The sequence below is a fragment of the Mycobacterium sp. NGS63 genome, assembly GCF_059812295.1.
In genome coordinates this window covers 166,145-221,009 of the sequence record NZ_JCALCJ010000004.1, presented here as the reverse complement: position 1 = coordinate 221,009, position 54,865 = coordinate 166,145, and the positions used below count along the sequence as shown (strand labels likewise).

At 68.1% G+C, this 54,865-nt stretch carries 62 protein-coding genes and 1 other RNA gene (2 of these 63 cut by a window edge); 40 read left to right on the top strand and 23 right to left on the bottom strand.

Translation table 11 applies throughout. The features are described 5' to 3' along the window. Together AC5Y4Z_RS11550 and AC5Y4Z_RS11545 are read right to left on the bottom strand one after the other, a co-directional pair. Positions 1–262: the 5' end (the start) of a WXG100 family type VII secretion target gene (locus AC5Y4Z_RS11550; protein ID WP_499963758.1), read on the bottom strand. 1,592 nt of this gene lie to the left of the window's left edge; only the first 262 of its 1,854 coding nucleotides appear in the window; the start codon lies at positions 260–262; its stop codon lies beyond the left edge, outside the window. A gap of 9 nt (positions 263–271) precedes the next feature. After that, positions 272–574 carry an RNA 2'-phosphotransferase gene (locus tag AC5Y4Z_RS11545; protein WP_499963756.1) on the bottom strand — a complete coding sequence of 101 codons (303 nt, stop codon included), beginning with the start codon at positions 572–574 and terminating at the stop codon, positions 272–274. A gap of 159 nt (positions 575–733) precedes the next feature. Here AC5Y4Z_RS11545 and AC5Y4Z_RS11540 point away from each other — a divergent pair, with 159 nt between their 5' ends. Continuing rightward, the gene (locus AC5Y4Z_RS11540; protein WP_499963754.1) at positions 734–2,197 is read left to right on the top strand and encodes a PecA family PE domain-processing aspartic protease; all 1,464 of its coding nucleotides are present in this window, start codon (positions 734–736) and stop codon (positions 2,195–2,197) included. Positions 2,198–2,236: 39 nt separating this feature from the next. Further along, the gene (locus AC5Y4Z_RS11535) at positions 2,237–2,689 is read left to right on the top strand and encodes a GAF domain-containing protein (protein WP_499963752.1); all 453 of its coding nucleotides are present in this window, start codon (positions 2,237–2,239) and stop codon (positions 2,687–2,689) included. Positions 2,690–2,712: 23 nt separating this feature from the next. Here AC5Y4Z_RS11535 and AC5Y4Z_RS11530 read toward each other — a convergent pair whose 3' ends face one another. Next, positions 2,713–4,050 (bottom strand): adenylate/guanylate cyclase domain-containing protein, encoded by a 1,338-nt coding sequence (locus AC5Y4Z_RS11530; protein WP_499963750.1) that lies wholly within the window; start codon positions 4,048–4,050, stop codon positions 2,713–2,715. Between the two features lie 120 nt (positions 4,051–4,170). Here AC5Y4Z_RS11530 and AC5Y4Z_RS11525 point away from each other — a divergent pair, with 120 nt between their 5' ends. The 3 genes from AC5Y4Z_RS11525 to AC5Y4Z_RS11515 are packed head-to-tail and all read left to right on the top strand — an operon-like array spanning position 4,171 to position 8,139. Then, positions 4,171–5,049 carry an FAD binding domain-containing protein gene (locus AC5Y4Z_RS11525; protein WP_499964768.1) on the top strand — a complete coding sequence of 293 codons (879 nt, stop codon included), beginning with the start codon at positions 4,171–4,173 and terminating at the stop codon, positions 5,047–5,049. After that, complete coding sequence (locus AC5Y4Z_RS11520) at positions 5,049–5,540, top strand: (2Fe-2S)-binding protein (RefSeq protein WP_499963748.1); 492 nt, start codon at positions 5,049–5,051, stop codon at positions 5,538–5,540. Before AC5Y4Z_RS11525 ends, AC5Y4Z_RS11520 begins: the two co-directional genes overlap by 1 nt. Beyond that, positions 5,533–8,139, top strand: coding sequence for a xanthine dehydrogenase family protein molybdopterin-binding subunit (locus AC5Y4Z_RS11515; RefSeq protein WP_499963746.1), 2,607 nt, complete (start codon positions 5,533–5,535; stop codon positions 8,137–8,139). Before AC5Y4Z_RS11520 ends, AC5Y4Z_RS11515 begins: the two co-directional genes overlap by 8 nt. Positions 8,140–8,143: 4 nt before the next feature. Here the strand turns inward: AC5Y4Z_RS11515 and AC5Y4Z_RS11510 are convergent, their stop codons facing one another. Continuing rightward, positions 8,144–9,265 carry a vWA domain-containing protein gene (locus tag AC5Y4Z_RS11510; RefSeq protein ID WP_499963744.1) on the bottom strand — a complete coding sequence of 374 codons (1,122 nt, stop codon included), beginning with the start codon at positions 9,263–9,265 and terminating at the stop codon, positions 8,144–8,146. Beyond that, positions 9,258–10,154, bottom strand: a complete 897-nt coding sequence (locus AC5Y4Z_RS11505; RefSeq protein WP_499963742.1) for an AAA family ATPase — start codon at positions 10,152–10,154, stop codon at positions 9,258–9,260. Before AC5Y4Z_RS11505 ends, AC5Y4Z_RS11510 begins: the two co-directional genes overlap by 8 nt. A gap of 138 nt (positions 10,155–10,292) precedes the next feature. On the opposite strand from AC5Y4Z_RS11505, the gene AC5Y4Z_RS11500 reads away from it, so the two are divergent. Genes AC5Y4Z_RS11500 through AC5Y4Z_RS11485 form a run of 4 tightly spaced genes read left to right on the top strand, consistent with a single transcriptional unit; the run spans position 10,293 to position 14,000 of the window. Further along, positions 10,293–11,429, top strand: coding sequence for an acyl-CoA dehydrogenase family protein (locus tag AC5Y4Z_RS11500; RefSeq protein ID WP_499963740.1), 1,137 nt, complete (start codon positions 10,293–10,295; stop codon positions 11,427–11,429). After that, positions 11,426–12,490, top strand: coding sequence for an acyl-CoA dehydrogenase family protein (locus AC5Y4Z_RS11495; RefSeq protein WP_499963738.1), 1,065 nt, complete (start codon positions 11,426–11,428; stop codon positions 12,488–12,490). The genes AC5Y4Z_RS11500 and AC5Y4Z_RS11495 overlap by 4 nt, the downstream gene beginning before the upstream one ends. Then, positions 12,457–13,242: an alpha/beta fold hydrolase gene (locus AC5Y4Z_RS11490; RefSeq protein WP_499963736.1), complete on the top strand. Its 786-nt coding sequence runs from the start codon at positions 12,457–12,459 to the stop codon at positions 13,240–13,242. The genes AC5Y4Z_RS11495 and AC5Y4Z_RS11490 overlap by 34 nt, the downstream gene beginning before the upstream one ends. Next, complete coding sequence (locus AC5Y4Z_RS11485; protein WP_499963734.1) at positions 13,239–14,000, top strand: enoyl-CoA hydratase/isomerase family protein; 762 nt, start codon at positions 13,239–13,241, stop codon at positions 13,998–14,000. The genes AC5Y4Z_RS11490 and AC5Y4Z_RS11485 overlap by 4 nt, the downstream gene beginning before the upstream one ends. On the opposite strand, the gene asnB is transcribed toward AC5Y4Z_RS11485, so the two are convergent. Together asnB and lipY are read right to left on the bottom strand one after the other, a co-directional pair. After that, complete coding sequence (gene asnB / locus AC5Y4Z_RS11480) at positions 14,001–15,938, bottom strand: asparagine synthase (glutamine-hydrolyzing) (RefSeq protein WP_499963732.1); 1,938 nt, start codon at positions 15,936–15,938, stop codon at positions 14,001–14,003. Positions 15,939–16,024: 86 nt separating this feature from the next. Continuing rightward, the gene (gene lipY, locus AC5Y4Z_RS11475; protein WP_499963730.1) at positions 16,025–17,275 is read right to left on the bottom strand and encodes a triacylglycerol lipase LipY; all 1,251 of its coding nucleotides are present in this window, start codon (positions 17,273–17,275) and stop codon (positions 16,025–16,027) included. 77 nt (positions 17,276–17,352) lie between these two features. Here lipY and AC5Y4Z_RS11470 point away from each other — a divergent pair, with 77 nt between their 5' ends. Next, complete coding sequence (locus AC5Y4Z_RS11470; protein ID WP_499963728.1) at positions 17,353–17,607, top strand: type II toxin-antitoxin system Phd/YefM family antitoxin; 255 nt, start codon at positions 17,353–17,355, stop codon at positions 17,605–17,607. A gap of 72 nt (positions 17,608–17,679) precedes the next feature. Here AC5Y4Z_RS11470 and AC5Y4Z_RS11465 read toward each other — a convergent pair whose 3' ends face one another. The 12 genes from AC5Y4Z_RS11465 to prfB form a co-directional block, all read right to left on the bottom strand. Next, positions 17,680–18,096 carry a PIN domain-containing protein gene (locus AC5Y4Z_RS11465; protein ID WP_499963725.1) on the bottom strand — a complete coding sequence of 139 codons (417 nt, stop codon included), beginning with the start codon at positions 18,094–18,096 and terminating at the stop codon, positions 17,680–17,682. Positions 18,097–18,098: 2 nt separating this feature from the next. Then, entirely contained in the window at positions 18,099–18,338 is a 240-nt protein-coding gene (locus AC5Y4Z_RS11460; RefSeq protein ID WP_499963723.1) for a DUF6364 family protein, read from the bottom strand. Positions 18,339–18,492: 154 nt separating this feature from the next. Beyond that, positions 18,493–18,860: a transfer-messenger RNA gene (gene ssrA / locus AC5Y4Z_RS11455) on the bottom strand. A gap of 153 nt (positions 18,861–19,013) precedes the next feature. Continuing rightward, positions 19,014–19,976, bottom strand: a complete 963-nt coding sequence (locus AC5Y4Z_RS11450) for a ferritin-like domain-containing protein (RefSeq protein ID WP_499963721.1) — start codon at positions 19,974–19,976, stop codon at positions 19,014–19,016. A gap of 135 nt (positions 19,977–20,111) precedes the next feature. Continuing rightward, positions 20,112–20,957, bottom strand: coding sequence for a maleylpyruvate isomerase family mycothiol-dependent enzyme (locus AC5Y4Z_RS11445; RefSeq protein WP_499963719.1), 846 nt, complete (start codon positions 20,955–20,957; stop codon positions 20,112–20,114). A gap of 32 nt (positions 20,958–20,989) precedes the next feature. Continuing rightward, the gene (locus tag AC5Y4Z_RS11440) at positions 20,990–21,835 is read right to left on the bottom strand and encodes an EamA family transporter (RefSeq protein ID WP_499964767.1); all 846 of its coding nucleotides are present in this window, start codon (positions 21,833–21,835) and stop codon (positions 20,990–20,992) included. Next, entirely contained in the window at positions 21,832–22,341 is a 510-nt protein-coding gene (gene smpB, locus AC5Y4Z_RS11435; protein WP_499963718.1) for an SsrA-binding protein SmpB, read from the bottom strand. The genes AC5Y4Z_RS11440 and smpB overlap by 4 nt, the downstream gene beginning before the upstream one ends. 2 nt (positions 22,342–22,343) lie before the next feature. Next, positions 22,344–23,237, bottom strand: a complete 894-nt coding sequence (ftsX, locus tag AC5Y4Z_RS11430; protein ID WP_499963716.1) for a permease-like cell division protein FtsX — start codon at positions 23,235–23,237, stop codon at positions 22,344–22,346. After that, positions 23,238–23,927: a cell division ATP-binding protein FtsE gene (ftsE, locus tag AC5Y4Z_RS11425; RefSeq protein ID WP_499964765.1), complete on the bottom strand. Its 690-nt coding sequence runs from the start codon at positions 23,925–23,927 to the stop codon at positions 23,238–23,240. A gap of 43 nt (positions 23,928–23,970) precedes the next feature. Further along, complete coding sequence (locus tag AC5Y4Z_RS11420; RefSeq protein ID WP_499963714.1) at positions 23,971–24,456, bottom strand: Rv3103c family proline-rich protein; 486 nt, start codon at positions 24,454–24,456, stop codon at positions 23,971–23,973. Then, positions 24,453–25,445, bottom strand: a complete 993-nt coding sequence (locus tag AC5Y4Z_RS11415) for a mechanosensitive ion channel family protein (RefSeq protein WP_499963712.1) — start codon at positions 25,443–25,445, stop codon at positions 24,453–24,455. Before AC5Y4Z_RS11415 ends, AC5Y4Z_RS11420 begins: the two co-directional genes overlap by 4 nt. Next, positions 25,435–26,541, bottom strand: a complete 1,107-nt coding sequence (gene prfB, locus AC5Y4Z_RS11410; RefSeq protein ID WP_499963710.1) for a peptide chain release factor 2 — start codon at positions 26,539–26,541, stop codon at positions 25,435–25,437. The genes AC5Y4Z_RS11415 and prfB overlap by 11 nt, the downstream gene beginning before the upstream one ends. Positions 26,542–26,664: 123 nt before the next feature. Between prfB and AC5Y4Z_RS11405 the strand changes: the two genes are divergently transcribed. From AC5Y4Z_RS11405 to AC5Y4Z_RS11380, 6 genes are all read left to right on the top strand, one after another. Then, positions 26,665–28,026: an FAD-dependent oxidoreductase gene (locus AC5Y4Z_RS11405; protein WP_499963708.1), complete on the top strand. Its 1,362-nt coding sequence runs from the start codon at positions 26,665–26,667 to the stop codon at positions 28,024–28,026. 127 nt (positions 28,027–28,153) lie between these two features. Further along, the gene (locus AC5Y4Z_RS11400; protein WP_499963706.1) at positions 28,154–30,487 is read left to right on the top strand and encodes a nitric-oxide reductase large subunit; all 2,334 of its coding nucleotides are present in this window, start codon (positions 28,154–28,156) and stop codon (positions 30,485–30,487) included. Positions 30,488–30,490: 3 nt separating this feature from the next. Then, complete coding sequence (locus AC5Y4Z_RS11395; RefSeq protein WP_499963704.1) at positions 30,491–31,117, top strand: hypothetical protein; 627 nt, start codon at positions 30,491–30,493, stop codon at positions 31,115–31,117. After that, positions 31,114–31,911 (top strand): slipin family protein, encoded by a 798-nt coding sequence (locus AC5Y4Z_RS11390; protein WP_499963702.1) that lies wholly within the window; start codon positions 31,114–31,116, stop codon positions 31,909–31,911. The genes AC5Y4Z_RS11395 and AC5Y4Z_RS11390 overlap by 4 nt, the downstream gene beginning before the upstream one ends. Further along, positions 31,908–32,978 carry a tellurite resistance/C4-dicarboxylate transporter family protein gene (locus AC5Y4Z_RS11385; protein WP_499963700.1) on the top strand — a complete coding sequence of 357 codons (1,071 nt, stop codon included), beginning with the start codon at positions 31,908–31,910 and terminating at the stop codon, positions 32,976–32,978. Before AC5Y4Z_RS11390 ends, AC5Y4Z_RS11385 begins: the two co-directional genes overlap by 4 nt. 154 nt (positions 32,979–33,132) lie before the next feature. Further along, the gene (locus AC5Y4Z_RS11380; protein WP_499963697.1) at positions 33,133–34,296 is read left to right on the top strand and encodes a PPE family protein; all 1,164 of its coding nucleotides are present in this window, start codon (positions 33,133–33,135) and stop codon (positions 34,294–34,296) included. On the opposite strand, the gene AC5Y4Z_RS11375 is transcribed toward AC5Y4Z_RS11380, so the two are convergent. Beyond that, positions 34,293–34,622: a hypothetical protein gene (locus tag AC5Y4Z_RS11375; RefSeq protein WP_499963695.1), complete on the bottom strand. Its 330-nt coding sequence runs from the start codon at positions 34,620–34,622 to the stop codon at positions 34,293–34,295. The two genes, AC5Y4Z_RS11380 and AC5Y4Z_RS11375, sit on opposite strands and share 4 nt — an antisense overlap. Before the next feature lie 22 nt (positions 34,623–34,644). Here AC5Y4Z_RS11375 and hisN point away from each other — a divergent pair, with 22 nt between their 5' ends. The 6 genes from hisN to AC5Y4Z_RS11345 all read left to right on the top strand — a co-directional run bounded on the left by hisN (position 34,645) and on the right by AC5Y4Z_RS11345 (position 39,296). After that, positions 34,645–35,424: a histidinol-phosphatase gene (hisN, locus tag AC5Y4Z_RS11370; protein ID WP_499963693.1), complete on the top strand. Its 780-nt coding sequence runs from the start codon at positions 34,645–34,647 to the stop codon at positions 35,422–35,424. Between the two features lie 82 nt (positions 35,425–35,506). Further along, positions 35,507–36,910, top strand: a complete 1,404-nt coding sequence (locus AC5Y4Z_RS11365; protein WP_499963691.1) for an acyl-CoA dehydrogenase family protein — start codon at positions 35,507–35,509, stop codon at positions 36,908–36,910. A 20-nt stretch (positions 36,911–36,930) separates the two neighbouring features. Further along, complete coding sequence (locus tag AC5Y4Z_RS11360; RefSeq protein WP_499963689.1) at positions 36,931–38,136, top strand: acyl-CoA dehydrogenase family protein; 1,206 nt, start codon at positions 36,931–36,933, stop codon at positions 38,134–38,136. Positions 38,137–38,189: 53 nt separating this feature from the next. Beyond that, the gene (locus AC5Y4Z_RS11355; RefSeq protein WP_499963687.1) at positions 38,190–38,615 is read left to right on the top strand and encodes an EVE domain-containing protein; all 426 of its coding nucleotides are present in this window, start codon (positions 38,190–38,192) and stop codon (positions 38,613–38,615) included. Positions 38,616–38,654: 39 nt separating this feature from the next. After that, on the top strand, positions 38,655–38,888 hold the full coding sequence (locus AC5Y4Z_RS11350) for a hypothetical protein (RefSeq protein WP_499963685.1): 234 nt from the start codon (positions 38,655–38,657) through the stop codon (positions 38,886–38,888). A 102-nt stretch (positions 38,889–38,990) separates the two neighbouring features. Further along, positions 38,991–39,296, top strand: coding sequence for a PIN domain-containing protein (locus tag AC5Y4Z_RS11345; protein ID WP_499963683.1), 306 nt, complete (start codon positions 38,991–38,993; stop codon positions 39,294–39,296). Between the two features lie 85 nt (positions 39,297–39,381). On the opposite strand, the gene AC5Y4Z_RS11340 is transcribed toward AC5Y4Z_RS11345, so the two are convergent. Both AC5Y4Z_RS11340 and AC5Y4Z_RS11335 read right to left on the bottom strand, forming a co-directional pair. Next, positions 39,382–39,912: an arsinothricin resistance N-acetyltransferase ArsN1 family B gene (locus AC5Y4Z_RS11340; RefSeq protein ID WP_499964761.1), complete on the bottom strand. Its 531-nt coding sequence runs from the start codon at positions 39,910–39,912 to the stop codon at positions 39,382–39,384. Between the two features lie 83 nt (positions 39,913–39,995). Next, complete coding sequence (locus AC5Y4Z_RS11335; protein ID WP_499963681.1) at positions 39,996–40,853, bottom strand: oxidoreductase; 858 nt, start codon at positions 40,851–40,853, stop codon at positions 39,996–39,998. 45 nt (positions 40,854–40,898) lie between these two features. On the opposite strand from AC5Y4Z_RS11335, the gene AC5Y4Z_RS11330 reads away from it, so the two are divergent. Next, positions 40,899–41,870: an NADPH:quinone oxidoreductase family protein gene (locus AC5Y4Z_RS11330; protein WP_499963679.1), complete on the top strand. Its 972-nt coding sequence runs from the start codon at positions 40,899–40,901 to the stop codon at positions 41,868–41,870. Continuing rightward, positions 41,867–42,064 (top strand): hypothetical protein, encoded by a 198-nt coding sequence (locus AC5Y4Z_RS11325; protein WP_499963677.1) that lies wholly within the window; start codon positions 41,867–41,869, stop codon positions 42,062–42,064. The genes AC5Y4Z_RS11330 and AC5Y4Z_RS11325 overlap by 4 nt, the downstream gene beginning before the upstream one ends. Before the next feature lie 47 nt (positions 42,065–42,111). Here AC5Y4Z_RS11325 and AC5Y4Z_RS11320 read toward each other — a convergent pair whose 3' ends face one another. Continuing rightward, on the bottom strand, positions 42,112–42,396 hold the full coding sequence (locus AC5Y4Z_RS11320) for a type II toxin-antitoxin system Phd/YefM family antitoxin (protein ID WP_499963675.1): 285 nt from the start codon (positions 42,394–42,396) through the stop codon (positions 42,112–42,114). A 119-nt stretch (positions 42,397–42,515) separates the two neighbouring features. On the opposite strand from AC5Y4Z_RS11320, the gene AC5Y4Z_RS11315 reads away from it, so the two are divergent. The 16 genes from AC5Y4Z_RS11315 to nuoE form a co-directional block, all read left to right on the top strand. Continuing rightward, entirely contained in the window at positions 42,516–43,607 is a 1,092-nt protein-coding gene (locus AC5Y4Z_RS11315; protein ID WP_499963673.1) for a homogentisate 1,2-dioxygenase, read from the top strand. Between the two features lie 13 nt (positions 43,608–43,620). Then, a complete protein-coding gene (locus AC5Y4Z_RS11310; protein WP_499963671.1) occupies positions 43,621–44,796 on the top strand; it encodes an alpha/beta hydrolase family protein in 1,176 nt (391 codons plus the stop codon). Beyond that, positions 44,793–45,992, top strand: a complete 1,200-nt coding sequence (locus tag AC5Y4Z_RS11305; RefSeq protein ID WP_499963669.1) for a CaiB/BaiF CoA transferase family protein — start codon at positions 44,793–44,795, stop codon at positions 45,990–45,992. Before AC5Y4Z_RS11310 ends, AC5Y4Z_RS11305 begins: the two co-directional genes overlap by 4 nt. After that, on the top strand, positions 45,989–46,882 hold the full coding sequence (locus AC5Y4Z_RS11300; protein ID WP_499963667.1) for a hydroxymethylglutaryl-CoA lyase: 894 nt from the start codon (positions 45,989–45,991) through the stop codon (positions 46,880–46,882). The genes AC5Y4Z_RS11305 and AC5Y4Z_RS11300 overlap by 4 nt, the downstream gene beginning before the upstream one ends. Then, positions 46,882–47,502 carry a TetR/AcrR family transcriptional regulator gene (locus AC5Y4Z_RS11295; protein ID WP_499963665.1) on the top strand — a complete coding sequence of 207 codons (621 nt, stop codon included), beginning with the start codon at positions 46,882–46,884 and terminating at the stop codon, positions 47,500–47,502. Before AC5Y4Z_RS11300 ends, AC5Y4Z_RS11295 begins: the two co-directional genes overlap by 1 nt. Before the next feature lie 10 nt (positions 47,503–47,512). Continuing rightward, complete coding sequence (locus AC5Y4Z_RS11290; RefSeq protein ID WP_499963663.1) at positions 47,513–48,751, top strand: acyl-CoA dehydrogenase family protein; 1,239 nt, start codon at positions 47,513–47,515, stop codon at positions 48,749–48,751. A gap of 5 nt (positions 48,752–48,756) precedes the next feature. Further along, the gene (locus AC5Y4Z_RS11285) at positions 48,757–49,752 is read left to right on the top strand and encodes a phosphotransferase family protein (RefSeq protein ID WP_499964757.1); all 996 of its coding nucleotides are present in this window, start codon (positions 48,757–48,759) and stop codon (positions 49,750–49,752) included. Positions 49,753–49,760: 8 nt separating this feature from the next. After that, positions 49,761–50,096, top strand: coding sequence for a DUF6285 domain-containing protein (locus AC5Y4Z_RS11280; RefSeq protein WP_499964756.1), 336 nt, complete (start codon positions 49,761–49,763; stop codon positions 50,094–50,096). A gap of 8 nt (positions 50,097–50,104) precedes the next feature. Beyond that, on the top strand, positions 50,105–50,491 hold the full coding sequence (locus tag AC5Y4Z_RS11275) for a nuclear transport factor 2 family protein (RefSeq protein ID WP_499963661.1): 387 nt from the start codon (positions 50,105–50,107) through the stop codon (positions 50,489–50,491). 6 nt (positions 50,492–50,497) lie between these two features. Beyond that, positions 50,498–51,034, top strand: a complete 537-nt coding sequence (locus tag AC5Y4Z_RS11270; RefSeq protein ID WP_499963659.1) for a YceI family protein — start codon at positions 50,498–50,500, stop codon at positions 51,032–51,034. A 29-nt stretch (positions 51,035–51,063) separates the two neighbouring features. Then, entirely contained in the window at positions 51,064–51,477 is a 414-nt protein-coding gene (locus tag AC5Y4Z_RS11265; protein WP_499963657.1) for an Rv3143 family two-component system response regulator, read from the top strand. 212 nt (positions 51,478–51,689) lie between these two features. Beyond that, on the top strand, positions 51,690–52,067 hold the full coding sequence (locus AC5Y4Z_RS11260; RefSeq protein ID WP_499963655.1) for an NADH-quinone oxidoreductase subunit A: 378 nt from the start codon (positions 51,690–51,692) through the stop codon (positions 52,065–52,067). A gap of 8 nt (positions 52,068–52,075) precedes the next feature. Continuing rightward, a complete protein-coding gene (locus AC5Y4Z_RS11255; protein WP_499963653.1) occupies positions 52,076–52,630 on the top strand; it encodes a NuoB/complex I 20 kDa subunit family protein in 555 nt (184 codons plus the stop codon). Beyond that, a complete protein-coding gene (locus AC5Y4Z_RS11250) occupies positions 52,627–53,355 on the top strand; it encodes an NADH-quinone oxidoreductase subunit C (RefSeq protein ID WP_499963651.1) in 729 nt (242 codons plus the stop codon). The genes AC5Y4Z_RS11255 and AC5Y4Z_RS11250 overlap by 4 nt, the downstream gene beginning before the upstream one ends. Next, complete coding sequence (nuoD, locus tag AC5Y4Z_RS11245) at positions 53,355–54,653, top strand: NADH dehydrogenase (quinone) subunit D (RefSeq protein ID WP_499963649.1); 1,299 nt, start codon at positions 53,355–53,357, stop codon at positions 54,651–54,653. The genes AC5Y4Z_RS11250 and nuoD overlap by 1 nt, the downstream gene beginning before the upstream one ends. Continuing rightward, positions 54,650–54,865, top strand: the start of a protein-coding gene (nuoE, locus tag AC5Y4Z_RS11240) for an NADH-quinone oxidoreductase subunit NuoE (RefSeq protein WP_499963647.1). 543 nt of this gene lie beyond the right edge of the window; 216 of the gene's 759 nt are visible here — the first part of the coding sequence; it begins with the start codon at positions 54,650–54,652; its stop codon lies beyond the right edge, outside the window. Before nuoD ends, nuoE begins: the two co-directional genes overlap by 4 nt.

Genomic DNA, 54,865 nt, shown 5'->3' with positions numbered 1-54,865 from the left:
CGTCCGCCTCGGCGCGCGACACCGCCGTCGCCACCTGCCTGGACTCCTGTCCGTCGGCCTCGATGTCGCGGCGGGTCTTACCGAGGTCGGCGCGGAACGCCTCCCCGGCTTCCCCATGCCAATCGCTGAGAGTGTTGTGGACCTGCTGCAGGTTGTCCCCCAACTGCTGCAAGGTATTAGCGCGTCCGTTGGCCGTCTCGAACACCATCTGGATCGCGCCCAGATCCCACCGCTTGACGTCGTATGGGGTCAGTGGCCCCACCCGATACTCCTACTCCCGCACCGACCTGAGAGCCCGCGCCGACTCGTCCTCGTTGGTGACATAGCCGAACATCGCCTCGGCGACGTGCGATCCCAACCCGCCCACTTGCAGCTGGTGCTGGTCGTGGCGCAGCTCCCATCGCGCCGCCAGCTCCGCCAACGCCAGCTGCGACGATCCGACCCACCCCGGCGCCGCGCCGGCCAGCCCTTCTTCGTGGCTGACGAACTTGATTGCGGCCTCACCGGCCGCGTTGAACATGTCGGTGCTGCCGGCGTGCAGCGCGCCCGGGTCGACCCTCAACGCATAGGTCACGATGCACCCCCCTTCCGCTCCCTGGCATTCGCAGGCAAATCATAGGTCGCTGAAGCGGTTCGCGCCCTTCACCCTGGAGCGCTGAAAATCCCCGTTCCGAGGCAGGATCCGGATAGGCTTCGCCCCACTGATCACGCCGATTCAGCAGAGGAGCCTGCGGTGTCACTGCTGCTCATCGCCCCCGATTTGCTGGCCTCGGCCACAGCGAATTTGGAGAACATCGGCGCGACGCTGAGTGCGGGTAATGCGACGGCGGCCGTTCCGACGAGCGGGCTCGCGGCCGCCGGCGCCGACGAGGTGTCGGTGGCCATCGCGACGCTTTTTTCCGGGCACGCCCAGGAATTTCAGGCGCTGGCCGCACGCGCCAGTGCGTTTCATCAAGGGTTTGTGCAGGCGCTGAGCTCGGCGGCCGCGTCGTATCAGGGCGCGGAGTCGCTCAACGCCGCGTGGCAAACCCTCGAGGCCGACGTGTTGGGTGTGGTCAACACGCCGACCGAGGTGCTGTTGGGGCGTCCGCTGATCGGCAACGGCGCTGATGGCGGCCCAGGGCAGCCCGGCGGCGCCGGCGGATTGCTGTATGGCAACGGCGGCGCGGGCGGTGCGGGGGTAGTCGACGGGATGGCCGGCGGGCCGGGCGGTCGGGCGGGGTTGATCGGCAACGGGGGGCCCGGCGGCGCCGGCGGCCCCCATGCGGCCGGCGGGGCCGGCGGCCTTGGTGGCTGGTTGTACGGCAACAATGGGGCCGCTGGGGCCGGTTCACCGACCAGCGCGACCGTCCCGCTCTACACGTCCGGGAACTTTCCCGTCGTCAACGTCTCCGTCAACGGCGGTCCGAGTGTGCCCGTGCTGCTGGACACGGGCTCCGCCGGTCTCGTTATTCCGTTCTGGGACATAGGGATACAACACCTCGGCCTGCCCACCGGGTTCGACGTCATCCGCTACGGCAACGGGGTGGGCATCCTCTACGCCCAGTTCAACACGACGGTTGACTTTGGCGGCGGCGCCGTCACGGCGCCGACCAGCGTCGAGGTCGGCATCCTGCCGTTCCCGACGTCGCTCCCGGGCCTGGTACTGATCGCCGCGGGCCAGGCCTTCGGCCCGGGGACGGCCGGCATTTTGGGCATCGGACCGAACATAGGGGCGGTCGCCGTCGGCGGCCATGGCAGCGTCGTGACCACGGCGTTGCCGGGTCAACTCAGCGAGGGTGAGCTGATCAACCAGCCGCAGGGCTACTTGCAGTTCGGTCCCAACCCGCTGCCCCCCGTCGCCTCGGTGAGCGGGGTGCCGATCACCACCCTGGACGTTCAGGTCGGTGGCTACAACCCGGCCGGACCGTACTGGTCGGTGACCTCGGTTTTCGATTCCGGTGGCAACCACGGCACCCTTCCGGACGTCATCCTCGGCACCGGCCAGAGCACCGGCAAGGTGCCGGCGGGAACGATCATCTCGATCGCCACCGACAACAATCAGACGCTGCTGTACTCGTACACGACGACCGCGTCGAACAGTCCGACCGTCACCGGAAACATCGCGATGAATACCGGGTTTACGCCGTTCACGCTCGGCCCGGTGTACATCAGCAACAGCCCGAGCGGTGTCGGGACCATCACCTTCGACTACTGACGCAGGCCGGGCCGCCGGAATCGAGGCACCATGTCTTCCATGACGGCCGTCTACCGCGCGCCGATGCGCTCCCGAAACGATGCCGTGGACCCGCAAGCCACCATCGATCGCGCCCTCCGGCTTGGGGTCTGCGGCTTCGGGCAACACGCGAGCGGGTCGGCCGAACGGGAAAGGCTTGAACGTCGGGTCGCCCGGTTCGCCGAACTCGACGACGGTTCGTTCGCGTGGACCCGCGAGCCCGACGGCTGGTTTTGGTTGGGCCGCATCTGCGGGCCGTACCGCTACGACGCCGACGAAGCCGCCGCCGCGGTGGATTTGGTGCACGTGCGGCCCTGCGAGTGGCTGTCCGAACCGATGCTGGAACAGGATGCGCCCGCCGCCGTCGTTGCCACATTCGGCAGGGGCGGGCGGAACTTTCAGGAAATCCACCACCCATCGATCGGCCAAGAAACCCAACGGATTTGGGATGCGCGGACAAACCGGCCCACATAGGACCAGCGCGCCTCCCCTGCGCGTCAACCCTCGACCGCGAACAGCTCCCACTCGCCCGCCACACCCTTGAGGACGTGCTCGCCGCGAGCGGCGAAGCCAAGGCGCGACCCGGCGACGAGGTCGACGACGATGCGCGAGACGAGCACCTCGCCCGCCGCGGCCGCCGCCGCCACCCGCGCGGCGATGTGGACGGCGATGCCGCTGATGTCGTCGTCGCGCAGCTCGACCTCACCGGTGTGTATGCCCGCCCGGACTTCGAGGCCCAGGCTCCGCAGCACCTCGCGGATCGCCATGGCACAACGGATCGCGCGGGCGGGTCCGTCAAAGCGGGCGAGGAAGCCGTCGCCCGTCGTGTTGACCTCATGGCCGAGGAAGCGCTCGAGCTGGCGACGGACCTGCGCGTCGTGCCTGCCGAGCAGCTCCTTCCATCGCTCGTCGCCGAGCTCGACCGCTCTCTTCGTGGAGTCGACGATGTCGGTGAAGAGTACGGTCGCCAGGACCCGCTCGATCGCGGGCAGGGGCCGAACACCGGTGAGGAACTCCTCGATCTCGTCGAGCATGGTGTCGACGTCGCCCGTGAAGAACAGATGGTCCGCGCCGTCGAGCTCGACGAACTTGCCCCCGGGGATGCGCTCGGCGACGTAGCGGCCCATCTCGACCGTCACCATCCGGTCGTCGCGCCGATGAAGCACGAGCGTCGGCACCTGGATCGCGGGCAGCACGTCGCGGATGTCCAGCTGCGGATAGAGCGCGAAGATGTTGCGGACCATGCCCGGGCTGGCAGCCATGCGCTGTAGCCGCGCCCACCATCGCCGCAGGTCGACATCGCTGCGCCGGCTCGGAGCCCAGCCACCAAGCCCGACGCCCTCACCCCAGCCCCTGGCGCTCAACTCGACCAGCGCCGACAACTGCTCCTCGGTGACGCCGAGCGGGTAGTCAGGCGCTCGGAGCAGGCGGGAGAACGTGCCGTAGAGGATAAGCGCGTTCACGCGGTCGGGATGGCCGGCCGCCATCAGCATCGCCATCGTGCCGCCCTCCGAAATGCCGACGAGGTCGGCACGTTCAGATCCCGCGGCGTCCATCACGGCGCGCAGGTCATCGACGGACTCTTCCAACGTCGGCGCGCCCATCACCGGATCCGAGAGGCCAGTGCCCCGCTTGTCAAAGGTGACGACGCGACGGAACGACGCCAGCCGCGAGTAGAAGTGAACGACGGATGGCTCCTCCCACATGGTGTCGAGGTGGGAGATGAAGCCGGGCGCGACGACCAGGTCGGGGCCCTCACCGGTCACTGAGTACGCGATGTTCAGGCCGCCGCTCTTGGCGTAGTGGATGTCCGGCGCGCCGCACGCGACATTCATGGTCGAACCTTACGCCGCCGGTTCTTCTTAGAGGTGGCCTCGAGCTGTCCGTGACACCAGGACCTGGCGTCCTAGAACGCGTAAAATCCAGGGTCCGTCGGAGGGAGACCCGCCGTGAAGATGTCGCCATTCGACTACCACCGGCCGGACACGGTCGACGAAGCAGTCGCATTGCTGGAAACGTATGGCGGCGACGGCAAGGTGCTTGCCGGCGGGCAAAGCCTCCTTCCGGTTCTCGCCCTCCGGCTGACCCATCCCGGACACCTCGTCGACATCGGCCGGGTACAAGGCCTGCAGTCGATCGAGGTGGACGACGACGGCACTGTCTCGGTCGGCGCGGCGGTGACACACGCGCGGGTCGAGAGGTCCGACGCCGCGGCCGCCGCCGCGCCCCCGGTTGTCGGCGCCATGCCGTACGTCGGTCATCGGGCGATCCGGAGTCGGGGCACGCTGTGCGGGAGCCTGGCCCATGCCGATCCGGCGGCCGAACTGCCCGCGGTTGCCCTGGCGGTCGGCGCGGAGATGACGGTGCGGGGCTCGGCCGGACAGCGGACAGTGGCCGCGGGCGACTTCTTCGAGGGATACCTGTCCTCCGCGCTGGCCGACGACGAGTTGCTCGTCGGAGCGCGCTTTCCCGCGTGGGCGCCACGCGCGGGGTGGTCGGTGCTGGAGGTGAGCAGGCGACACGGGGACTTCGCGTTGGTCGGGCTGGTGACGACGCTCGAGATCGACGAAACCGGTTTGCTGCGGCGACCGGCCTTGTCGTTCTTCGGTGTTGCCAGCACGCCGGTGCGCGTCGCCGAGGCCGAGCAGTTGCTCGACGGCAACGCCCCCGACCGCGCGCTCTTTGCGGAGGCGTCGAACCTCGTGTCGACCGCCTTGGAGCCGACCGCTGACGACCACGCGTCGTCGGAGTACAGGGCGCACGTTGCGGGGGTGCTCACCCGCCGCGGGCTCGCCGAGGCCACCAAGCGGGCCACGGAACGGGCGGGCGTCTGATGCGGGAAATCAGCCTGCGGGTCAACGGGCGCGACGAGCGCGCCGTGGTCGAGGGTCGCACGACCCTGGCCGAATTGCTCCGCGACCACCTCGGGCTCACCGGCACCCACCTGGGTTGCGAGCACGGTGTGTGTGGTGCGTGCACGGTGGCGGTCGACGGTCAGCCCGTCCGTTCCTGCCTGATGCTGGCGATGCAGGCCGAGGGGACGGCCGTCGAGACCGTCGAGTCGCTCGGCGACGAAGATGGCCTGGGAGTCATCCAGCAGGCGATGTGGGAGCGCCACGCGTTCCAGTGCGCGTTCTGCGCGCCGGGATTCCTCATGACGGTGCGGTGCCTGCTGGCGGACAACCCGGCGCCGACGACGGCGCAGATCAAAGAGGAGCTCGCCGGAAACCTGTGTCGCTGCACGGGATACGCATCGATCCTCGAGGGCGTCGCCGAAGCCATAAACAAGCTGACCTCCACCGGAGGAGGTGCGCACGATGCGTGAACAGATGATGGGGCGATTCGTCGGCGCCCGCGTCCGCAGGGTCGAGGACCGCCGACTGCTCAGCGGGCGCGGTCGGTACGTCGACGACGTCGTCGTCCCGAACATGGCGCACGCGGCATTCGTCCGCAGCCCATGGGCCCACGCCTTGATCCGCGGTATCGACACCACCCGCGCCGCCGCCGTTCCCGGCGTGTACGCCATCTTCACCGGTCGTGACATCGCCGCGATCACCAACCCGCTGATGGGGATGTTCGCCCTGCCGGACCTATACGACCCGTGGCACTTTGCTCTGGCCGTCGATCGCGTTCGCCTGGTGGGCGATCCGGTTGCCATCGTGGTGGCGACGTCACGCGCGGTGGCCGAGGACGCGGCGGAGCTGGTCGACGTGGAGTACGAGGAGCTGGAACCGATCGCGACGCTGGCGCACGCCCACGATCCCAGCCGGCCGGCGGTCTGGCCGAAGGCCGACGGCAACGTCATCTGGGCGGCGTCGGAGTCGTTCGGTGACGTCGATGCGGCGTTCGCCGGGGCGGATCGAGTGGTCAGCGAGACGTTCCGCCAGCACCGCCACGCCAACCAGCCGATGGAGACCCGAGGCGCGGTGGCCGAGATCGACGCCGACGGCAACCTCACGCTGCACGCGGCCCACCAGGCCGCGCACGTCCTCAAGTGGGCCATCGCCATGTGCCTGGCACGGCGGCCGGTGTGGATGTCGGTGCGCGACATGTTCCGCCAACGCGAACAGACGACGGCCATATTCGCCGGGATCCGCGAGTTCATCCGCGCCCACCCGACGATGACGAAAGACACCAAGCGGTTGATGCCGATCATGCTGCGTCAGATCGCCAAAGACCCGATGCGGATGATCCACCTCAACCGCTCACTCCTCGGATTGATGGCAACACCGAGGGAACGCCTCCCGCGGGTCGTCACGGGCGACATCGGCGGTGCGTTCGGATGCAAGGGCACCGTGCTGCGCGAGGAGATCGCGCTGTGCGCGGCCACGCTGCGCCTCGGCCGGTCGATCAAGTGGATCGAGGACCGCAACGAGCACCTCGTGCTCGGCGGCCAGGCCCGTGACGACCAGATGGCCGTCGAGGCCGCGGTGATGAACGACGGGACGGTGCGGGGCCTGCGCGCCAAGCTCACGATGGACGCGGGGGCCTATCCGGGATTCCCGTACGCGGCACCGTTGTTCTGCCGCATCATCCAGACGATGTTCCCCGGTCCGTACCGGTTCGGTGCGATGCGGTTCGACATCGAGGTCGTCTCGTCCAACAAACCGACGTACGTCCCCTACCGGGGTCCCTGGGCGGTCGAAACCTGGGTCCGCGAAAGGCTATTCGACGTCATAGCCCGCGAGCTGGGCATGAGCCGCGCCGAGATCCGGATGCGCAACATCGTCGGTCCCGACATGCTCCCGACGACGATGCTCACCGGTCCGACCCTCGATGTGCGCATGTCGGCCAAGACCACCCTCGAGAAAGCTCTCGAGGTCGCCGACTTCGAACATTGGGCCACGCAGCAGGCTTCGGCTCGGGAGCAGGGTCGTCGCCTCGGCCTAGGGATCGCGACCTACATCGAAGCGGCTCCGGGGCCGCCCGGCTACATGGACTCGGTCATGCCCGGCTTCTCGGCGTTCGTCGGCGCCGAGCAGATCTACGCGGTCCTCGAGGGCGATGGCGGCGTCACGGTCCACACCTGCCAGGTGCCCCATGGCCAGGGCCACGAGACGACGCTCGCCCAAGTCGCGGCCGACGAGCTCGGCGTTCCCGTCGACGCTGTCCGAATCAGCTACGGCGACACCGACTTTGCGCCGTTCAGCATGATGGGCACCGGCGGCAGCCGGTCGGCGGCGATGGCGGGCGGTGCCGTCGGGGTCGCCGCGCACACGCTGCGCGAGCACATTGTCGACATCGCCGCGGACCTGTTGGAGGCATCGCCGGCGGACATCGTCATCGAAGACGGCGACATCCACGTCGCGGGCGTCCCCACGATGTCGCGGACGTTCCGCGAGGTCGCCGAGGAGGCGATGCGGCGCGGCTCAAATGGCCCCGGAGTCGGCAACACCGACCGGCTGGGCCGTGGCGAGGCCATCCGGGTGCACCGGGACTGGGACGGCGGCGCCGGCGGATGGGCGCAGTCCACGCACGTCTGCTGGGTCGAGGTCGATCTCGAGACCGGCCAGGTGAGGATTCCGCGCTACGCGGTCGTGGAGGACTGCGGCGAGATGATCAACCCGGCCATCGTCGAAGGCCAGATCCGCGGCGGCGTCGCGCAGGGCGTGGGCGCGGTGTTCTACGAGAAATGCACGTACGGGGAGGACGGGCAGCCCCGGTCGGGGACGTTCATGGACTACCTGATCCCGACCACGATGGAGATCCCCGAGATCGAGATCCATCACATCGAGACGCCGACGGACATCCCCTACAACTATCGCGGCGTCGGCGAAGGGGGCATGATCGGCGCTCCGGCGGCGATCACCAACGCGGTGGAGGATGCCCTCGCCGACCTCGGCGTCCGGATCACCGAACAGCATCTCCCGCCGACCAGGATCCTCGAGCTCGCAGGCGTCATCCCCGAACGCGCCGACCGATAGCCCGTCATCGCGAGATGACCTCGATCAGCTCGTCCAACGCGTCGAGGTTGTGACCGTCGACGAATTCGTCGATGTACGGCAGCGCTGCGGCCATACCGCGGGCCAGGGGGGCGTAGCCGGGCGACGCCTTGAGCGGGTTGACCCACACCACCTTGTGAGCCACCCGCGACAGCCGCGCCATCTGATCGGCGATGACGGCCGGGTCGCCCCGCTCCCAGCCATCGGAGAGGATGACGACGACGGCGCCCCGAGACATGCCCCGCATCCCCCACTCGTTGTTGTAGTCGCGCAAGGTGTCCCCGAGTCGAGTGCCTCCAGACCAGTCGGGCACCGCCGCGCCCGCGCGACGCAGCGCATCATCCGGGTTGCGGGACAACAGTTCCCGCGTCAGCCGTGTCAGGCGTGTTCCGACAGTGAAGGCCTCCACGCGGCGGCGGCCGACCACCGCCGCATGCATGAACCGCAGTAGCGCCCGGGAGTAGGGGTCCATCGAGCCGCTGACATCGCACAACAGGACAAGCCTGCGGGGCTGCAGGGTCGGCGCACACCAGGCTCGGCGGATGGGCTCTCCGCCGGTGCGCAACGCACCGCGCACAGTGCCGCGGATGTCAGGGCGTCGGTGCCTTGAACGTCTCTGCCACTTGGCGGGTCGCCGCCGTCTGCTGCGTCGCATCGCCGCTGTCGCATGAAGATCGGCCATCAACCGCTGCGCATCGGCAAAGTCCGCCGCGGTGTATACCCCAAAGTCCTTGCTGCGCAGCACTTCAACCGGGCTGTAGCGAACGGCCGTGGTGGGTGCCCCGCTCGGGTGCCCGGCGTCGTCGTCGGTCTCCGGCCCGAGGTCGTCGTCGACGCCGACCCTCTCCGCCGCGGCTTTCGCGGTGGAAGGGGCGTCCGGCGGTTGGTGCAGCCAGACCGAACGGAATACGCGATCGAACGTATCGATGTCCTCGGGCCGCTTGACCAGAACCGCACGCCCCGCCCAGTACAGGCTGTCACGGTCGGTCGGGTCGAGCTCGCTGAGCGCCGACACGAAGAGCGCCACCGAGCCGGTGGGAACGGCCATTTCCTCGGCGCGCAGGCGGCGTGCGAAGGTCACCGCGAGCCGGTTCGCGCTGTCAGACATCGTCGTCGGCCACCCGCACCAAGGTGTCCAGCCCTGCCGCCCTTGCCTTTTCGATGTCTTCGCGATACTTCAGCACCCAGCCGAGGGTGTGCTCGATATCGGTGTCGGCCAACTCGGGCTCACCCAGTTCGGCCAATGCTCTTGCCCAGTCGATCGTTTCGGCCACCCCCGGGGGCTTGTACAAGTCGAGTCCCCGCAACGCCTCCACGGCGGCCGCGACCCGCCGTGCCAGCCGATCGCTCGCCTCGGACACGCGCAGCCGCACGATGGCCACTTCTCTGTCGATGCCGGGATGGTCGACCCAGTGATAGAGGCAGCGCCGTTTGAGGGCGTCGTGCAGGTCGCGGGTGCGATTGGAGGTCAGGACCACGAGCGGCGGCACCTCGGCCGCGAACGTTCCGAGTTCCGGTACGGTCACCGCGAAATCGGACAAGATCTCTAAGAGGAACGCCTCGAACTCGTCATCGGCGCGGTCGATTTCGTCGATGAGTAACACCGGCGGGGGGCCATCGCGGTTCTCGAGGGCCTGTAGGAGTGGTCGCCGAACGAGGAATCGCTCGGAGAAGAGTTCGTCTTCAGCGGCCGCCACCGCCTCTGCGCCACCGGTTTCCGCGGCCTTGAGGTGCAGCAATTGCCGGGCATAGTCCCATTCGTAGACCGCCTGCGACACGTCGATGCCCTCGTAGCACTGCAGGCGCAACAGCTTGGCGCCGGAAAGGCGCGCCAAGGTTTTGGCGACCTCGGTTTTGCCCGCCCCGGCCTCACCCTCGAGCAGCAGCGGGCGCCGCAGCCGCACGGCCAGATGAATGGCGGTGGCCAGACCCTCGTCCGCGAGGTAGCCGAAGCGGGCGAGGTCCGCTTGGAGCTGGCGGACCGCGTCGGTCGTCACGGGTGCACCTCCTGACCGGTTCAGTGCGCGCACACAACTGCTGACTCTACGAAGCGACGAGGCCGCCCGTCCACGATCCGCATCCTCGCTCGCCGGGGGTATCGCATCCGGGAGCGAGATTGTGGCAGCCTGCCAGGTATGGTCACGTCGCCTGCCGCGCTCAGCGCCGCGGAGCTGGAATTGCGCGAGCAGGTTCGCGCGTTCCTGGCCGAGACCCTGCCCTGGGGGACATTCGAGCCCGGCCTCGGGATGGGCGCTGAGGTCAATCCGGCGTTCTCCGCCGCGTTGGCAGAGCGTGGTTGGGTCGGCATGGCGGTCCCGGCGCGCTACGGCGGTCGCGACGCCACCGCCGTCGACCGCTTTGTTGTCGTCGAAGAGCTGCTGCGCTGGGGCGCCCCGGTCGGGCATCACTGGGTGGCCGACCGGCAGATCGCCCCGGTGCTGGTGCGTTATGGCACCGAGGACCAGAAGCGGTGGCTGTTGCCCCGAATCTGCCGGGGGGAGTTGTGTTTTTGCATCGGCATGAGCGAGCCGGACGCCGGGAGCGACCTCGCGTCGGTGCGGACGCGGGGTGTGCGCGACGGCGATGGCTGGCGCGTATCGGGAGTCAAGGTGTGGACGAGCAACGCGATGCGTGCCGACTACATGATTGCGCTGTGCCGAACCTCCGACGGCGCCCGCCACGTAGGGCTGAGCCGCTTCCTGATCGACATGCGCAGCCCCGGCGTGACGGTCAGGCCGATTCCCTTCCTCAACGGCAGTACCGACCACTTCGCCGAGGTGGTCCTGGACGGCGTGGCGGTGTCGGACGACATGGTGATCGGCGAAATCGGGCAGGGCTGGGCGCAGAACGCCAACGAGTTGGCCTTCGAGCGCAGCGGCCCGGACCGATGGATCTCGACGTTCCTTCTCGTCCAGGAGTTCATCCGCGAGTGGCCGGATCTGGCCGCCGGTGCCGCCGGACGCCGGCTGGTCGGCGAGCTCGCGGCCCAGTACTGGGTGCTGCGGCGGCTTTCGCTGGCCGTGGCCCGGGCGATCGACGCGGGCGGCACGCCCGCGGCCGAGGCCGCGCTCATCAAGGAGATGGGCACCCGCTTCGAACAGGACGTCGTGAATGCGCTGCGGGACTTGTTGGACCGTGAGCTCGTATGCGGCCACGAGCCGTCACTCTTCGAGCGGCTATTGCGCCGCGCGGTCCTGGAAGCCCCGTCGTTCACGATCCGGGGCGGTACCAACGAGATACTGCGCTCGGTCGCCGCCAAGGGTTTGTCATGAGCGACGACGAACTGTATACCGCGGCCACCAAGCTGTTTGCCGCACACAGCCATTGGGAAAATGTCGGCGAAGCGGAAGCTGCCGGCTGGGCGCCGCGGCTATGGAACGCCTTGCAGCAGAGCGGGTTCAGCGACGTTCCCGTCCCGGAGGGTCTGGGTGGGGCCGGGGGCAGCGTTGCCGACGCGATTCAGTTGCTGCGTGCCGCGGGAGCACACGCGGCGCCGGTGCCGCTGGCCGAGGCGGGACTGGTCGGCGGTTGGCTATTGGCGTCCGCCGGCCTCGCGCTGCCGCACGGCGTTCGCACGGTGGCGCCGCCCGCCGGCGCGCTGCATCTCGACGGAGACCGACTTTTCGGGACGGTGCAGGCCGTGCCATGGGGTCACCGCGCCGAACATGTTGTCGCGCTGGTCGACGGCGTCGTGGTGCTCGCGCCCGGCCCGGCGGCACCGTCGGGCGGCCCGGCGGTCAGACGCGGAGCCAACCTCGCCGACGAGCCGCGCGACACGGTGGTTTTCGACGGTGTACCGGTGACCGCGCGCGCCGATGCGCCGAGCGCGGTCACCGAACAAACGCTGCGGGAGCGCACCGCGCTGGGGCGCGCCGCGTTGATGGCCGGCGCGATAAGCGCCGTCGCGGCAATGACGTTGCGCTACAGCGGCGAACGTGAGCAGTTCGGCCGCCCCATCGGCCGCTTCCAGGCCGTCCAAGCCCACCTGGTCACCATCCACCAGCAGGCGGCCGTGGTCGCGTCGGCTCTCAACGGTGCGGTCGAAGCGCTCGACGCGGGCCGCGGGAGCTTCGAGATCGCTTGCGCCAAAACGCTTGCCGACCTGGCCGCCCAGCTGGTCACGGCGGCCGCCCATCAGACGCATGGCGCTATCGGTATGACGAAGGAGTACCCGTTGCATTATCTGACCCGTCGACTCTGGGCCTGGCGAGACGAACCAGGAGGGCATCATCGTTGGGCGGACCGGCTCGGAGCGGCGTTGGTCGCGCGCGGTCCCGACGCCCTGTACCCGGCCATCCAGTGCGGATCGGGGGTGGTGCAGTGGACCGACTGAAGCGCCCGGACGGCGTCACCCTGGCCTTCCGGGTGCACAACCCGCAGGCGCCGGGTGTGCCGCTTTTGCTCACGCACGGATTCGGCGCGACCTCGGGCATGTGGGACCGCAATATCGATGCATTGAGCTCCGATCGGCCGGTGATCGTCTGGGACATGCGCGGCCATGGCAGCAGCGACGCGCCCGACGACATGGACCGCTACAGCGAGCGGATCAGTGTGGCCGACATGGCGGCCATTCTCGACGCGGCGGGTGCCGAGCGGGCCGTGGTCGGCGGAATGTCCCTGGGCGGCTACCTGTCTCTCGCCTTTCACCTGACCCATCCGGAGCGGGTGGCCGCGCTGGTGCTCGTTGACACGGGGCCGGGCTACCGCAACGACGCGGCACGCGACAAGTGGAACGCCTGGGTGGAACGGCGCGCCCAACAGCTCGAGCGGGGCGAAGAGGCAACCGATTTCTCGGCGGAAGTCGCGCTGGCGGTGCACCAGCATCCCGAGGGGCTCCCCCGCGCCGCCCGCGGTGTGATGGCACAAAAGGACGCTCGCGTCATCACCTCCCTCGACACCATCGCGGTGCCCACGCTGGTGGTCGTCGGCGCCCGGGACACCGACTTCCTATCTCCGGCCGACTACATGCACCGCAAGATCTCCAATTCCCGCAAGATCGTCATCGACAACGCGGGGCATGCGGCGAACATGGATCAGCCCGAGGCGTTCAATGCCGCCGTTCGCGAACTGCTGGAACAACTATGAGCGCCGCCGATGTCAGCGTCGAGTTGGCCGGCCACGTGGCGGTGGTGGAAATGCACCGACCGCCGAACAATTACTTCGACACCGCGTTGATCGGGGGCATCGCCGACGCCTACGAGCGACTGGACGGCGACGTCGAATGCCGCGCGATCGTGTTGTGCGCGGAGGGTAAACACTTCTGCGCCGGCGCCGATTTCTCCCGGCCCGCCGCGGATCGTTCGTCGCCCGGCGAGCTCTACGCCCAGGCGATCCGATTGTTCCGCACGGGCAAGCCCGTTGTCGCCGCGGTGCACGGCGCCGCGATCGGCGGCGGACTCGGGCTCGCCCTCAGCGCGGACTTCCGAGTGGCCGCACCCTCGTCGAAATTCGCGGCCAACTTCAGCCGGCTCGGGTTTCACCCCGGCTTCGGGATCACCGCCACGTTGCCGCGAGTTGTCGGCGGGCAGAAAGCGCTCGAATGGATGCTCACCGGTGAGCGCATCGGTGGTGAAATCGGCTACGCGGCAGGGCTGTTCGACGAATTGGCCGCCGACGGCGACGTGCGCGCGGCGGCGATCCGGTTCGCCCAGCGGATCGCCGCCTCGGCTCCCCTGGCGCTGACCAGCATCCGCGCCACCATGCGCGCCGGACTCGCCGAAGCCGTCGCCGCGGCCACCGCCCGCGAGCTCGAAGAACAAACCCGGCTACAGGCGACCGCCGACTTCCGCGAGGGCGTGGCGGCGGCCGCCCAGCGCCGCGCTCCCCTGTTCACCGGTCGCTGATTAACCCGTCATGCCGAACCGCTGATGCATCAGCGTGAAGCTCAGCACCCGATTCCAGAGGCCGTCGAGGGTCGTGCGCTCCTCGGGGGTGCACTCGGGCAGCAAGGCGAACTGTTTGCGCACCGCGGCCGCGTCGAAGATGGGCTGCTCGTCGAGCAGCCGCGAGCCAAACACATCGCCCATCAGCTCGAGCATCGCGTCCGCCTCGCCGACCTTGGCCGGCGGCGTCACGAACGGGTGCTTCTCGCGGTTGTAGACGGGCTCGATCAGTACGTCGCGCGTCGCCTCACGGAGCACGTGCTTCTCGCGCATGCCGTTGACCTTCATGTGAATCGGGATGCCGGCCGCGTATTCGGCGACGAGGTGGTCGAGGAACGGAAGGCGGCCCTCGATCGAGTGCGCCATCTCCATGCGGTCGGAGAGGAAGGTCAGGATGAAGTTCGGCAGATGGATCCGCGACCACAGGTAGAGCGCCTGGTTCAGCGGATCGCGGCCCGCCAACCGCTCGTCGACCGGCAGCCGCGACAGCGCGAGCTCGTAAGGATTGATGCCGGCCACGCTCTCGGCCATTTCCGCACTGAAAAACCCCGCCGCGTGCGCGCCGGTCGCGCCAAAGGTCTTGATCCACGACGGAATCCAGCCGAGGCGCCGCGCGACGGCATCAAGCTCGCGGATCGGTGCGTCCTCGGTCGGCGTGAGCATGGGAACGGCGCGGTTGGAACTCGACTCGCGCATCTCCGCGAGCAGCTTCGCGACGATCTCGGGGTCCTGGCTCGCGCTGTTGTAGAGGAGGACGTCGCGCCGGAACGGCGCGTAACCCGCGAGCATTTCGTCCGAGCCCTCGCCGGTGAACACCACTTTGATGCCCGCGTCGCGAACCGCGCGTGACAACAGGAATTTCGCCACGCCGTGGGCGTTGACGAACGGCGTTTCCGCGTGCCAGACCGCGTCGGAATACGCCTCGGCGAGAGCGCGCGGGGGCACGGGCACCGGGTGGAAGCTCGCGCCCGAACGCTCGGCCTGCGCACGCGCGAACTCCGACTCGTCGTAGGCGGCGTCCTCGAAGCACAGCGTGAACGCGCGGATCGGGCGGTCCATGTGGAGCTGGGCCAGACCGAGCACCGAGCACGAGTCGATCCCGCCCGACAGATAGCTCGCGACCTCGACGTCGGCGACCAGGCGCTCGCGCACGGCGTCGTCGAGCACGTCGCGAAAGCCCGCGACGACCTCGGCGTCGCTGCGGTCGTCGGCGGCGATCTCGGCCGCGGTCGGAAACTTCAGGTCCCAGTACGGGTAGACGCTGACCTCGCCGCGCTGCGCAATCGCGTAGTGACCCGGCGGAACCGTGTAGATGCCGTCGAAGACCGAGCGCGAGTGCGGGCGGAAGTGGAAGCACTCCTGCAGCACGGCCTCGCGGTTCCAGCGCGCGGGGACACCGAGCGCGAGCAACGCCTTCACCTCCGACGCGAAGTACACGTTGCCCTCGTGCACGCTGTAGAACAGCGGCTTGATCCCGAACCGGTCGCGGATCGCGAGCAGCGCGCCGTTGCGGCGGTCGGCGATCACGACCGCGAATTCACCGCGCAGGTGGCGCCCCAGGTTCATGCCCTCGCGCAGGTAGAGGTGCAGCGCGATCTCGCTGTCGGATTCGGTGGTGAACGGGCACCCCTCCGCGCGCAGGCGCTCGCGGATCGCGCGGTAGCCGTAGAGCTCACCGTTCACGACGATGTGGACGTCGCCCGCGGCGTTGGCGATCGGCTGGTCGCCGTTATCCAGACCGATGATGGACAGGCGTGTGTGGCCGAGGAACCAGCGCCCGTCCGGCGAGATCCAGCGGCCGACGCTGTCCGGGCCCCGGTGATGCAGCGTCGCCAGGGCGCGGTCGACGCGCGTCGGCTCCACGTCGTCGCGAAGCAGCCCGGCAACGAATCCGCACATCGTCGATCATCCTGCCAGTTCGGAAGGCGGCTGGAATTGGGATGCGCGTATGCATCAGCCCGAGACGACAAGCGCACGATTGCGCGTCAGTGCAAGATGCCGAGTTGCTGGTCGATCTGCGCCCAGTGCCGGAGGCCGGTCGGGGTGAGCAGAATCCAGTCGTGGACCTGGAGATCGGCCAGCACGAAGCTCATCGGTGCCCCTTGGGCGACCGCTTCTTGCTGCAAAGCCAGCGCCTCGGGGAAGAGCGAATCCAGCGAACCCGAGTAGACGTACGTCGGCGGAAGTCCGCTCAGCGACCCAAACAGCGGACTCACCTGATAGTTGGTCAGCGGAAGATTGCCCGCCCACACCTGGCCGATCGGCCCCCCGGACCGAGCCAAGTCCAACCAGGGGGACAGCAACACCATCGACGCCGGAACGGCCTGGTTGGTGGCGGCCAGGTATTCGACGGCGGCCAGTGCGAGGTTGCCGCCCGCGGAGTCGCCGATCACGCTGACGTTCTGGAACCCGTGTTGCTGGATTTGCGCAGAAATGAGACCGGCCATCTGGGGTACCACCACGCCGGCGGTGCCACCCTGCTGCATCAACGGGTAAATCGGCACTTCGAAGGTCGCGCCGGTCTGGTAGGCCGTCACCGCGTAGTTCAGCCAGTGGAAGATCGACGGCGGAAAGATGAAGGCGCCACCGTGAATGGCGACCACGTACTCACCGGTGGGATGTGCCGGCGTGATCTGCACGACGCGCATCCCGTCAAAAGTGCTGTACTGGACGGTTTCTCCCAGCAGCAATGTCAGCAACCGTGGCGGCGAGTTACTGATCCCGATCGAAAGGAGCGGGTTGTCGCCCGTGAGTTGCGCTAAGAGCGGGGAACTTGGCGCGAAAAACAAGAAATTGAGTTCATTGCTGATTCCGGCGGCCAATGTCGTTGGTAGCTGCTGAATTTGCTGCTCAGCACCGAGCAACGCCTGCTCGAAGTCCGCCAGCGGCGCCGCGTTGGCCGCCTCCGCGCCGGCGTACGCGGCGGCCGCGCCGGTCAATGCCTGCGCAAATCCCTGGTGAAACGCCGTCGCCTCCGCGGTGAGCGCTTGAAAGGCCCGCCCGTGCGCCCCGAACAGCCCCGCGATCGCCACCGACACTTCGTCCTCGGCCGCGGCCACCACCGTCGTGGTGGCGCTCGCAACGCTATGGCTTGCGGTGGCGACGCCCGAACCGATCGAATCCACGTTCGCGGCCGCGGCCGACATCACCTCGGGCAACGCAACAACATACGACACTGTGCCGCTCCCATTACCGATCCCCGGATACCAGAGCTTATGCCCGCCCAGTGGAGTCATGTAGGGGTTTGATGGCGCCAATGGGGCCCGCCCCGCGGACTAGACCAACTAAGTCCAGGCTTCTACCATCGAATGCGGTGACGGTGAACGTGAACATCGATGAGGCGGAGACGCACCTCTCGCGACTCCTCGAGAGGGTGGCAGGCGGCGAGCGAGTGGTCATCTCAAAGGCCGGCAAGCCGGTAGCGGATTTGGTGCCCCATCAAGCCGTCGCTGTCGCGTTCGGCGGACTGCGGGGCCAGCTCACTTACGACGACTCTTCGTTCGACGTCGACGCTGAGATCCAGGAGATGCTTTACGGCACGCACCACCACGGCGATGCTGCTTCTTGACAGCCACAAAGTGACGTGAATGACGAAGGAGCTCCGGTACCGGCAGCGCAAGAGCGACAACGGCTCTCGAGGCTATCCGCTGTTGAACGGATTGCTCAGCCGTACCCCTTCGATGACCTGACCCTCGTTGAGGTCCTCCGTCCACAAAGTGTCACAACGCAATTCGGCGGCACTGCGGACGATCATGGCGTCCCAGAAGGAAAGCTGGTAGCGACTCGACAACATCGCCGCGGCGATGACGTCATCGGACAGCGGCGAATGGACCCGCCATCGCACGAGGCTCTTGAGCATGTCGACCGCGACTACGGGATCGATCGTCTTCACGACCTTGCGCGTCGCATTGACGTAGAACTCCTGCAGAACCTGAATGCTGATTGCCCCACGGCGCTCACGCCACAGCCGATCGACGAGCGCGCTGGCCCTGTCGTGCCGTTCGCCGGCCGTCACGTCATATGCATAGAGCAGGATGTTGGTGTCGACGAACTCCATTGTCAGCGTTCGTGAACCTCGTCGCGGGACCAGGTGATTGGACCAACCTGCAGGCTGACGCCTGTGTTCATCCTCCGACGCTCGAGCTCGGCCACCTCGTCGTAGTCGCGCACATCTCCGACGAGCTGCTCCAGCAGCCGCGCAACCAGACTCGATACGGACATATCACGCTGCGCCGCCAGCACCTTCGCGCGGCGCACCAATTCTTCGGGCATGGAAAGGGTAATGTTCTTCGTCGTCACTGTGATCCAGTGTAGCACTGAATCACAGGATGAATTTGCGCGTTCACACCCCGCGGCAGCCATGGTCGGGAAAACTGGTGTCGACGGCAACCGCGCGGTGCGTGATCAAAGATGTGGTGAAGGGCGATTGATTCGGGTAAATCTGCTGGTCAAGCTGTGGAGCTGCCGGGAATCGAACCCGGGTCCTACGGCATTCCCTCAAGGCTTCTCCGTGCGCAGTTCGCTATGCCTCTACTCGGATCTCCCGGTCACGCGAACCAGCCGGGATGACGATCCCAGTCGCTGTGCATGTCCCGATGAGTCCCGCGACCGGACTCACCGGTGGATCCCTCTAGCTGACGCCAGGCTCCGGGTCGAGGGCGTTCCCGGTCTGACGGACTAGCTGTCGCTTAGGCAGCGAGAGCGTAGTCGCGCTGATGTGAATCGGCGCTTATATGGTTGCAACGACGCTTACGGTGGTCTCTTGCCTGCACCGGCACGCTTCCCTTGATTCGATGCGCGAAGTCGAAACCGTTCAGCCCCTCGCATCCCCGCCGACTTTCGGCAGGACAATCCATGGTACCCGGCTAACAACACGCGGCAACGGAATTAACTTCCCCGCCAAAGCCGAGTACCCCCCGGTCTGACGACTGCAGGGGGTACTCGGTTGCCGAGAACGGCGCTTGTTGGTCTGAGCTACTTGATTCCGACGACGTCCTGCGCGATGGCGGCGACGCGGGTCTGCGCGGCCGAGACGATGCTCTGCCGGTTCTTGTGCGCCTCCTCGTAGGCGAGGATCGCGCGAACGTCATTGGGGGCGGTCAGCTTCTTGATCGCGTCCACCGCCTGGTTGACGTTCAGGTCGTCGTACTTGCGGATAGGCAGTTCATTGGCCTCCAAGACGCCGGCGGCGGTGCGACCGGAGTGCAGCGCGTCCGCAGCCTCGTCGGCCCCCTCGGAACGGGTGACCCGCTCGGCCGCCTTGAGGGCGGCACTCTGGGACGCCGACAGCGCCTTGGCGGCGATTTCGCCCGCGTTGCCGCCGCGCTTGACGAGGTCGTTGAACGCCGGGCCCGCCGAGCGCAGCGCCTCAACGGTCCGGTCGACCCCACGCGCCGACCACGTGGCCGGCAGGTTGACCAGCTTCACGGCGGTGCCGGCGGCCGCCTGCAACGGCGTGCGGCGCAGCGCGGCCGGCCCGCCGAGCGCGTCCTCGGCCAGCACGGTGGTCAGCCAGTCCACGGTCGCGGCGTGCGCGGTGATCAGGCGATCGGCGAGATTGACGATGTCCTGGCGCTTTGCGGCTACCGCCAGCGCCTTGGCGTAGCGGGCGCGGTCCAGCAGCTGGTCCTCGAGCGCGAGGTCACCCAGCAGCGCCTCGTCGAACGGCTGGGCCTGCTCGGTGAGCGCCTTGACCGCCGCGGCGGCGCGACCCAGGAAGGGGCCGATGACATCGGGGTAACCGCCCAGCTTGCGGATCGCGGCCTCGAGGGACTCGGCCCGCTTGCGGCCGTTGGCGGCGTTCTGCGAGAGCTCGCGGCGCACCGCCTGGGTGCGCGCCTGGGCGACGCGGGTTTCCGCGACCTGGATCTCCGTATTGGTCAGGTCGAGCAGCGTGCGCAGCTGCGCGAGCAGGCGAGTGGTGTCGGGTGCAGTCATGACTGTTGGTTCCCCCTGGCATTGACGATTCGGGTGTCGGCGCGAGGTGCGCCCGTACGCTTCCGGCTACCCAATCAGGGCGCGCGGATACACATATGTCGCGCACTGTGATTTAAATCGCCGCCAAAGAGGCTGTCAGATCACGAAATTCAGGTGCTCGACGACCTGGTTGGCCACCGCCCTGTCGCCGTCGAGTTCGACGTCCTGCGGTCGCGCGGGGCTCATCGGACGACCGCCGGAAAGCCGCGTGAACTGCACCCCGTCCATCCGGATCGTCGCCGTCGGTTCGTCGCCGCCGAAGTCGTCGACCAGCCGGGCGCGGCCAGTCACGTCGACGCGGACGCTGCGCGCGACGGGACCGGTCAGCTCGAACAGGACACGGGAGCCGTCGGGCGCCTTGGCCAGCTTGCCGACGACGTAGCCCATGGTGGCCGCGACCTCGTCGAGGGACAGTTCCGCCGCGGGCCCGCGCAACGCGTCGTCGGACGACGGCCGCGCCAGCGCGTCGCGGATGTCCTGCTCGTGCATCCAGCAGTCGAACACCCGTACCCGCATGAACCGCCCGTAGCTTTCCGGACCGACCGGCGTCGGCGTCACCGCGTTCCAGTCGTCCTCGGGCATGGCTGCCAGCACCGCGCGCCGATCGGCGGTCACCGCGCGGAACCGCTCCAGCACGCCGGCGCCCGATTCGGCGCTCAAATGGCGCACCCAGCACTCGTTCATCGCGCCGATGTCGTTGCGCACGTGTTCAAGGGCCTTGACGTCGACATCCGGTTCCGGCGCCGCGACGCCGGCCAAAAACGACTCCGTCCCGATCATGTGCGACACGACGGCCTTGACGTCCCAGCCGGGCAGCGGGCTCGCCGTTTCCCAGTCGCCCTCGGGCAGCCCGTCCAGCAACGCGTCCAGGGAGTCCCACACCGCGAACAGACCGGGCAGGACGTCGGATTTCTCCAGCAGGGTGACGGGGCGGTCGGCCATGGTCGGATAGTAGGCCGCCCGCGGCGCGACCGTCAGCTTGCGGCGATCATCGCCACGGAACCCATGGCCATCACCATGCCGACCCCCTGCCAGCGGCTCACCCGCTCACGCAGCACCACCATCGCCAGGACGACCGTGGCCGCCGGATACAGCGAGATCAGGATGCTGGCCAGCGACAGCAGCCAGGTGTGCAGCGCCAGCAGCATGGTCACGTTCGCGCCGACGTCCAGCAGCGCGACTCCCATGGCCAGCTTCAGCGGCTTGCCCTGCGGCAGCCGCGCGTTCTTGCTGAGCGCGGCCATGATGAACACCACCAGGGTGGCCGACATCCGGGCGAACACCAGGGGCCACAGCTTGCAGGCGTGTGGCGCCTGATGCAAAAACACCAGGTTCAGCCCCATCGCCGCCCCCGCCACGACCGTCAGCCACGCCACCTTCGGCGTGAACCGATACGGCGTGGTGCCCTCGGCCGTGGCCTCGCGGCTGACCAGCGTGACAGCGACGAGTGCCAGCACGACGCCCACCGAGGCGGCCTGCCCCGGCCGCTCCCCCAGCGCCACACCGACGGCCACGGGGACGGCGGCGTTGAGCACGGCCGCCAACGGCGAGACCACCGAGATCGGCCCGGCGCCCAGCGCCGCGAAGAAGGCCCACATGCCGAACGCCATGCCGACGCCGTACAGGCAGCCCCAAAAGACCGCGCCGCCGGTGATCGGCCCGCCCACGGCGACGGCCATCGCGCCGAGCAGGATTGTCTCGATCGGGTACGCCACGAGCATCACCCGCAACGCCGGCACCCGTCGAGCGGCTACACCGCCCACAAAATCGCTGACACCGTACGTAACGGCGGACAGCTGGGCGTAAGCGGCCCCAATCAGTTCATGCCCTTGGCTCGGCGCCCGAGTTCACGGTGCACTTCGCGTTGGGCATCCCGGCGAGCCACGTCTTGGCGCTTGTCGTACGCTCGCTTGCCGCGCGCAAGTGCGAGCTCGACCTTGACCTTTCCTTCTGAGAAATACAGAGACAATGGCACGAGGGCGAGGTTACCATCCCGGATCTTGCCGACCAGTCTGTCGATTTGTTGCCTATGTAACAACAACTTTCGATTGCGACGTGGGTCATGGTTGGTCCAGCTACCGTGCTGATACTCCGGAATGTGCAGGTTACGCAACCACACTTCGCCGTCGTCGACGGTTGCGAACGCATCGGCCAACGACGCCTGACCCTCGCGCAGGCTCTTGACCTCGGTACCCTGCAAAGCCACGCCTGCCTCGTAAAGCTCGACGATCGAATAGTTGTGCCGCGCTTTGCGATTGGTGGCCACGATTCGTTTGCTGCCACGCTGGTCACCCGCCGCCTTGGTCCGGCTCGAGTCCTTGGGCACAGCTACCGCCGCACGTACAGACGCAAGGTCACGTAGGCGGTCAGCGCCGCCATCGACACGCCGAGCAGAAACAGGATCGGCGAGATGTAAATGATGTCGGCGTAGTCGACCCGCGCGATCAGGTTGGCTTGGTAGAACTGGTTGAGCGCGTTGTCCAAAAACGTTGCCCGCACGAGGATTAGGCCGCCGACCGCGATGGCCACACCGACCGCCGCGGCGACCATCGCCTCCACCAGGAACGGCAGCTGGGTGTACCAGCGGCTGGCTCCGACCAATCTCATGATGCCGATCTCCGTGCGGCGCGTGTACGCCGCGACCTGGACCATGTTGGCAATTAACAGGATCGCGCCGACGGCCTGCACCAAAGCGACGGCGAACGCGACGTTGCTCAAGCCGTCCAGGACCGCGAACAGCCGGTCGATCAGGTCTTTCTGGTTGAGCACGGACAGCACGCCGGGCTGTCCCTGCATCGCGGTGTCAAAGTCCTTGTGCTGCTCGGGGTTGTTCAGCTTGACGATGAAAGACGCTGGGAACGAATCCTTCCCGGCGACGTCCTTGTACTGCGGAAACTTGCGAATGGCGTCGTCGTAGGCGTCCTGGCGGTTGAGGAACCGCACCGACTTCACGTCGTCGCGCTTTTCGATCCGGTCCCGCAGCGCCTTGCACGGATTGGTGCCGCAGGACGGGTCGTTGGCCGAGACGTCCTCGGTGAGGAAGACCTGCGTCTCGACGCGGTCGAGGTAGATGGCGCGCGAGTGCTCGGCCAGGCGGACCACCAGCAGGCCGCCGCCGAACAGGCCGATCGAGATCGCGGTGGTCAGGATCATCGCGGCCGTCATCGTGACGTTGCGACGAAGGCCGGTCAGGACCTCGTTGAACAGGAAGCCGAAGCGCACTTAGCGATCCATTCCGTAGACGCCGCGCTGCTCGTCGCGCACCAGCCGGCCCAGCGACAGCTCGACAACCCGCTGCCGCATCGAGTCGACGATGTGGTGGTCGTGCGTCGCCATCAGCACGGTCGTGCCGGTGCGGTTGATCCGCTCCAACAAATCCATGATGTCCTTACTGGTGTCGGGGTCGAGGTTGCCGGTGGGCTCGTCGGCCAGCAGCACCAGGGGCCGGTTGACGAACGCGCGGGCGATCGCGACCCGTTGCTGCTCGCCACCGGACAGCTCGTGCGGCAGCCGGTTGGCCTTGCCGGACAGACCCACCGTCTCGAGCACCTCGGGCACCACCCGGTTGATCGCGTCGCGGCGCTTGCCGATGACCTCCAGCGCGAAGGCGACGTTCTCGTAGACCGTCTTTTGCTGCAGCAGCCGGAAGTCCTGAAAGACGCAGCCGAGCACCTGGCGCAGCTTCGGGACGTGCCGTCCGGGCAGCTTGTTGACGTGAAACTTCGACACCCGGATGTCGCCGGTGTTCGGCGTCTCCTCGGCCAGCAGCAGCCGCATGAACGTCGATTTGCCCGAACCCGACGGCCCGATGAGGAAGACGAATTCACCCTTGTCGATCTTGACGTTGATGTCGTCGAGCGCCGGCCGAGCCGACGCCTTGTACTTCTTGCTGACGCTGTCCAGGGTGATCATCACGGCACGCCAGTGTAGCGGTGAATTTCGCTGGTAAGCGAAGTCAGCTGGCCGGGGGCTGCGAACTCGGCGCCGGACCCGGTCCCGGCTGCGGTAGCTGCGGCGGGGAGGTGGGGGTCGGTGTCGCGCTGGTGCTCGGCGGGCAGAAGGGCGGCGGCAGCAGGCACGGCGGCTTGGGCAGCTCGAACGGCGGGGGCGTGGTGGTCGTCGTGACGGGTGGCGGCGTGGTGGTGCTCGGCGGGACGGTGGTGGTCGGGGTCGGCGTGAACGTGACCGTGGCCGGCGGCTGCTGCACCCGGCTGCGGGGCACCCAGGTGTAGTTCGGGTCGGGCACGAAGCCCGGCGGCACCACCTGCGGGGCCGGCGGCTTGGGCGTCGCTTCCGGGCGATAGGTGTCGTAAAGCCACCACACCGCCAGGAACGCGACGATCAACACGAACGTCGACGTGCGCATGCGCCCGCCGAACAGGTGGCTCCAGCCTCGCTTGGCGTCGTTGCGCTTTTCGAGGATGTTCAGCGTGAATTTCACGACCGCCGCACCGTGCCCTCGGTCGTCTCGGTTTTCGCGGCCGCCTCGTCGGCGTCGGGCAGGGCGGCGTCGTCGACAATCCCCACCGTCGCGTCGGCGGCGGTCACGATTCCCACGCGGGCCAGCGCCCGGATGACCAGCACGCGCAGCTGGCGGCCGACCTCGAACTGTTTACCGGGCAGCGTGCGGGCCACCATGCGCAGGGTGACGGTGTCGACCTGGATGCTTTCCACGCCCATCACGGTGGGCTCGTCCAGCAGCAACTCCCCCAGCACCGGGTTGTCCATCGCCCGTTCGCATTCCTGGTGCAAGACCTCGTTGACCCGGTTGAGGTCGGCGTTGGTCGACACCGGAATGTCGACCACCGCGCGCGCCCAGTCCTTGGACAGGTTGACCGCCTTGACGATCTGGCCGTTGGGGATGGTCAACACCTCGCCGTCGGGTGAGCGCAGCCGGGTCACCCGCAGGGTCACGTTTTCGACCGTGCCGCTGGCCTCCGTCGAGGCGACGATGGTCAGGGTCACCAAGTCCCCGAAGCCGTACTGCTTCTCGACGAGGATGAAGAAGCCCGACAGCAGGTCCTTCACCAGCTGTTGAGCGCCGAACCCGAGCGCGGCGCCCACCACGGTCGCCGGTGCGACCAGTCCCTTCACCGAGAACTGCAGGATGTCGGCGATCTGCAGCATGACCCAGATGGCGATGATGACGACCGACACCCAGGAGATCACCGACGCCACGGCCTGGCGGTGCTTGGTGGCCTCCGAGCGCACCAGCGCGTCGCTTTCGGCGAAACCCAGGTCGAGCTGCCGGGTCACCTGATCCGCGATCCAGTTGACGAAGCGGGCCGCCAGCACCGCCGCGATCAACACCATGGCGATCCGCAGGCCACGGGTGATGATCCATTCGCCGATCTGGCCGTGCCAGAACTCCGCCCAGCGCTGCGCCGGTGAGGCTGTCGCCGCGGCCATCAGGTTCGTATTAATCGTCATCTTTTCGGTTGCGCCACCGGATTCCCGCTTCCAGGAATCCGTCGATGTCTCCGTCCAGAACGGCGGTCGGGTTGCCGACCTCGTACTCGGTTCGCAAATCCTTGACCATCTGGTAGGGGTGCAGCACGTAGGAGCGCATCTGGTTGCCCCAGGAGCTGCCGCCCTCACCCTTCAACGCGTCAAGCTCGGCTCGCTCTTCTGATCGCTTGCGCTCCAACAACTTTGCCTGAAGCACTCGCATCGCCGAGATCTTGTTCTGCAGTTGCGATTTTTCGTTCTGACAAGTCACGACAATACCCGTCGGGATGTGTGTCAAACGCACCGCCGAGTCGGTGGTGTTCACCGACTGGCCCCCCGGCCCGCTGGAACGGTAGACGTCGACCCGCACGTCGCCCTCGGGAATGTCGATGTGATCGGTGGTCTCCACCACGGGCAGCACCTCGACTTCGGCGAACGACGTCTGGCGCCGGCTCTGGTTGTCGAACGGGCTGATCCGCACCAGCCGGTGGGTGCCCTGTTCGACGGACAACGTGCCGTAGGCGAACGGGGCGTGCACCGCGAAGGTGGCGCTCTTGATGCCCGCCTCCTCGGCGTAGGAGGTGTCGAACACCTCGACCGGATACTTGTGCTGCTCGGCCCAGCGGATGTACATCCGCATCAGCATCTCGGCCCAGTCGGCGGCGTCCACGCCGCCGGCGCCCGAACGGATGGTGACCAGCGCCTCCCGCTCGTCGTACTCCCCGGAGAGCAGCGTGCGCACCTCGGTGGCCTCTATATCGGCGCGCAGTGCCTTGAGTTCGGCGTCGGCCTCGGCGAGGGTGTCGGCTTCGCCCTCCTCGGTGGCGAGTTCGTAGAGCACCGGCAGGTCGTCGAGGCGCTGGCGCAGCTCCTCGATGCGGCGTAGCTCCCCCTGGGTGTGGGACAACTCGCTGGTCACCCGCTGGGCGCGGGCCTGGTCGTCCCACAGGTTGGGGTCGGAGGCCTCCTGCTCCAGCTTCTGGATGCGGGTGCGCAGACCGTTCACATCGAGCACCCGCTCCACCGTGGTCAGGGTGGAGTCAAGGGCGGCGATATCGGCTTGACGGTCGGGTTCCACAGGGGCCCACGTTACCGGCCTCAACGTTTAGCATCAGGAGACCATCATGTGCACCGCGCGACTGCGGCCAGATTCTCCACAGCCCCTTGCGCCGCAGCCGGGCACGAGCAGAAGGCCTCACATATGCGCCCATACCATGTCGCGATCGTCGGATCCGGGCCGTCGGGATTCTTCGCCGCGTCCTCCTTGCTCAAGGCGGCCGACGCCTCGGAGGACATCGACGTGGCCGTCGACATGGTCGAGATGCTGCCGACGCCCTGGGGTCTGGTGCGCTCGGGCGTCGCGCCCGACCACCCGAAGATCAAGTCGATCAGCAAGCAATTCGAGAAGACCGCCGAAGACCCGCGGTTCCGCTTCTTCGGCAACGTGGTGGTGGGCGAGCACGTCGAGGCCGCCGAGCTCGCCGAGCGCTACGACGCCGTCATCTACGCCGTCGGGGCGCAGTCCGACCGCGCGCTGAACATCCCGGGCGAGGACCTGCCGGGCAGCGTCGCCGCCGTCGACTTCGTGGGCTGGTACAACGCGCACCCGAACTTCGAGCACTGCACCCCCGACCTGTCGGGCACCCGGGCGGTGGTCGTCGGCAACGGCAACGTGGCGCTGGACGTCGCGCGCATCCTGGTGACCGATCCCGACGAGCTGGCGCGCACCGACATCGCCGACCACGCCCTGGAGTCGCTGCGCCCGTGCGGTGTGGACGAAGTGGTGATCATCGGCCGGCGCGGCCCGCTGCAGACGGCGTTCACGACGCTGGAGCTGCGAGAGCTCGCGGACCTCGAACGGGTCGACGTGATCGTCGACCCGGCGCAGCTCGACGGCATCACCGACGACGACGCGGCCGCGGCGGGCAAGACGACCAAGCAGAACATCAAGGTGTTGCGCGACTACGCCCAGCGCGCCCCGCGGCCCGGGCATCGCCGAATTGTGTTCCGGTTCTTGACTTCTCCGATCGAGATCAAGGGCGAAGACCGGGTGGAAAGCATCGTGCTCGGCCGCAACGAGCTGGTCAGCGACGAGAGCGGCCGGGTGGCGGCCAAGGACACCGGCGAACGCGAGGAACTGCCGGCCCAATTGGTGGTGCGGTCGGTCGGCTACCGCGGCGTGCCCACGCCGGGGCTGCCGTTCGACGACAAGAGCGCGACCATCCCCAACACGGGCGGACGGATCGAGGGCAGCCGCAACGAATACGTCGTCGGGTGGATCAAGCGCGGGCCGACGGGCGTGATCGGCACCAATAAGAAGGACTCGCAGGACACCGTCGACACGCTGCTGGACGACCTCGCCGGCGCCGACGGTCTCGCGGACCTGCCCGCCGACCACGCCGACAGGCTGGCCGACTGGCTGGCGTCGCGCCAGCCGAAGCTGGTCACCTCGGCGCACTGGCAGGTCATCGACCGCCACGAGCGCGCGGCCGGCGAGCCGCACGGGCGTCCCCGCGTCAAGCTGCCGAACCTGGCCGAGCTGCTGCGCATCGGTCACGGCTGACCCGCGGGCATTCGGTCCTCAACCCGGTGGCTTTGGTCCCTATCCTTCGCCGAAGTACTGTCGCGACCCCCGCCGGGCGCGGTTGGATGGCTATGGCATCGCCGTCAAACCGGAGGGAGCTCGCCAGATGGCCGCTGAGCCGTTGTCCACGACGCAACAATCCGACCAACCGTCGACCCAGCCGCTGATCGGGAAGGGCTGGATCCAGGGCGTGGCCCTGGTGATGATCTTCGGCTTTCTCGTGATGGGCATCCTGGCGTACCGGACCTACACGGCGTCGATGCCGATGCCCGACAAGGTGGTCACCGAAACCGGCCAGGTGCTGTTCACCGCCGACGACATCACCAAAGGCCAAGAGCTGTACCAGGCTCGGGGGCTCATGGAGTACGGGTCGGTGCTCGGCCACGGCGCCTACCTGGGCCCGGACTACACGGCCGAATACCTGCGCCGGGCAACCGATGACGTCGCCGATCAGCTGCGGGCGCAGGGCATCACCGATACGCACGATCGGGTCGCCACCGAGTTCCGCACCAACCGCTACAACGCCGCGGACAAGACGCTGGTCTTCACCAACCGGCAGGCCACCGCGTTCGAGCACATCCAAAGCCAGTACGCGGCTTACTTCGGTGAGAACTCCACCAAATACGGCCTGCTGCCCCACCTGATCACCGACAAGACGCAGGTTCGCCAGCTGACGGCGTTCTTCGCCTGGACGGCGTGGGCGGCCGCGGCCGAACGTCCCGGCCACAGCTACACGTACACCAACAACTGGCCGGCCGAGAAGCGCGTCGACAACGGCCCGACCGCGCCGGTGATCGTGTGGTCGGCGCTGTCGCTGATCGCCCTGCTGGGCGGCATCGGGATCATGTTCGCCGTCTACGGGCGCTGGAGCCAGAAGGTGGGCTGGCACAGCGCCGAATCGTCGACGCTGTCGTTCCGCCAGCCCGGCGACGTGAGCCTGACACCCGCGCAGCGGGCCTGCATCTGGTTCTTCGCGATCGTGTCGGTGCTGTTCTTGGCGCAGACGCTGCTGGGTGCGGCGGCCGAGCACTACCGCGCCGACCTGTCGACGTTCTTCGGACTGGACCTGGCCCGCGTGCTGCCCTACAACCTCGCCCGCACCTGGCACCTGCAGCTGGCGCTGTTCTGGACCGCGGCGGCATTTCTGGCGGGCGGCATCTTCCTGGTGCCGTTCATCGCCCGCCGGGAGCCCAAACGTCAGGCCGTGCTGGCCTACGTGCTGCTGGGTGCGGTCGCCGTGGTGGTGTTCGGCTCGCTGATCACCGAGGCGCTGTCGATCTACGGCGTGATCCCGGCGGGCGGGCTGCTCTCCCAGCAGTGGGAGTACCTCGACCTGCCGCGGTTGTGGCAAATCCTGCTGATCATCGGGATGTTCGTGTGGATCGCGATCATCTGGCGGGGCATGCGGGCCCGGCTCAAGGGCGAGTCGAAGATGAACATGCCGTGGCTGTTCTTCTTCTCCGGGCTGGCCATTCCCGTGTTCTACGCCGTCGGGCTGCTGGCCAGCAGCGGCACCCACTACACCGTCGCGGACTTCTGGCGGTTCTGGGTGGTGCACCTGTGGGTCGAGGACTTCCTCGAACTGTTCACCACCGTGATGGTGGCGTACATGTTCGTGTTGCTGGGCGTGGTGCGGGAACGCATCGCGCTGGGCGTGATCTTCCTTGACGTGATCCTGTATTCGGCCGGCGGCGTCATCGGCACCATGCACCACCTGTACTTCTCCGGCACCCCGGTGGAGCACATGGCGCTGGGCGCCTTCTTCTCGGCCGCCGAGGTCATCCCGCTGACCTTCCTGACGGTCGAGGCGTGGGCGTTCTTGCAGCTGGGTGCGCGCCAGCAGTCCGGCGACGCCAACCCGTTCCCCCATCGCTGGGCGGTGATGTTCCTTGTCGCCGTTGGCTTTTGGAACTTCCTGGGCGCGGGCATCTTCGGCTTCCTGATCAACCTGCCGGTGGTGTCCTACTACCAGATCGGCACGGCGCTGACGGCCAACCACGGGCACGCGGCGATGATGGGCGTGTACGGCATGCTCGCGGTCGGCCTGGCCATGTTCGCGTTCCGCTACGTGATCCCGGCCGACAAGTGGCCCGAGAAGTTGGCGCGGATCTCGTTCTGGTGCATGAACATCGGCCTGGCGTGGATGGTGTTCGTCACCCTGCTACCGCTCGGCGTGCTGCAGCTGTATCACTCGGTCAACGACGGCTACTTCGAGGCGCGGTCGCTGGGCTACATCACCAAACCCGGCAACGCGGTGATCGAATGGCTGCGGATGCCGGGCGACATCATCCTGATCGTCGGCGGTGTACTGCCGTTCGTCTGGATCGCCTGGACCGCGCTGCGCAACTTCCGTTCGGGCACCACGGTCGACGAGCTGCCGGACCATCCGCTCTACACCGAGGCCGGGGCCGACGACGCCCGGGTTCCGGCGAAGGACTGACCGATGGCGCCGCCGGCCGCGTCGGTGTGGCTGATCGCCGGATACTCGCTGGCCTTGTTGGCGATCGGGTGGAGTTTCGACGGCATGGCGCGGCGCGCCTCCGTGCGCGCCGCGCGATGGCGTACCGGCCAGTTTCACTACCGGCCCGACCACGACGCCTGGGTATGCCCCGAGGACCATTGGCTGTGGCCCACCTCGTTCGACCCGCGGCACCGGGTGATGCGCTACCGGGCGCTGCCGGTGGTGTGCAACAGTTGCCCGGTGAAATCCAGTTGCACCACCTCGGAGCACGGCCGCGAGATCAGCCGCGAAATCGATCCGTGGCCACATTCGGACGCTGGGCGCTTCCACCGCGGAATCGCCTGCGCCGTGGCCGCGTTCGGGGTGGTGCTGCCGCTGGCGACGCTGATCGCCAGCCATTCGGCCAGTGAGACACTGATCTTGCTGGGCACGGTGGTGTTGGTCGTGCTCCTCGGGCTGCCGCTGGCCCAGCACCTCTGGAACACCCCGTCCAACGCGCCCGCACACCTGCCCCACCGCACCGCCCAGGAGGACGCGGTCGCCGCCGCGATCGACCGCTACTCCACCCGCTGGGGCGGCTGGGAAGGCAAGGAGGACAAGACGTCGTGACCGCATGGGTGATCACCGTCGTCGCCGTGGTCGTCGCGATCCTGGCCGTGCTCGCCGTGCTGTCGCTGGTGGTGCTGCGCGAGTACGAGCGCGGCGTCGTGTTCCGGGTGGGCCACGTACGACCGCTCTACAATCCCGGGCTGCGGTTCCTGATTCCCCTGATGGACAAGATGATTCGCGTCGATCAGCGGCTGGTGACGTTGACCATCCCGCCGCAGGAGGTGATCACGCGGGACAACGTGCCGGCCCGGGTCAACGCGGTCGTGATGTTCCAGGTGACCGACCCGCTGAAAGCCATTCTGGCGGTGGAGAACTACGCGGTGGCCACCTCGCAGATCGCGCAGACGACGCTGCGTTCGCTGCTGGGCCGCGCCGACCTGGACACCCTGCTCGCCCACCGTGAAGACCTCAACAGCGACCTGCGCACGATCATCGAGAAGATGACCGAACCGTGGGGCATCCAGGTGCGGGTGGTGGAGATCAAGGACGTGGAGATTCCCGAGTCGATGCAGCGGGCGATGGCCCGCGAAGCCGAAGCCGAACGCGAGCGCCGCGCGAAGGTGATCAACGCCCGGGGGGAACTGCAGGCGTCGGAGGAACTCCGCGAAGCCGCCGAAACCCTGTCCAAGAGCCCGGCATCGCTGCAGTTGCGTTATCTGCAGACGCTGCTGGAGCTCGGCGCGGATCAGAATTCCACGGTGGTCTTCCCGCTGCCGGTGGACATCATCACGCCGTTTCTGCGGCACCCCGAGATATTGCAGGGCATCGCCGACGACTTCACCAACCGTGGATGAGCGCCCGCGACGGCATTCCCGATGCGGTGCGAACGCTCAATCCCGGCTACTTCGCACTGGTGATGGCCACCGGCATCGTGTCGGTCGCCATGTATCACCATCACGCCTACGCCCTGTCGGTGGCCCTGCTCTGGCTGGCCGGCGCCGAGCTGGTCGTCCTGACCGTGCTGACGGCGGCCCGAATTGTCGTTTTTCGCAGTGAGTTCGCGAAGGATCTGGCCGATCCCGGCCGCGCGTTCGCCATGTTCACGTTCGTCGCCGCCGTCGACGTGGTGGGCACCCGGCTCGCCCTGGACGCCCACCACGGCGCCGCGCTCACGCTGCTGACCATCGGCTGGATCTTCTGGCTCGTCCTCGGCTACGTCGTGCCCTGGACGGCGGTGCTGCACAGCGCCCGCGCGCCCGCACTGCAACGCGCCAACGGCACCTGGTTCACCTGGGTGGTCGCCAGCCAGTCGATCGCCGTGCTCGCCGCGGTGCTGCAACCGGCCATCGGATCCGGACGGCGAGAGCTGGCGCTGCTGGCGGTGTTCTCCTGGTCGGTCGGCGTCTTCCTCTACGGCGCCGCGGGCGTTTTCGTCACCGCCCGGTTGTTCGTCTACCCGCTGCGGCCGGAGGACCTCGGTCCCCCCTACTGGGTCGCCATGGGCGCCACGGCGATCACCGTGCTGGCCGGCGCCCGCATCGTGGAGATGGCCAACGCGCCGATGGTGGCGGCCACCCGCGGGCTGATCGCCGGAATGTCGGTGGTGTTCTGGGCATTCGGCAGCTGGCTGATCCCCCCGCTGATCGCCGCGGGGGTGTGGCGCCACGTCGTGCACCGCATCCCGCTGCGCTATGAGGCCTCGCTGTGGAGCGTGGTGTTCCCGCTGGGGATGTACGGGGTGGGCGGCCACTACCTCGGGCAGGCCGACGAGCTGCCCATCGTGCACACCATCGGCGACGTGCAGAGCTGGATCGCGTTGGCGGCGTGGGCCGTGACGTTCTGCGCCATGGTGCATCACGTGGTGGTGACCGTCGGCCTCGGCCGCCGGCGAGGGCTGGCCGAGTCCACGCCAACCCCTTAGCCGGGCCATTGTCGAATTTGGCGATTTTCAGTCGCCCTGACCCGCTTGGCATTTCACCCTAAATTCCAGTACGAACCGGCACCGGGCGCCTACATTTTTATGACCGCCGCCGATGGAGGCGGGTTGACCAGGCACACCACAGGGAGATTTGACAATGGATTACGTCTTTTTTCCGCCGGAGATCAATTCCGCGAGAATCTACAGCGGCCCGGGATCCGGGTCGCTGATGGCGGCCGCGGGAAGCTGGGATTCGGTGTCCGCCGAATTGGGCACGACCGCCGAGACCTATGGTTCCGTGCTCTCGTCGCTGACCGGTTTGCATTGGCACGGACCGGCATCGGCGTCGATGACGGCCGCGGCCGCGCCCTACGTCGAGTGGCTGACCGCGACCGCGCGGCAGACCAAGCAGACGGCCATGCAAGCAAGGGCGGCCGCGGCGGCGTTCGACCAGGCGTTTGCGATGACCGTGCCCCCACCCGTGATCGCGGCCAATCGCGTTCAGCTGCAGGCGCTGATCGCGACGAACTTCTTCGGCCAGAACACCTCGGCGATCGCGGCCACCGAGGCGCAGTACGCCGAGATGTGGGCACAGGACGCCACCGCGATGAACGGCTACGCCGTCAGTTCCGCGGCGGCGACCCGGTTGGCGTCGTTCGTGTCCCCGCAGCAGACGACCAACCCGGACGGGGTGGAGGCGCAAACCGCGGCGGCCAACCAGGCGGCCGGCGACCCGCTCTCCGACCTGTACTCGACGTTGTCGCAGTTGACGTCGCAGATGCGCAACGGGCTGTTCAATCTGTTGGACCTCAGTCCCGTTCCCCTGACCCCGAACGGCATCAACATCTTGGACTCCATACAGCTCGTGAACACGGCGATGCAGGGCACCGGAACCATGGCGGGGATGCCGGCGTCGCTCAGCGCCAACACGGCCAATCTCTTCGGCATCCAAGCCAACATGGCGTACCTGTCCGGCCTGGGGACGCCCGCCCCCGCGCTCGGGCCCATCGGGCTCGGCGAATTGCGGAGCGCCGCCAGCACGACGGGGCTGGGCGGGCTGCCCAACGCGATCACCGTGAGCATGGGTAGGGGCAATGCGATCGGACCGATGTCGGTGCCCGCGAGTTGGTCCGCGCCGTCCACCGGTCACGTCGCGCCGCTGCAGCCGGCCGGCCTGACCACCCTTTCCGGCACCGACGAGGCGGCCGCGTCCGGCTACCCGGGCGTCCCCGGCATGCCCGCCGCGGGCCGCGCCTCGGGCGTCCTCCCCCGCTACGGAACCCGGCTCACCGTGATGACGCGGCCCCCCGCGGGCGGCTAGGCGGCCGGCGGTTCGGCCGGCGCGAGCCTCCAGTTGTCGGGATTCTTGGGCGAATACACCACCGGCAGCAGCTGGCCCATCGCCGGCCAGTGCTCGACGTCGACCTCCATGCGCTGATACACGGCGTACTCGCTGACCGTGGGCCCGCTGATGACACCGGCGATCGTGACGTATTGCCGGCCGGCGGCGTCGGGCCGCGGGCTGACGCCGGTCACCAGCAGCGTGCCGCTGGCCAGCTCACCGCGCGGGCCGCGCGGGACGAACCGTTGGGCCAGGATGACCGCGAGGACCGCGACGAGCAGGATCAGCAGCCCGAATTCCCACACCCGGCCATGGTAGGACTGCCTGATGAGTCGCGACGATCTGGAACTGGCGCTGGCGCTGGCCGACCGCGCGGACGCGCTGACCTCCACCCGGTTCGGCGCGCTCGACCTGCGCGTCGACACCAAACCCGACCTGACGCCGGTGACCGACGCCGATCGCGCGGTCGAAACCGAATTGCGCGGCGCATTGAGCCACGAACGGCCGCGGGACAGCGTCGTCGGCGAGGAGTTCGGCGGAACCGCCACTTTCCGCGGGCGGCAATGGATCATCGATCCGATCGACGGCACCAAGAATTTCGTGCGCGGGGTGCCGGTGTGGGCCAGCCTGATCGCGTTGCTCGAGGACGGCGTGCCGTCGGTCGGCGTGGTGAGCGCGCCTGCGCTGCGGCGCCGTTGGTGGGCGGCGCGTGACCGGGGCGCATTCGCCGCGGTCGACGGCGGCTCGCCGCGAAAACTGTCGGTTTCCTCGGTGGCACAGCTGGATTCGGCCAGCCTCTCGTTCTCCAGCCTGTCGGGGTGGGCGCAACGCGGCCTGCGCGATCGCTTCATTCAGCTGACGGACACGGTCTGGCGGGTCCGGGCCTACGGCGACTTCCTGTCCTATTGCCTGGTCGCCGAGGGGGCGGTCGACATCGCCGCCGAGCCCGAGGTGTCGGTGTGGGATCTGTCGCCGCTGGACATCCTGGTGCGCGAGGCCGGTGGCACGTTCACCGCCCTGGACGGCACGGCCGGCCCGCACGGCGGCGACGCCGTGGCGACCAACGGCCTGCTGCACGACCGCGTGCTGCAGGCGCTGGCGCTGTGAATTAGTTAACAAGTGTTCTCTGCGATCTTACTCCGGAGTAAGATAGGCTTATCCGCGTCGCCCAACTACCGAGGCAGCTGACATGACCGACACCGGTTCACAACAGAAATCCCAAGCCAACCGCTCGCGCTTCCGGCGGCGCGGCCGCAAGTCGGGCGTCGGGCTGCAGCCGCACAAGCGCACGGGCATCGACATCGCCCTGGCGCTGCTCACCCCGCTGGTCGGGCAGGAGTTCTTGGACAAATACCATCTGCGCGACCCGCTCAACCGGGGCCTGCGCTACGGCACCAAGACGATCTTCTCGACCGCGGCCGCCACGTCGCGCCAGTTCAAGCGGGTGCAGAGCCTGCGGGGCGGGCCGACGCGGCTCAAGTCCAGCGGCAAGGACTACTTCGACCTGACGCCCGACGACGAGCAGAAGATGATCGTCGAGACCCTCGACGAGTTCGCCGCCGAGGTGCTGCGCCCCGCGGCGCACGACGCCGACGAGGCCGCGACCTACCCGCCGGACCTGATCGCCAAGGCCGCCGAGCTGGGCATCACCGCGATCAACATCCCCGAGGATTTCGAGGGCATCGCCGCACACCGGTCCAGCGTCACCAACGTGCTGGCGGCCGAGGCGCTCGCCTACGGCGACATGGGCCTGGCGTTGCCGATCCTGGCCCCCGGCGGCGTGGCGGCGGCGCTGACGCATTGGGGCAGCGCCGACCAGCAGGCCACCTACCTGCACGAGTTCGCCGGCGAGAACGTGCCGCAGGCCTGCGTGGCCATCGCCGAACCCCAGCCGCTGTTCGACCCCACCCGGTTGAAGACCACCGCGGTGCGCACCCCGAGCGGCTACCGGCTCGACGGTGTGAAGTCGTTGGTGCCCGCCGCGGCCGACGCCGAGCTGTTCATCGTCGGCGCGCAGCTGAACGGCAAGCCGGCGCTGTTCATCGTCGAGTCGTCCACCAAAGGCCTTACCGTCAAGGCAGATCCGAGCATGGGCATCCGCGCGGCGGCCCTGGGCCAGATCGAGCTGTCCGGGGTGACGGTGCCGCTAGGTGCGCGGCTGGGCGAGGACGAGGCGTCCGACGACGACTACTCCGAGGCGCTCGCGCTGTCCCGGCTGGGCTGGGCGGCGCTGGCGGTTGGCACCTCGCACGCGGTGCTCGACTACGTCGTCCCCTACGTGAAGGAACGCGAGGCCTTCGGCGAGCCCATCGCGCACCGGCAGGCCGTGGCCTTCATGTGCGCCAATATCGCCATCGAACTGGACGGGCTGCGACTGATCACCTGGCGCGGCGCCGCGCGCGCCGAGCAGGGCCTGCCGTTCACACGTGAGGCGGCGCTGGCCAAGCGGCTGGGCGCCGACAAGGGCATGCAGATCGGCCTGGACGGCGTGCAACTGCTCGGCGGCCACGGCTTCACCAAGGAACACCCGGTCGAGCGCTGGTACCGCGACCTGCGGGCCATCGGCGTCGCCGAGGGCGTTGTCGTAATTTAACTCGAGGCGAAAGACCAATCATGGCAATCAATCTGGAACTTCCCCGCAAGCTGCAAGCCGTGGTCGTCAAGACGCACCAGGGCGCCGCGGAGATGATGCGGCCGATCGCCCGCAAGTACGACCTGAAGGAACACGCCTACCCGGTCGAACTCGACACCCTGTTCAACCTGTTCGCGGGAGCCTCGGAATCAATCGAATTCGCCGGCGCCGACGCGCTGCGGGACGACGACGAGGATCGGGGCAAGAACCACAACGGCGCCAACATGGCGGCGCTGCTGCAGACGCTGGAGGCCTGCTGGGGCGACGTCGCGATGATGCTGTCGGTCCCCTACCAGGGCCTGGGCAACGCGGCGATCTCCGCGGTCGCCACCGACGAACAGCTGCAGCGCCTGGGCCAGGTGTGGGCGGCGATGGCCATCACCGAGCCCGGCTTCGGATCCGACTCGGCGGCGGTGTCGACCACCGCCAAGCTGGACGGCGACGAGTACCTCATCAACGGCGAGAAGATCTTCGTCACCGCCGGCTCGCGCGCCACCCACATCGTGGTGTGGGCCACGCTGGACAAGTCGCAGGGCCGCGCGGCGATCAAGTCGTTCATCGTCCCGCGCGACCACCCCGGCGTCACCGTCGAACGGCTCGAGCACAAGTTGGGCATCAAGGGGTCGGATACCGCTGCCATTCGCTTTGACAACGTCCGCATCCCCAAGGACAACCTGCTGGGCAACCCCGAGATCGAGGTCGGCAAGGGCTTTTCCGGGGTGATGGAGACCTTCGACAACACCCGGCCGATCGTTGCCGCCATGGCGATCGGGGTCGGCCGCGCCGCGCTGGAGGAGATCCGCACGATCCTCACCGAGGCCGGGGTCGAGATCTGCTACGACAAGCCGGCGCATGCCCAGAGCGCGGCGGCGGCCGAGTTCCTGCGGATGGAGGCCGACTGGGAGGCCAGCTACCTGCTGGCGCTGCGCGCCGCGTGGCAGGCCGACAACAAGATTCCCAACTCCAAAGAGGCGTCGATGAGCAAGGCCAAGGCCGGGCGGATGGCCAGCGACGTCACCCTCAAGTCCGTCGAATTGGCCGGCACCGCAGGCTATTCCGAACAGTCACTGCTGGAGAAGTGGGCGCGCGACTCGAAGATCCTGGACATCTTCGAGGGCACCCAGCAGATCCAGCAGCTGGTGGTCGCCCGCCGCCTGCTGGGGCTGTCGTCGTCCGAGCTCAAGTAGCGGGCGACAGGCAAGCGCCCAGATATGTCGGCCGCCCGACCTAGCATGCGGCCATGACGAACTGGATCAATACGGTCAGCCGTGACCATGTCGAGGTCGGGGTGCGCGGTCGCTTCACCCAGGCCAACCACGGCAAACTCAACATGCTGCGCAGGATGGCGCGTGGCGACTGGACCATCTCCTATTCACCCAAGAGCGAGTACCCAGATGGCAGGCCACTTCAGGCGTTCACCGCCATAGGCCGAGTCGCCGACGATGAGCCGTATCAGGCGAAGGTGATGTCCGACTTCCATCCGTGGCGTCGCAACGTGGACTTCCTCGTGTGCACCGAGACACCGATCCGACCACTGATCGATCAACTCGACTTCATCGAGGACAAGGGACGGTGGGGATACAAGTTCCGGTTCGGCGTATTCAAGATCAGCGATCACGACCTGGGCGTGATCCGCGCGGCGATGACCGGCGCGGAAATTGCATAACCAGTCCTACACTGGATCCGTGCTACACAGGGTTTGTTGATGGGAAATTTGACGCTGAGCATTGACGACGAGCTGTTGCAGCGGGCGCGGATGCGCGCGCTCGAATTGCGAACGACGGTCAACGCGCTGGTTCGCGCCTACTTGGAAAGCTTCGTCGGCGAAAACCCTGCTAGGCAGGCGGTCACGGAGTTCCTTGCGATCTCCGACACCGTCCAAGCCTCCAGCGGCCCCCAAGGCCGTACCTGGACGCGCGAGGAGTTGCATGCCAGGTAAGACTTTCCTGGACACCAACGTATTCGTCTACGCCGTGGACGATGCGCACCGAGACAAGAAGCAGACTGCGCGGGCATTGCTCACGAAGACAGCCGATGTCGTGTGGTATCCGCCCAGGTTTTGAGCGAGTTCTACGCGACGATCACCCGCAAACTCCAGACCGCTGTTCCGCCCGACACCGCTACCGAAATGGTGCGCCGATTGGCGCGGCTTCCATGTGTAGCCATCGATGCGCACCTGGTTCAGGCCGCAATTGACGCCGGACAACGCTGGCGGCTGTCCCATTGGGATGCGTTGGTGATCGAGGCCGCGCGACAAGCGGGATGCACTCGCGTCCTCACCGAGGACCTTGACGCCGGCGCTGTTTACCGCGGCGTGGCGATCGAAAATCCCTTCCGAAACGAGTGAGCGCCGTGGACGGTTTGTCGCCCGAGGTTTCGGCCCACCGCACGAAATACGCCGTCAGCTGACCGGTCCGCACGATCTCGCCGCGTCACGTAGCGATCGGGCGCGGGGGGTCGACCTCGTCGCCAGGACCGAGCAGGTCTAGCTGCCACCACTGGACGTCGTGCCAGGCGCCGTATTTCCACCCGACGCGCCGGTAGTGGCCGGCCGGCCGAAAGCCGAACGTCTCGTGGAACGCGTTACTGGCCTGGTTGGGTTGGGCGATGCCAGCGAAGGCCCGCCGGAATCCACGTTCGGTGAGCCTGCGCAGCAGCTCGGCGTAGAGCATCCGGCCGCCGCCCTCGCCCAGCCGTGACCGCGCGACGTAGATGCTGGTCTCGACCGACCACTGATATGCGGCGCGCGAATTGAACTGGTGCGCATAGGCATAGCCGACAACGTCACCGTCGGCCTCGAGCACCAGCCATTCGTGCCTGGATTGCGCGCCGGCGATGCGGTCGGCCATTTCCTCGACCGTCGGCACCTCCACCTCGAAACTGATCGCGGTGTCCCGCACGTACGGACCGTAGATGTCGACGCAGGCGGCGGCGTCGGCGGCGGTGGCGGGCCGGACGGGCATCATGCGACCCACCGTTGCGCCGAGTGTGCAGCTGTTGCGAAAAAATCGCGAATTTTTCGCACTGGCTTCACGTTCGGCGAAACCTATGCGGCGATGGCGTTCAGGTGCTCGCGGGTGTCGCCGTCCAGCTCGATCGACGCGACGCCCATGTTCTCCTCCAGGTGCCCCACCGACGAGGTGCCCGGGATCAGCAGCACGTTGGGCGCCACGCCCAGCGTCCACGCCAGCGCGACCTGCGCAGGCGTGCGGCCGAGTCGCTGCGCGGCGTCGACCACCACCGGGTGAGTCAGCACCGGGTTCGGCTGCACGAAGGCCGCCCCCAGGGGAAAGAACGGGACGAACGCGATCCCCTGCCGCGTGCACTCTTCGAGCACCGGGGCCGAGTCGCGGTGAACAAGGTTGAAAGCGTTTTGCACGCAGGCGATTTCGGTGCGCCCCAGGGCGTGCAGCAGGTGCTCACGCTTGACGTTGCTCAGCCCGATGCCGCCGATCAATCCCGCCTCGCGGGCGTCGATCAGGGCCGACAGCTGGTCGTCGAACAGCTGGTCGGGCCCGTCGCTCTCGAAGATCCTCAGGTTGACCGCGGCCAGCCGGTCGGCGCCGAGGGCGCGCAGGTTGGTTTCGATGTCGCGGCGCAGGTCGGCGGGTTCGCTGACCGGTAGCCAGGCGCCGGTGTCGTCGCGGCACCCGCCGACCTTGCTCACCAGCGCCAGGTTGTCGGGGTACGGGTGCAGCGCCGCACGGATGAGCTCGTTGGCGACGTCGGGCCCGTAGAACTGGGCCGTGTCGATGTGGTCGACGCCCAACTCGACCGCCCGGCGCAGCACGGCGAGCGCCTCGTCGCGGTCCCGCGGCGGGCCGAACGCGTTCGGCCCGGGCAACTGCATCGCGCCGAAGCCGATGCGGGCTACGGAGAAACCACCGAGCGGAAAGGAATCCATGCGCTGAGGTTAGTAGGCTGGTCGGGCATCGACGACGGAGGTGGCATGCGCGCTGCACGGGTGACCCGGCTGGATGGTCCGGACGCGATCGAGGTGGGCGAGGTCGACGAACCCTCGGGTGACGGTGTGGTGGTCGAGGTGCACGCCGCCGGCGCGGCATTCCCCGACGCGCTGCTGACCCGCGGCCTGTATCAGTACCGGCCGGAGCCGCCGTTCGTGCTCGGGGCGGAGATCGCCGGCGTGGTGCGCTCGGCCCCCGCCGGCGCGCACGTACGCGAAGGCGACCGCGTCGTCGGGCTGACGATGCTGGCGGGCGGCATGGCCGAGGTCGCGATCCTGCAGCCCGACCGCGTGTTCAAGCTCCCCGACAATGTCAGCTTCGAGGCGGGCGCGGGCCTGCTGTTCAACGACCTGACGATGTACTTCGCGCTGACCGTGCGGGGCCGGCTGGCCCAGGGCGAGACGGTGCTGGTGCACGGCGCCGCCGGCGGGATCGGGACGTCGACGCTGCGGCTGGCGTCGCTGTTGGGGGCGTCGCGCACCATCGCGGTCGTCAGCACCGAGGCCAAGGCCGACGTCGCGACGGCCGCCGGCGCCACCGATGTGGTGCTGGCCGAGGGATTCAAGGACGCGGTCAAGGAGCTCACCGGCGGCCGCGGCGTCGACATGGTGGTCGACCCGGTCGGCGGCGACCGGTTCACCGATTCCCTGCGCTCGCTGGCGCCGGGCGGGCGGCTGCTCGTCATCGGTTTCACCGGCGGGGAGATTCCGACCGTGAAGGTGAACCGGCTGCTGCTCAACAACATTGACGTCGTCGGCGTGGGCTGGGGGGCCTGGACGGCGACGCACCCCGACGCGCTGGCCGAGCAGTGGGCCGGGCTGGAAGGCCTTTTGAGCTCCGGGCGGCTGGCCGCGCCCGCGCCGGAAGTCTACCCGCTGGAGCAGGCCGCCGCGGCGGTCGCGTCGCTCGAGAACCGCACCGCCAAGGGGAAAGTCGTTCTCCGCGTTCGCGATTGAGCGCCGACGACGATGACCCGCTGATGCTCGTCGTCAATCCTGTAGAGGACGCGATAGGTGCCGCGTCGAGCACTATGGCGATCATGCAACGGCGGTCGGAGCAACTTCCCAACGCGGTGAGGATTTTCCAGCAGCGGACCGATGATGAACTCGTACGCAGCGAACGCCACTGCTTCGGGAAGTTGTTCGGCTAATTGCCTACGGGCGGTCGGCGCGATGATCAACTCATACCGCGGCGTGGTCACTTCCCGGCTCGGCGCGCTTGCATCGCCGAGGTCAGGCTGTCCAGGTCCTCCCCTTCGCCGCAGGCCAGTTCGGCATCAGCCTGACCGAGTGCACTCAGCGCCGCCGGGTCGGACAACACCGCAATGGTTTCCTCAAGGGACTCCAGATCGTCGACGGCGAGAAGTACCGCTGCCGGACGCCCATGCACGGTAACCGTGATCCGTTCGTGCTGATCGCCGACGCGGGCTACCAGCTCCGATAGGTGGGCTTTCGCGTCGGCGAGCGAGCTAACCTCCGACATAGTCATAAGTATGACTAGTCGGTTGTCCCCCGTCCAGGAAGGGGCGCCGAGCCCTTGCGCCCCGCTGAAAGAAAAGTAATGTTACTTTCAGTTTTGTCCCAGACACCCCGGAGTTGCCCATGGAATCCTTCATTCACTTGCGCAAAGGCAAAACACCGCGGCGGCTGCACGCCGATCTGGACGGGCTCAAGGACGACGAGCTGGGGCGGGGCGGGTTCACCGGCCGCACGGCCAACATGTACCGCCGCAACGACCCCACCGCCTACCGGGCGGCCGGGCCGCTGCGGCCCATCGACGTGCTCGCGAGCGAGCTGAAGCCCAGCGACGCCACCGACGCCGACGGCGGGCCGCTGCTGATGTTTCACAACGACGACTGCCGGATCCTGTTGAGCCGCCGCCACGAGCCGATGCCGTTCTACGCCCGCCACGTCGACGGCGACCTGCTGTGCTTCGTGCATCGGGGCGCCGGGCTGCTGGAGACCGAGTTCGGGCCGCTGCGCTACCGGGAGGGCGACTGGGTCTACATCCCCAAGGCGTGCACCTGGCGCCAGGTGCCCGACGGCGAGACCACGCTGCTGATGATCGAGGCCACCGACGAGTTCCGGGTGCCGCCGCCCGGCGCGCTGGGTCGCCACTTTCCCTTCGACCCGTCGCAGGCCACCATTCCCGAGCCGGCCCCCATCGACGACGACGGGCGCGACGAGTACGAGGTCCGGCTTTTCCATGACGGTGGCCCGACTACGCTTTTCTACCAACACAATCCGCTCGACGTGGAAGGCTGGCGCGGTGACAACTTCGCGTTCACGTTCAACATCGCCGACTACAACGTGGTCACCTCCGACAGCGTCCACCTGCCGCCGACGGTCCACCTGTTCATGCAGGCCACCGGCGTCTACGTGATGAACTTCCTGCCCAAGCCGGCCGAGGGCGTCCCGGGCACCGAACGCACGCCGTGGTATCACCGCAACGTGGACTACGACGAGATCGCCTTCTTCCACGGCGGTTCGCTCTACGGCATCCCGATGCCGCCGGGCCTGATTTCGCATGCGCCGCAAGGGGTTCACCACGGCGCGCCGGAGAAGGCGCGGGAACGCGCGCGCCGCAAGTTCGACGAGCATTCGCGAGTGGACTGGCAGGTGATCGCCGTCGATACCCGCCGGCGGCTGACGCCGTCCGCCGAGGTACTCGCCCACGACCTGGGACAGCACTGACATGAGGACGGTTGTGAAACACGAATACGAGCGCATCCCCTATCTCGTTGCCTTTCAGAACAATTCGGGTGTCCGCGACGTCTACGGCGGGCTGGCCGAGATCACCGTGCTGGAGAGCTATCTGCTCAAGCCGAAGGACAGGCCGTCGGACACCGTGCTGGTGTTCATGCACCCGATCGGCGGCGGCGCCTACCTGCCGATGATCAACGCGCTGGCCCGCGCCGGCCACCACGTCATCTACTGCAACAGCCGGTTCCGCGGCACGGACTCGGCGCTGCTGATGGAAAAGGTGGTCGAGGACCTCGGCGAGTGCATCAAGGACGCCAAGAACCGGCTGGGCTATACCAAGGTGGTGCTGGCCGGCTGGAGCGGGGGCGGCTCGCTGTCGATGTTCTACCAGCAGCAGGCCCAGAAGCCGACCGTCACGTCGAGCCCGTCCGGTGACGGCCCCGACCTGACGCAGCTCGACCTGACCCCGGCCGACGGCATCATGCTGCTGGCCGCCCACATCAGCCGGCACCGCACGCTCACCGAATGGCTGGACGCGTCGATCCTCGACGAAACCGACCCGACCAAGCGCGATCCCGAGCTGGATCTGTACAACCCCGACAACCCCAACCAGCCGCCCTACACCCAGGAGTTCGTCGACCGCTACCGGCAGGCGCAGATCGACCGCAACCGCCGCATCACCGCGTGGGTCCACGAAAAGCTGACCGAACTCAAAGCCGCCGGGCGCCCCGATGACGAGTTCGGGTTCGTCGTGCACGGCACCATGGCCGACCCGCGCTGGCTCGACCCGGCCGTCGATCCCAACGAACGCACCCCGGGAACCTGCTATCTGGGCGATCCGCAGGTGGTGAACATGAGCCCCGTAGGGCTGGCCCGCTTCTGCACGCTGCGCGGCTGGCTGTCGCAGTGGAGCTACGACGAGGCCCGTGGCGACGGGGTCGACTGCGGGCCCGACCTCGCGGTCCCGGCGCTGGTGATCGGTAACCTGGCCGACGACGCCTGCACGCCCAGCCACACCCGCCGCCTCTTCGAGGCGATCGGGCACCCCGACAAGGAGATACACGAAATCCCCGGCGCCACACACTATTACGCGGGCCCCGACCAGCGCGACAAGCTGCGCGCCGCCGTCGACATCGTCACCGATTGGCTGGTCCGTCACGACTTCGCGAGCAAACAGTGACGGGACCGCTTGACGGTGTCAGGGTACTCGAACTGGGCACCCTGATCGCCGGGCCGTTCGCCGGGCGGCTGCTCGGCGACATGGGCGCCGACGTCATCAAGGTCGAGCCGCCGGGCGCGCCGGACCCGTTGCGCACCTGGGGCCAGGCCGAACTGGACGGCCACCACGTCTTCTGGACGGTGCACGCGCGCAACAAGCGGGCCGTCACGCTCGACCTGCGCAAGCCCCGCGGGCGTGAGCTGTTCTTAGACCTGGTCGCGAAATCCGACATCGTGGTGGAAAACTTCCGCCCGGGCACGCTGGAGAAGTGGAACCTCGGCTACGACGCGCTGTCCGAGCGCAACCCGGGCATCATCCTGGTGCGGGTGTCCGGCTACGGGCAAACCGGGCCCGAGGCGCACAAGGCCGGCTACGCCTCGGTGGCCGAGGCCGCCAGCGGGCTGCGGCACCTCAACGGCTTTCCCGGCGGGCCGCCGCCCCGGCTGGCGCTGTCGCTCGGCGACAGCCTGGCCGGCATGTTCGGCGCCCAGGGCGCGCTGGCCGCACTGTACCGCCGCGGCATCACCGGGCGCGGGCAGGTGGTCGACGTCGCGCTGACCGAATCATGTTTGGCCGTACAGGAATCCACCATCCCCGACTACGACGTCGGCGGCGTGGTGCGCGGGCCCTCGGGCACGCGGCTAGAGGGCATCGCGCCGTCCAACATCTACCGCAGCGCCGACGGCTCCTGGGTGGTGATCGCCGCCAACCAGGACACCGTGTTCGTCCGGCTCAGCAAGGCGATCGGCCGCCCGGAACTGGCCACCGACGACCGATTCGCCACCCACGTCGCCCGCGGCCGCAACCAGGACGAACTGGACAAGATCATCGGGGCGTGGGCCGCCGAGCGGCAGCCCGGCGAGATCATCGAAACCCTGTCCGCCGCAGGCGTGATCACCGGCCCCATCAACACCGTCGCCGAGGTGGTCGACGACCCGCAGCTGCGGGCACGCGGCATGCTGGTCGACCACTACGACGAACGCATCGGGCGCAACGTCCTGGGACCCGGCATCGTGCCGGTGCTCTCCGAATCGCCGGGCGCCGTGCGCAACGCCGGGCCCGCGCGCCCGGGACAGCACAACGACGACGTCTACCTCGGGCTGCTGGGCAAGACCGCCGACGAGCTCGAGGCGCTTCGGGCCGGGGAGGTGCTATGACCCACGTCGACATTCGCGAGGTGTCCCTGCGCGACGGCCTGCAGATCGAACAGCCAATCCCGTTGGCCGCCAAGCTGGAACTGCTGGCGGCCGTGGCCGCCACCGGGGTGCGGGAAGTCGAGGCCACCGCCTTCGTGTCCCCGACGAAGGTGCCGTCGATGGCCGACGCCGCCGAACTCGCCGCACGCCTGCACGACTACCCCGACATCGAGTTCTCCGCCCTGGTGGCCAGCCCTAACGGCGCCAAGCGGGCCGTCGCGGCCGGGCTGCGTTCCATCGAGTACGTGGTGGCCGCCGACGACACGTTCAGCCAGGCCAACGTCGGGCGCACCAGCGCGGAGGCCACCGAAGCGATCGACGACATCGTCGCCATCGCCCACGACGCCGGCGTCACCGTCGAGGTCGTCATCGCCACCGCCTGGGACTCGCCGTTCGAGGGCCCCACCCCGCCGCAGCGGGTGCTCGACATCGCCGCGGCCGCCCGCGACCGCGGTGCGGACCGCCTGTCGATCGCCGACACCATCGGCACCGCCACGCCGGGGCGGGTGAGTTCGCTGATCTCCCAACTGCGCCCGGTGATCGGCGACATGCCGCTGGGCGGGCACTTCCACAACACCCGCGGCGCCGGCCTGGCCAGCGCGTATGCGGCGGTCGGCGCCGGGGTCACCCGGCTCGACGCCTCGGTCGGCGGGCTGGGCGGCTGCCCCTTCGCGCCGGGCGCCACCGGCAACATCGCGACCGAGGACCTGGTCTACCTGCTGACCGACAGCGGTATTGGTGTCGACGTCGACCTGCGGGCCGCCATCGCCGCGGCCGAGGTCGCCAAATCCGTTGTGGGCCATGACCTGCCGAGCTCGCTGTTGCGCGCCGGCGACCGGATGCGGACCTGATGCCGGCCGAACCCTCGACCGTCAAGGGCCGCCAGACCAGGCAGGCCATCGAGCAGGCGGCCCGAAAACTGTTCGCCGAACGCGGTTTTCACGGCACCACCCTGGCCGACATCACGTCGGCCGCGGGCAAGTCGCCCGCCGTGTTCTACCGGTATTTCGCCGACAAGGAGGACCTGCTGGCCGCACTGGCGGAGTCGTTTCTGCACGAGGTCGTGGCGCCGTCTGGGTTGAGCCTCGAACTGCCGCAGTCACCGGACGACGACGCGTTCTTCACGTCGGTGGTGACCGGGTACTGGAACATGTTCAAGCAGAACATCGGCATCATGATCGCGGTGGCCCAGCTGGCCGCCACCCAGCGGCGCTTCGCGGCCGTCCAGAACGAATTCCGACGCTTCGGCATGGACATCGTGGCCGCCTCGGTGCGCCGCGCCCAGGAGCAGGGCTACGGGGCCGAACTCCACCCGCAACACACCGCCGCGGCCATCGCGCTGCTGTTCGAGAACTTCACCACCGTGTTCGTCGGCACCTCGGCCTCCGGGGGCCTGGGCGTCAAAATCAGCGACGCGGAGGCCGTCGCGACGCTGGCGACGGTCTGGAAGCGCACCCTCTACGGCAGGTAAGGAGCTACCCGTGGATTTCACCCTCCCCGAACACCTTCCGGGCGTGTTGGCCGAGATGGACGCGTTCATCGAGTCCGAGATCAAACCGCTGGAGCGCGAGCACATCCAGTATTTCGACCAGCGCCGCGAGCATGCCCGCACCGACTGGGACAACGACGGCATCCCCACCCGCGAGTGGGAGGACCTGCTCGCCGAGATGCGCCGGCGCGCCGACAAGGCGGGCTGGCTGCGCTACGGGCTGCCGGCATCGCTGGGCGGTCGCGACGGCACCAACGTCGACATGGCCGTCATCCGGGAACACCTGGCGCACAAGGGCCTTGGCCTGCACAACGACCTGCAGAACGAGTCTTCGATCGTCGGGAACTTCCCGCAGGTGATCATGATGGAGCGCTTCGGCACCGACGAACAGCGCCGCGCGTGGTCGGAGGCGTTGATCACCGGGGCACGGTCCATGGCGTTCGGCCTCACCGAACCCCGGCACGGCTCGGACGCGACGTGGCTGGAAACGCGCGCCGAAGCCGACGGGGACGGCTGGGTGATCAACGGCTCCAAGCGATTCAACACCGGGGTGCACCGCGCGACCCACGACCTGATCTTCGCCCGCACCTCCGGCGAGCCGGGGTCCGCGGTGGGCATCACCGCGTTCCTCGTCCCCACCGACGCGCCCGGGTTCAACGTGCCCTACTACTGGTGGACGTTCAACATGCCCACCGACCACGGCGAGGTCGAGCTGACCGACGTGCGGGTGCCCGCCGACGCGGTGCTCGGCGAGGTGGGCCGCGGGCTGGAGGTCGCGCAAACCTTCCTGCACGAGAACCGCATCCGGCAGGCGGCCAGCAGCCTGGGCGCCGCACAGTACTGCATCGACCGCGCCGCCGAATACGCCGGGCAGCGCACGGTGTTCGGCAAGCCGCTGTCGGTGAACCAGGCCGTGCAATGGCCGCTGGCCGAACTGCAGACCGAAGCCCAGATGGTGCGGCTGCTGGTCCAATACGCCGCCTGGCACCTCGACCGCGACCACCACATGGAGGTCTCCGACAAGGTGTCGATGGCCAACTACCGGGCCAACCGGCTGGTGTGCGACGCCGCCGACCGCGCCATGCAGGTGTTCGGCGGCCTCGGCTACAGCCGCCACGAGCCGTTCGAGCACATCTACCGCCATCACCGCCGCTACCGGATCACCGAGGGAGCCGAGGAGATTCAGATTCGGCGGGTGGCGCAGCGGCTGTTCAAATTCGGCCACCGGTGACGGCCCTGGACCAGGCCGGGGAGCTGCCCGGCAAGCTGGCGCGGGTCCTCGCGCCGGCGCTCGGGGCGGGCTCCGAAGTCGTCACGATTGAGAACCTGCGCGCACTGACCGGTGGTGCCAGCCGCACCACCTGGGCGTTCGACGCCGTCACGGGTGAGCACCGCCGGCGCTTGATCCTGCGCACCGGCCCGCCCGACGACGTGCACGCCGGCATGGAGCTCGAGGGCCGCGCCCAGGCCGCCGCCGCGGCCGCCGGCGCACCGGTCCCCCACATCCTGGTCGCCGACGATTCGGTTGCGGCACTGGGCAATCCGTTTCTGATCTGCGACGAGATCGCGGGTGAGACCATCGTCCGGCGCATCCAGCGCCGGCTCGACGACGCGGGCCGGGCACGTCTGCTCCCCCAGTGCGCGCGGGCGCTGGCCGCCATCCACCGCGCCGATCCGCAGATCGCGGGCCTGACCCGCGAGGACCAGCTCGGGCAGTGGCGCGAGCGGCTCGATGCCATGGGCGACACGACCGCCACCTTCGAATGGGCGTTTCGCTGGCTCGAGGCCAACCGGCCTCGACAATCCGAGCCGTCGGATCCGGTCCTGGTGCACGGCGACTTCCGGATGGGCAACCTGATCGTCGACGGATCCGACCTGGCCGCCGTCCTCGACTGGGAGCTGGTCCACCTCGGCGATCCGTACGAGGACCTCGCCTGGTTCTGCATCCGGGCCTGGCGATTCGGCGCGCCGGCCGCCCAGGGCGCCGGGGGCCTGGGCAGCGTCGAAAGCTTTCTGCGGGCCTACGAGAAGGCCGGCGCGACTACCGTCGACCGGGTGGCGTTCCACTGGTGGCTGGTGCTGGCGACGCTGCGGTGGGGCGTCATCTGCCGCTACCAGGCGGAGCGGCACCTGGCCGGTGATTCCCGATCGGTGGAGCTGGCGACCATCGGCCGCCGCGTCTGCGAAACCGAATGGGACCTGCTCGACCTACTCGAGGGGGCCCACCCGTGAGCGACAGCATGCATGGCCGTCCGACCGCACCCGAACTGATCGCCGCGGTGGCCGAGTTCCTCGAAACCGACGTCCGCGCCGCCACCGACGGACAGGTGAATTTCCACGCCAGGGTGGCCGCCAACGCGCTGCGCATGGTCGAGCGCGAGCTGCTCGACGACGGCGCGGCCGACTGCCGCGCGGCGCTGGCAGGCCTGGGTTTCGCCGACGAAAAGGGCCTCGCCGACGCCATCCGGGCCGGCGAGCTGGGCGGGCCACCCGCCTCGCAGGTCATCGCCTGCCTGCGCACGCTAGTGGGCCACCGGCTGGCGGCCGCCCACCCCGGATACCAGCACACGGATTAGGAGCCACCATGCCCCCTGCCGACGCACCGACCCTTGTCGACGTGGCCGACCGGCTGTTCACCGCGATCGAGAAGGGGGAGGTGGCCGCCGTCGACGGGCTGTGGAGCAACGACATTGCCGTCTGGCGCGCCGGCGCGCGCCGCGACGACGACAAGGCCCGCGCGATGCGGGTCATCGACTGGTTCGTCGGCGCGACCACGCAGCGCCGTTACGAGATCCTCGATCGCCGGCTCTTCGACGGTGGCTTCGTCCAGCAGCACGTCCTGCACGCCACCGGCCAAGCCGGCCAATCGATCTCCCTGCGGGTCTGCATCGTGATCGGAGTGGGTACAGACGGATTGATCGACCGGATCGACGAGTACTTCGACCCCGCCGGGATCGCGCCACTGCTGTGAGGTGACATGACAACCCTGGAATCCCTGCTCAACGACCCCGATTTGGCCGGCGCGTGGAACATCGTCCCGGACCGCTCGGCCATCACGTTCAAGGTCAGCAACATGTGGGGCCTGCTGAACGTCAAGGGCCGCTTCACCGAGTTCACCGGCGACGGGCAGCTGACCGGCAACGGCGCGGTGTCCGGGCGACTGGACCTCCGGGCCGCCTCGATCGACACCGGCATCGGCCGCCGCGACAAGCACCTGCGCTCGGCCGACTTCTTCGACGTCGAGCGTTTCGGTGAGATCGGCGTCGTCGTCACCGCGGTGCGACCCACCAGCGGCAACCGCGCCGACCTGCACGCCGATTTCACCATCAAAGGCGTCACCGCCCCGCTGACCCTGCCCGTCACGATCACCGAACTCGACGACGGCTCGATTCGCATCTCCGGCGAAACCAAGGTCGACCGATCCCAATTCGACCTGGGCTGGAATAAGTTCGGCATGATCGGCGAGACGGCGACGGCGGCCGCGGAAGCCGTCTTCGTTCGGGCACCCCGGTGAGACCGGCGCGCCACCAGTACCATCTGACCGTGCCCGACTCCAGCCCCACTTCAACCGTGGTCCTGCGGATCCTCGTCTACAGCGACAACGCCGAAACCCGCGAGACGGTGATGCGCGCGCTGGGCAAGCACCTGCACCCCGACCTCCCCGAGCTGAGCTACGTCGAGGTGGCGACCGGCCCGATGGTGGTCCGGACGATGGACGAGGGCGGCATCGACTTGGCCATCCTCGACGGGGAGGCCACCCCCACCGGCGGCATGGGCATCGCCAAACAGCTCAAGGACGAGCTCGCGACGTGCCCGCCGCTCGTGGTGCTCACCGGCCGCCGCGACGACGCGTGGCTGGCCAGCTGGTCGCGCGCCGAAGCCGCAGTGCCGCACCCGCTCGACCCCATCGTGCTGGGCCGCGCGGTGCTCGGGCTGCTCCGCGCGCCCGCCCGCTAGAACCGAATCCGGGCACGCCCCCAAACGTGCCCGATCTCACACCCCAAACCGTGGTCTAGTGCCACCCCGCGCACGTGCGGCGACCGCGTCAACGCTATGTTGAAGATCACTGTGATGTGCTTCAGACCCGGTACGTCACAGCAGCCCGGTTACCGCCTGGCCGCGCCTCGCCCCCGAGAAAGCGGCCACGATACGACGGATCATGGAGCGAGTTGAACGTCTACATACCCATCCTGGTGCTGGGGGCGATTGCCACCGCGTTTGCCGTGGGCTCGGTCGGCATCGCGAGCATCGCCGGCCCGTCGCGGTACAACCGCTCGAAGCTGGCGGCCTACGAATGTGGGATCGAACCCACCGCGACCCCGGTGAGCGGTCCGCACGCGACCGCCGGGCAACGATTCCCGGTGAAGTACTACCTGACCGCGATGCTGTTCATCGTCTTCGACATCGAGATCGTGTTCTTGTATCCCTGGGCCGTCAGCTACGACGCGCTGGGCACGTTCGCCCTGGTCGAAATGGTGATATTCATGCTCACGGTCTTCGTGGCCTACGCCTATGTGTGGCGCCGCGGCGGCCTGACGTGGGATTGAGGTAAGTCGTGGGCCTGGAAGAACAGCTGCCTGCCGGCATATTGCTGGGAACCGTCGAGAAGATCGCGGGCTACGTCCGCAAGAACTCCCTGTGGCCGGCGACGTTCGGGCTGGCGTGCTGCGCGATCGAGATGATGGCAACGGCCGGACCGAGGTTCGACATCGCCCGGTTCGGCATGGAGCGATTCTCGGCGACGCCCCGGCAGGCCGACCTGATGATCGTGGCCGGGCGGGTCAGCCAGAAGATGGCCCCGGTGCTGCGGCAGATCTACGACCAGATGGCCGAGCCCAAGTGGGTGCTGGCGATGGGGGTATGCGCGTCGTCCGGCGGGATGTTCAACAACTACGCGATCGTGCAGGGCGTCGACCACGTGGTCCCGGTCGACATCTACCTGCCCGGCTGCCCGCCCCGCCCGGAGATGCTGCTGTACGCAATCCTGAAGCTGCACGAGAAGATTCAGGAGATGCCGCTGGGCGTCAACCGCGAACACGCCATCGCCGAGGCCGAACAGGCCGCGCTGGCCGCCAGGCCGACGATCGAGATGCGCGGACTGCTGCGATGAGCTCGCCCGACCACGACCCGAAGGTAGCGGCCACCGAAGTGGGGGGATCGGTCCCCACCGCCGACGAAGAGGTGATCAACGTCCGCAGGGGCATGTTCGGTGTCACCGGCACCGGCGACACCTCCGGATACGGCCGGCTGGTGCGCGAGGTCACGCTGCCGGGCAGCAGCCCCCGGCCCTACGGCGGCTACTTCGACGACATCGCCGACCGGCTGGCCGACGCGCTGAAAGGTGACGGCATCGAATTCGGCGACGCGATAGAGAAAGTCGTGGTCTACCGCGACGAACTGACCCTGCACGTGCGCCGCGAAAGGCTGCCCCAGGTCGCCCAGCGGCTGCGCGACGAACCCGAGCTGCGCTTCGAGATGTGCCTGGGCGTCAGCGGGGTGCACTACCCCAACGAGACCGGCCGCGAGTTGCACGCCGTGTACCCGTTGCAGTCGATCACCCACAACCGCCGCCTGCGGCTGGAAGTGGCTGCGCCGGACAGTGATCCGCACATCCCGTCGCTGTACGGCATCTACCCGACCAACGACTGGCACGAGCGCGAGACCTACGACTTTTTCGGCATCGTCTTCGACGGCCATCCGTCGCTCACCAGAATCGAGATGCCCGACGACTGGCACGGGCATCCGCAGCGCAAGGACTACCCGCTGGGCGGAATCCCGGTCGAATACAAGGGCGCCCAGATACCCCCACCCGACGAGCGCAGGGGCTATAACTGATGACCGACACCGACACCGTCCTGGTCGCGGGCGGCCAGGACTGGGACCAGATCGTCGACGCCGCCCGCAACGCGGATCCCGGTGAACGCATCGTCGTCAACATGGGTCCCCAGCACCCGTCCACCCACGGGGTGCTGCGGCTGATCCTCGAGATCGAGGGCGAGACGGTGACCGAGGCCCGATGCGGAATCGGCTACCTGCACACCGGGATCGAGAAGAACCTCGAATACCGCTACTGGACCCAGGGCGTCACCTTCGTGACCCGAATGGATTACCTGTCACCGTTTTTCAACGAGACCGCCTACTGCCTGGGTGTGGAGAAGCTGCTCGGCATCACCGACGAGATACCCGAGCGCGTCAACGTCATCCGGGTCATGCTGATGGAACTCAACCGCATCTCGTCGCACCTGGTCGCGCTGGCGACCGGCGGGATGGAACTGGGCGCGATGACCGCAATGTTCATCGGCTTCCGGGGTCGCGAAATCATCCTCAACATCTTCGAACTGATCACCGGCCTGCGGATGAACCACGGCTACGTCCGGCCCGGCGGCGTGGCGCAGGACCTGCCGGACAATGCGGTCACCGAAATCTCGGAGGCCATCAAGCAACTGCGCCAACCGCTGCGTGAACTGGGAGACCTGCTCAACGAGAACGCCATCTGGAAGGCCCGCACCGAGGGGGTGGGCTACCTGGACCTGACCGGCTGCATGGCGCTGGGCATCACCGGCCCGATTCTGCGCTCCACCGGCCTGCCGCACGACCTCCGCAAGAGCGAGCCCTACTGCGGCTACGAGAACTACGAATTCGACGTGATCACCGACGACGGCTGTGATGCGTACGGGCGCTACATCATTCGCGTCAAAGAGATGTGGGAGTCGCTGAAGATCGTGGAGCAGTGTCTGGATAAATTGCGGCCGGGCCCGACGATGGTGGAGGACCGCAAGATCGCCTGGCCCGCCGACCTGAAGGTGGGCCCGGACGGCATGGGCAACTCGCCCGAGCACATCGCGAAGATCATGGGCAGTTCGATGGAAGCCCTGATCCACCACTTCAAGCTGGTCACCGAGGGCATCCGCGTTCCCGCGGGCCAGGTGTACACGGCTGTGGAGTCGCCGCGCGGCGAGCTCGGCGTGCACATGGTCAGCGACGGCGGCACGCGTCCCTACCGGGTGCACTACCGCGACCCGTCGTTCACCAATTTGCAGGCGGTCGCGGCGATGTGCGAGGGCGGGATGGTCGCCGACCTGATCGCCGCGGTCGCCAGCATCGACCCGGTGATGGGCGGGGTAGACCGATGACGGGCCCCCAGGGTCAGCCGGTGTTCCTGCGCCTCGGGCCGCCACCGGACGAGCCCAACGCGTTCGTGGTCGAGGGCGCGCCGCAGTCGTATTCGGCGGAGGTGCGGGCGCGGCTGGAGGTCGACGCCAAGGAGATCATGGGCCGCTACCCCGACAAGCGCTCGGCGCTGCTGCCGCTGCTGCACCTCGTGCAGTCGGAGGACTCCTACCTG

What these genes read in the sequence shown, in the direction of transcription:
- AC5Y4Z_RS11535 (WP_499963752.1), top strand. Translation starts at nt 2,237, where the DNA reads ATGACGGCCGTCTACCGCGCGCCGATGCGCTCCCGAAACGATGCCGTG.
- AC5Y4Z_RS11530 (WP_499963750.1), bottom strand. Translation starts at nt 4,050, where the DNA reads ATGAATGTCGCGTGCGGCGCGCCGGACATCCACTACGCCAAGAGCGGC.
- AC5Y4Z_RS11525 (WP_499964768.1), top strand. Translation starts at nt 4,171, where the DNA reads ATGTCGCCATTCGACTACCACCGGCCGGACACGGTCGACGAAGCAGTC.
- AC5Y4Z_RS11520 (WP_499963748.1), top strand. Translation starts at nt 5,049, where the DNA reads ATGCGGGAAATCAGCCTGCGGGTCAACGGGCGCGACGAGCGCGCCGTG.
- AC5Y4Z_RS11515 (WP_499963746.1), top strand. Translation starts at nt 5,533, where the DNA reads ATGCGTGAACAGATGATGGGGCGATTCGTCGGCGCCCGCGTCCGCAGG.
- AC5Y4Z_RS11510 (WP_499963744.1), bottom strand. Translation starts at nt 9,265, where the DNA reads ATGTCTGACAGCGCGAACCGGCTCGCGGTGACCTTCGCACGCCGCCTG.
- AC5Y4Z_RS11500 (WP_499963740.1), top strand. Translation starts at nt 10,293, where the DNA reads ATGGTCACGTCGCCTGCCGCGCTCAGCGCCGCGGAGCTGGAATTGCGC.
- AC5Y4Z_RS11495 (WP_499963738.1), top strand. Translation starts at nt 11,426, where the DNA reads ATGAGCGACGACGAACTGTATACCGCGGCCACCAAGCTGTTTGCCGCA.
- AC5Y4Z_RS11485 (WP_499963734.1), top strand. Translation starts at nt 13,239, where the DNA reads ATGAGCGCCGCCGATGTCAGCGTCGAGTTGGCCGGCCACGTGGCGGTG.
- asnB (WP_499963732.1), bottom strand. Translation starts at nt 15,938, where the DNA reads ATGTGCGGATTCGTTGCCGGGCTGCTTCGCGACGACGTGGAGCCGACG.
- lipY (WP_499963730.1), bottom strand. Translation starts at nt 17,275, where the DNA reads ATGACTCCACTGGGCGGGCATAAGCTCTGGTATCCGGGGATCGGTAAT.
- AC5Y4Z_RS11465 (WP_499963725.1), bottom strand. Translation starts at nt 18,096, where the DNA reads ATGGAGTTCGTCGACACCAACATCCTGCTCTATGCATATGACGTGACG.
- AC5Y4Z_RS11450 (WP_499963721.1), bottom strand. Translation starts at nt 19,976, where the DNA reads ATGACTGCACCCGACACCACTCGCCTGCTCGCGCAGCTGCGCACGCTG.
- AC5Y4Z_RS11445 (WP_499963719.1), bottom strand. Translation starts at nt 20,957, where the DNA reads ATGGCCGACCGCCCCGTCACCCTGCTGGAGAAATCCGACGTCCTGCCC.
- ftsE (WP_499964765.1), bottom strand. Translation starts at nt 23,927, where the DNA reads ATGATCACCCTGGACAGCGTCAGCAAGAAGTACAAGGCGTCGGCTCGG.
- AC5Y4Z_RS11415 (WP_499963712.1), bottom strand. Translation starts at nt 25,445, where the DNA reads ATGACGATTAATACGAACCTGATGGCCGCGGCGACAGCCTCACCGGCG.
- AC5Y4Z_RS11405 (WP_499963708.1), top strand. Translation starts at nt 26,665, where the DNA reads ATGCGCCCATACCATGTCGCGATCGTCGGATCCGGGCCGTCGGGATTC.
- AC5Y4Z_RS11400 (WP_499963706.1), top strand. Translation starts at nt 28,154, where the DNA reads ATGGCCGCTGAGCCGTTGTCCACGACGCAACAATCCGACCAACCGTCG.
- AC5Y4Z_RS11395 (WP_499963704.1), top strand. Translation starts at nt 30,491, where the DNA reads ATGGCGCCGCCGGCCGCGTCGGTGTGGCTGATCGCCGGATACTCGCTG.
- AC5Y4Z_RS11385 (WP_499963700.1), top strand. Translation starts at nt 31,908, where the DNA reads ATGAGCGCCCGCGACGGCATTCCCGATGCGGTGCGAACGCTCAATCCC.
- AC5Y4Z_RS11380 (WP_499963697.1), top strand. Translation starts at nt 33,133, where the DNA reads ATGGATTACGTCTTTTTTCCGCCGGAGATCAATTCCGCGAGAATCTAC.
- hisN (WP_499963693.1), top strand. Translation starts at nt 34,645, where the DNA reads ATGAGTCGCGACGATCTGGAACTGGCGCTGGCGCTGGCCGACCGCGCG.
- AC5Y4Z_RS11365 (WP_499963691.1), top strand. Translation starts at nt 35,507, where the DNA reads ATGACCGACACCGGTTCACAACAGAAATCCCAAGCCAACCGCTCGCGC.
- AC5Y4Z_RS11360 (WP_499963689.1), top strand. Translation starts at nt 36,931, where the DNA reads ATGGCAATCAATCTGGAACTTCCCCGCAAGCTGCAAGCCGTGGTCGTC.
- AC5Y4Z_RS11355 (WP_499963687.1), top strand. Translation starts at nt 38,190, where the DNA reads ATGACGAACTGGATCAATACGGTCAGCCGTGACCATGTCGAGGTCGGG.
- AC5Y4Z_RS11350 (WP_499963685.1), top strand. Translation starts at nt 38,655, where the DNA reads ATGGGAAATTTGACGCTGAGCATTGACGACGAGCTGTTGCAGCGGGCG.
- AC5Y4Z_RS11340 (WP_499964761.1), bottom strand. Translation starts at nt 39,912, where the DNA reads ATGCCCGTCCGGCCCGCCACCGCCGCCGACGCCGCCGCCTGCGTCGAC.
- AC5Y4Z_RS11335 (WP_499963681.1), bottom strand. Translation starts at nt 40,853, where the DNA reads ATGGATTCCTTTCCGCTCGGTGGTTTCTCCGTAGCCCGCATCGGCTTC.
- AC5Y4Z_RS11330 (WP_499963679.1), top strand. Translation starts at nt 40,899, where the DNA reads ATGCGCGCTGCACGGGTGACCCGGCTGGATGGTCCGGACGCGATCGAG.
- AC5Y4Z_RS11320 (WP_499963675.1), bottom strand. Translation starts at nt 42,396, where the DNA reads ATGTCGGAGGTTAGCTCGCTCGCCGACGCGAAAGCCCACCTATCGGAG.
- AC5Y4Z_RS11315 (WP_499963673.1), top strand. Translation starts at nt 42,516, where the DNA reads ATGGAATCCTTCATTCACTTGCGCAAAGGCAAAACACCGCGGCGGCTG.
- AC5Y4Z_RS11300 (WP_499963667.1), top strand. Translation starts at nt 45,989, where the DNA reads ATGACCCACGTCGACATTCGCGAGGTGTCCCTGCGCGACGGCCTGCAG.
- AC5Y4Z_RS11295 (WP_499963665.1), top strand. Translation starts at nt 46,882, where the DNA reads ATGCCGGCCGAACCCTCGACCGTCAAGGGCCGCCAGACCAGGCAGGCC.
- AC5Y4Z_RS11280 (WP_499964756.1), top strand. Translation starts at nt 49,761, where the DNA reads ATGCATGGCCGTCCGACCGCACCCGAACTGATCGCCGCGGTGGCCGAG.
- AC5Y4Z_RS11275 (WP_499963661.1), top strand. Translation starts at nt 50,105, where the DNA reads ATGCCCCCTGCCGACGCACCGACCCTTGTCGACGTGGCCGACCGGCTG.
- AC5Y4Z_RS11270 (WP_499963659.1), top strand. Translation starts at nt 50,498, where the DNA reads ATGACAACCCTGGAATCCCTGCTCAACGACCCCGATTTGGCCGGCGCG.
- AC5Y4Z_RS11250 (WP_499963651.1), top strand. Translation starts at nt 52,627, where the DNA reads ATGAGCTCGCCCGACCACGACCCGAAGGTAGCGGCCACCGAAGTGGGG.
- nuoD (WP_499963649.1), top strand. Translation starts at nt 53,355, where the DNA reads ATGACCGACACCGACACCGTCCTGGTCGCGGGCGGCCAGGACTGGGAC.